Consider the following 56,969-nt stretch of genomic DNA (forward strand, 5'->3'; position numbering starts at 1 on the left):
TTTGGGCCTGCGCATGATCGAATGGAACATCAAATCGACCACCCGCGCACAGCAGGGCCTGTACGAGTATGACGCCGTGAACCGTCTGCGCGACAGCCAGTTGGGTGATGAGCGCGTGCATGACGTCAAGAACTACATCCGCAAGGGCAAGCTCTGGCAGGCTTTCGAAGCGGATGAGAAGGTCGTGCTTTTGATTGACGAGATCGACAAGGCCGACATCGAGTTCCCCAACGACCTGTTGCAGGAACTCGATAAGATGGAATTCTTCGTCTATGAGACGGGCGAGACGATCCGCGCGCGTCAGCGCCCCATTGTCATCATCACCTCGAACAATGAAAAGGAACTGCCCGACGCCTTCCTGCGTCGCTGCTTCTTTCATTACATCCAATTCCCCGACATGGAGACACTGAAACAGATCGTCGAAGTGCACCATCCGGGCATCAAACAGCAGCTGCTGACCACCGCGCTAACGCAATTCTACGAGATCCGCGAGCAGCAGGGGCTGAAGAAGAAGCCCTCAACCTCCGAAGTGCTGGACTGGCTGAAACTGCTGCTGGCCGAGGATATGGACGCCGAAGATCTGACCAAGGACGGCCCCAACGCTTTGCCCAAACTGCATGGCGCGCTGCTGAAGAACGAGCAGGACGTGCATCTGTTCGAGCGGTTGGCCTTCATGGCGCGTCGCCAGCGGTAGAGCGGCAACACAAATGCGACTTTACGTCAAAAGCGGGTATTTTCCTCGCTTTTGATTTTTCCCCTGCCTAGGCTGAGGTCAATCACGGGCGCAAAGACCCGGGTTGAAACGACCGATGGGGCAGGCAGATGCAAGGACAATCAGCAACCGCGCCACGCGCATATTGGGATAGACCAGCCCACGCAGGGAAGCAGAGAGGCCCCCACGCATGAGGCCCCGGCGCATGAGGCGCAGCGTGAAGGCGCGGCTGATCCTGCCGCTGATGCTGCTGCTGAACGCCTGCGTGCCCGCCTCGCATTCCGAGGTGGCAACCCGCGCGGTCATCGCCGACAGCACCCTGCCCCCGATGAAGCAGTTCACCCAAGCCCGCCCCGCTCAGCCGCATGTGTCGAATGCCGCGCTGGCGGAGGATTTCCTCGACCTGTCCTTCCGGATGGAAAGTGGCCGCGCCCTGCCCGTTCTGACCCGTTTCGAGGGGCCGATCACCCTGCGCGTGCTGGGCCAGCCGCCCGCCACGTTGGGGCCGGACCTTGCGCGTCTGCTGGCCCGTCTGCGCCGCGAGGCCGGGATCGAACTGCGTGAGGTCACGGGCGGAGAGGCCGGCATCACCATTCAAGCGGTGAACCGCAGCCAAATCCGCCGGCTCTTGCCGCAGGCGGCCTGTTTCGTGGTGCCAAACGTCAGCACGCTTGAGGAATACCGCCGCGCGCGCCGCTCGCCCGCCACCGATTGGACCCGCCTGACCGAGCGGCGCAAGCTAGCGATCTTCCTGCCCAATGATGTGAGCCCGCAAGAAAGCCGCGACTGTCTGCATGAGGAACTGGCCCAAGCGCTTGGGCCGCTGAACGATCTCTACCGCCTGCCGGATTCGGTCTTTAACGACGACAATGTGCATACGGTACTGACCGGTTTCGACATGCTGGTGCTGCGCATCTACTATGACCCCGCGCTGCGCTCGGGCATGAGCCGCGAAGAGGTCGCCGCCCGTCTGCCGGGCATTCTGGCCCGGGTGAACCCCGCAGGCGGCACCGTCGCCCCCCGCCCCGCCCGCGCCACGCCGCAGGTCTGGAGCCGCGCGATCCAGACCGCCCTCGGCCGCGACGTGAGCCGCAATGCCCGGCTGAACGCCGCCCGCGATGCGCTGCGCATCGCCGAGACGCAGGGCTGGCAGGACAACCGCCACGCCTTTTCGCATTACGCCATGGGCCGGGTCATCCAGATGTCCGAACCCGCCGCCGCACAGGCGCATTACCAAACCGCCAACGCCCTCTATGCCCGCACCCCCGGCACCACGCTGCACCGCGCCTATGTCGCCACCCAGCGGGCAGGCTATGCGGTGACCATCGGCGACGGCGCAGGCGCGCTGGCCCTGATCGCGCCGCATCTGCCCGTGGCCGAAGCCAGCGAAAACGCCGCCCTTCTGGCCACGCTCATGCTGCTCAAAGCCGAAGCGCTAGAGATCGAAGGCCGCGGCATTGAGGCGCGCCGCGTCAGGCTGGACAGCATCGGCTGGGCGCGATACGGCTTTGGCCCTGACTGGGCCGTGCGGGCCAAGCTGCGCGAGATCGCAAGCCTCAACCCGCGCAATGGATAGGCCCGCGAAACAAACGGGCAATAGGTTATGATAGCACTCGGATTGGCATTGATCGGCGCGATTATCGGCGGGCTGACCGCGCGCAAACGCGGCGGCAACCGCAAGGACATCGCGCAATATGCCGCGGGCTATGGCATGGCCTTTCTCATCGTCGGCATGATCGCCACGGTTCTGCTGGACCGCGCATTGAGCGTCTGATGTTTCTGCCCTTCTTCGATCAGCTGCGCCGCCACAATGTCCCGGTCTCCCTGCGGGAGTTTCTGGCCTTTCTCGAAGGCATGAAAGCGGGGCTTGCGACCTATGACGTGGAGGCGTTTTACTACCTCGCCCGCGTGTCGATGGTCAAAGATGAGCGCAACATCGACAAGTTCGACCGCGCTTTCGCCGCCGCTTTTAAAGGGTTGGAGAAGATCAGCCTCGACGATGTGCTCGATGCCGTGGACCTGCCCGAAGACTGGCTGCGCAAGATGGCCGAAAAGCACCTCACGCCTGAGGAAAAGGCCGAGATCGAAGCCATGGGCGGTTTCGACAAGCTGATGGAGACGCTGAAAAAGCGGCTGGAAGAGCAGAAGGGCCGGCATCAGGGTGGCTCCAAATGGGTCGGCACGGCGGGCACCTCGCCCTTCGGTGCCTATGGCTACAACCCCGAGGGCGTGCGGATCGGTCAGAAGGAAAGCCGCCACCAACGCGCGGTCAAAGTCTGGGACAAACGCGAGTTTCGCAACCTCGACGACAATGTCGAGATCGGCACACGCAACATCAAACTGGCGCTGAAACGCCTGCGCCGTTGGGCGCGCGATGGCGCGGCAGAGGAGTTTGACCTCAACGGTACGATCCGCGCCACGGCGGAACATGGCTATCTCGACGTCAAGACCCGCCCCGAGCGGCGCAATGCGGTGAAAGTGCTGCTGTTTCTCGACATCGGCGGTTCGATGGATCCGCATGTGAAAGTGGTCGAAGAACTCTTCAGCGCCGCAAAGGGCGAGTTTAAACATCTCGAACATTTCTACTTCCACAACTGCCTCTACGAAGGCGTGTGGCGCGACAACCGCCGCCGCTGGGACGCGCAGATCCCCACCCATGAGGTGCTGCGCAGCTATGGCTCTGACTACAAATGCATTTTCGTGGGCGACGCCAGCATGTCACCCTATGAGATCGCCTATCTGGGCGGCGCGAATGAACATTGGAACGCCGAGGCCGGGGCGACTTGGCTGGCACGCGCACGCGACCAATGGCCGAACCACCTGTGGATCAACCCCGTCCCCGAACGCCAGTGGGGCTACACCCAATCCATCGCCATGATCCAAGAGATTTTCGGCGCTGAGGCCATGGTGCCCATGACGCTCGAAGGGTTGAGCCGTGGGATCAAGACCATGACGCGCTAACCCCCTTCCTTGACAGCCTGCCGCGCCGCGCCACTTCAGGGGGCGAAGGCAAGCAATGTGGAAGGAAATAGAATGTCCCCGATCATCAAATCCGGCAGCGCGAAATGGGAAGGCTCGCTCAAAGAGGGCAATGGCCATGTCTCGACCGAAAGCGGCGTGCTGTCCGACCAGCCCTATGGTTTCAACACCCGTTTCGAGGGCAAGCAAGGCACCAACCCCGAAGAGCTGATCGGTGCGGCCCATGCCTCCTGCTTTTCGATGGCCCTGTCGATGATCCTTGGCCAAAGCGACCTGACGCCTGACAGCATCGAGACCAAGGCCGAGGTGCATCTCGAAGAGAAAGACGGCGGCTTTCATGTGCCGAAAGTGCATCTGACGGTCGAGGCCAGCATCCCCGGCGCGTCGCAGGAAGACTTCGATGAGGCGGCCAAAACCGCCAAGGAGAACTGCCCGATCTCCAAACTGCTGACGGCTGAGATCACGATGGACGCGAAACTCGTCTGATCGCCAAGAATACGACCGGGGCGCAGGCCATGGCCGCTTGCCCCCGGTCCCCCCGCTCCCCATATTGGGCGCATGATCCGCGTTATCCCCATCCTCCTCGCCATCCTCTATGCGCTGGCGATGTACCGTTTCTCGGCTTGGCGCACGGCGCGGGAGTTGGATGCGAAATCGACGCCGCTGGTTGATCCGAAGTTGAACGAGATCAGCAACCGCATGGCCCGCGCGCTCGACCTGCCGCGCATCAAGGTGCATCTTTATGAGATCGAACCCGTAAACGGGCTGGCGGCCCCCGATGGACGGATTTTCATCACCCGCGGCTTCTATAACAAGTTCCGCCAAGGTGCTGTAACGGCTGAAGAATTGGCAAGCGTTATCGCCCATGAATTGGGCCATGTCGCCCTTGGCCATTCGCGCCGCCGGATGATTGATTTCTCGGGTCAGAACGCCCTGCGCACGGCCCTTGCGATGGTGCTGGGGCGGCTCATTCCCGGCATCGGCGTCTGGATCGCCAGCGGGCTGACCAGCCTGCTGGCCGCGCGGCTGTCGCGTAACGATGAATATGAGGCCGACGCCTATGCCGCCGCCCTGCTCACCAAGGCCGGGATCGGCATTGGCCCGCAAATCTCCTTGTTTGAAAAGCTCGACGCGCTCAGCCAATCTGGCGGCAACCGTCCGCCTGCGTGGTTGCTGAGCCACCCCAAGACGGAAGAGCGGATCGACAAACTGCGCCAGATGCAGGTGCGGTGGGACGGTTGACCTAGCCCAAAGCCTTTGCCAACCTCGGCAACCGCGCCTTTTTCAGCAGGGCACGCATTTCCCATGGCTCACCGGAAAGCCGCCGCGCCTCTTGCAAGACGGCCTCTGCCACGGGGGCGACCATCTCAGGCGTCGCCTGCCAGATGCCATGCAGATAGCTGTCAGGATCGGCGCGGCTCAGCCCCTCTTCGGCGAGGATTTGACGGGGAAAGTCCTTGGCATTCAGCGTCAGGATCATATCGGCGCTGTTGGCCACGGCAACGGCCAACACATGGATGTCATTCTCATCCGGCAGCCAAAGCCGCGCTTGCAGACCGGGGGAAGCCTCGCGCTCGGCCTCCGGCCATTTGCCGCGCAACAGCGCAATCTCGGCCCGTGCCTGCGCTTCGCCCGCGGGGCCAAGCTTGACCGCCGCGCGGGCCCATTCCTCCAAGATACGCGCCGACCAGATCGGCTCGAACGCGCCCCGCGCCGCCACGCCGAGCACCATCTCGCGCATCACCGTGGGGTAAAGCACGCAGGTGTCGATCAGCACGCGGGGGCGCGTTTCCATCACAGGCGGAAGAACAGCGATTTGAGGTAGCCGCTTTCCGCAAGCTGCGGCAGTTGCGGGTGGTCCGCCCCGGCGAAACCGGTGTGCAGTAGCATGGCGCGGCGTCCGGCCCGACCGATGCCGCGCACCGAAGCCGTGCGGAACTGGTTCAGGTCAGCGGCATGAGAGCAGGAGCAAAGCCCCAGAATGCCGTTCTCCGCCACCAGTTGCGCCGAGAGCCGCGCGACGCGTTCATAGGCACGAAGCCCTGCGTCGACCGCTTGGCGCGAGGGGGCAAAGGCGGGCGGGTCGCAGATCACCACGTCGAAAGTCTCGCCCTCGTCCCGCAGGGCGGTGAGCACCTCGAAAGCATCCCCTTGGCGGGTGGCGAAACGGTCCTGCATGCCCATCGCCGTCGCCCCGGCCTCGGCCAGTTCCAGCGCGGGGGCGGAGCCGTCCACCGCCAGCGCCGAGGATGCGCCGCCCGCAAGTGCTGCGAGGGAGAAGCCGCCAACGTGGGAGAAGACATCGAGCACCCGCCCGCCATTCCGCGCGAGATTGGCGGCAAAGGCGTGGTTCGGGCGTTGGTCATAGAACAGGCCGGTTTTCTGCCCGCCGGTGAGGTCGGCCATATAGGTCGCGCCATTCATCGGCACCGGCAGCGGCCCCTCGGGCGTTTCGCCTGCCAACGTGGCCGAGGCATCGTCGAGCCCTTCGAGCTTGCGGGTCCGGCCTGAGGCGTTTTTCAGCACGTTGTGCACGCCCGTCACCGATTGCAGCGCGGCGACGAGCGGCTCAATCAGCGCGTCTGCCCAAGCGGCATTGGGTTGGATCACGCAGGTATCGCCGAAACGGTCGATGATGACACCCGGCAGGCCATCGGCCTCGGCATGGATCAGGCGGTAGTAGGGCTGATCGTAAAGCTGCCTGCGCAGTTGAAGGGCGCGACTGAGGCGCGCTTCGAACCAGGCCTGATCGATCTGCGCCTCGGCGTCTTGGTCGATCATCCGGGCGATGATCTTGGAATTCGGATTGACCGCGACCAGCCCCATGGGCTTGCGCTCGGCATCCTCCAGCAGCGCCAGCGTGCCGGGGGCGAGCCCGCGCGTGCGGCGGTCGGTGACCAATTCATTGGCGTAGACCCAAGGAAAGCCGTGGCGGATGGCGCGGGCGTTGGCCTTGGGCAATAGGCGCACCACGGGACGTGTGGCAGGCTGCGGGGCGGAGGGGGTTTGGGGCGTTGTCATAGCGCCCCTCGTACTGCGTTCGCGCGGCTGGGGAAAGAGGTTTCGCAAGCCCCCATTGGCAGTCAGTTGCGCGCCCTGCCCCGCCAGCCGCCCCGACGGCGCGGGGTGGTCAGCGTCGTCTTCCCCTCGCGCAGCACTTGGGTCATCGGGTGATCGGCGGCGGCGCGGTGCCGTTCCAGCAATCGGGTGATGGCGGCGGCGCTGTCGTGTCCGTCCGGCAAGCTCAGGGCCCAATCAAGGAAGATGCTGCGGCATTCGGCGGGGCCGATCCCCTCCATCCGGTAGGATTCGCGGATCAGGCCCTTTGGGTCATCGGGATCGCTCATGCGCCCTCCCGCCCCGGCATTGGCAGCGCTGCGTTGATGATCTGCGCGGCGCTGTTGTAGTCGGTCTGCATCTTGCGTTCCAAGGCAGAGAGGTCGTCACATTCCAGCACCCGGCAGAGGAAGCTCGCCCCCGCCTGCCCCATCGCCCCTGCCTCGATCGGATTGGCCGAGAGCAGCCGCGCGGCGCAGTTCAGGGTCCAAGCGTCGGTATAGGCGGCGGAGAGGGTCGCCTCCCCTTCGGTGTCGATCACCCCTTCGTCGCGCGCGGCGGCAAGGCCCGCGTCGATCTCACGCGCGCCAGTGCCGCCGATGAGCGCCCCCGCCTGCGCGAAGAGTTCGATATCCTGCAGCCGGCCCGCGCCGGTCTTGGCGTCGAGCGCGCCTGCGGGGCTGCGGGCGGCGGCGATGCGGCGGCGCATATCGGCCACCTCTCCCAGCACCTTGTCACGCGGGGCGGCACGGCTGAGGATGTCTTTGCACAGCGCGTCAACATCGCGGCCCAGATCCTCTGCCCCCGCGATCACCCGGGCGCGGGTGAGGGCCAGATGCTCCCACACCCATGCTTGTTCTTTCTGATAGCTCTCGAAACTGGCAAGGCTGGTCGCCACCGGCCCCTGATTGCCCGAAGGGCGCAGGCGCATGTCGATGTCGTAAAGTTTGCCTTGGGCCATCGGCGCGGTCATCGCGGTAATCATCGCTTGGGTCAGCCGCGCATAATAGCTGCGTGTGGCGAGGGGTTTGGGGCCATCGGAACTCTCCACCCCATCGGCGTCATAGATCACCAGCATATCGAGGTCCGAAGTCGGCGTGAGCCGCCCGGCCCCGAGCGAGCCCATGCCAAGGATCACCGCCCCGCGCCCCGGCGGCGGGCCATGGCGGGTGGCGAATTGATCGACGACCACGGGCCAAAGCGCCTGCAAGACGGCTTGGGCAAGCTCGGCATATTGGCGCCCGGCGGTGGCCGCGTCGATCAGCCCGCGCAGCAGATGCACGCCGATCCGAAAATGCCATTCGCGTGCCCAACGGCGGGTGCCGTCAAGGCGCAATTCATAATCCGCCTCCCCCGCAAGGTGCTGCTCCAGCATCTCGGTCAGCTTGGTCTGCCCCGGCCAGTCCGAGAAGAAATCGCCGCCGATCACCGCATCGAAAACGCCGGAGTTGCGCGACAGATGCGTGGCAAGCGCGGGCGATGTGGCGACGATATCCACCAAGAGATCGCCCAGTTGCGGATTGGCCCGCAAAAGGGAGAACAGCTGCACCCCGGCGGGCAGCCCCGCGAGAAAACCGTCAAAGGCCAAAAGCCCCTCATCCGGTTTCGCCGATTGCGCCAGACGGTCCAGCAGAAGCGGTTTGAGCCGCCCGAAGATATCCGCCCCCCGCTCCGAGCGCAGCGCGGGATAGCTGGGCCAGCGGTCTAGCACCGAAGTGTCGAATTGATGCGCCGGGCGCGCGGCTTCGGGCTCTTCCCTTGTGGCTGCGAAAAAGCTCTCGATCAGGTCGTGCACGGCTTGAAGTCGCTCATGAAGATCGGACTGTAAGTCTTTGACATCCATATCCATCATGGCGGCCAGCCGGTCGAAATCGGCATCGTTTCGGGGCAGCGTGTGGGTCTGGGCGTCTTGCACCATCTGCAATCGGTGCTCGACCGTGCGATGCGCGCGGTAGTGATCACCAAGCGTCTCGGCCACCTCCTCGGGCACCCAGCCCTTTTCGGCCAGCACGCGCAATCCCGCCAGCGTGCCACGGGGCCGCAGGTCCGCATCGCGGCCCCCGGCGATGAGCTGCCGGGTCTGGGTGAAGAACTCGATCTCACGGATGCCGCCCCGGCCCAGTTTCATGTCATGGTCCGGCAGGGTGATTGGGCCGCCCAAGCCCTTGTGCTCACGGATCGCCAGCCGCATGTCATGGGCGTCTTGGATGGCAGCGAAATCCAAGTGGCGACGCCAGACGAAAGGGCGCAAAGATTGCAAAAACGCCTCGCCTGCCGCGATGTCGCCCACTGCGGGACGGGCCTTGATATAGGCCGCGCGCTCCCATGTGCGGCCAAGGCTTTCGTAATAGCGCTCCGCCGCCTCCATCGCGATGCAGACGGGGGTGACCGCCGGGTCGGGGCGCAGGCGCAGATCCGTGCGGAAGACATAGCCTTGGGCCGTATTCTCGCTCAGCGTGGCAGACATGGCGCGCGTGGCTTTGACGAAGGCGCTGCGGGCGGCGTGGAAATCATCGGGCGCGAAACGGCTTTCGTCGAAAAGGCAGATCAGGTCGATGTCGGAGGAATAGTTCAACTCCCCCGCGCCCATCTTGCCCATGGCAAAGACGACCATGCCCGCGCAATCGGAAAGATCGTCCATCGTCATCCCCGGCAGCTTGCCGCGTTTGATCTGTGCCGCCAGCCCCGCCCGCAGGGCCGCGCCGCAGGCGGCATCGGCGTATTCGGTCAGCGCACCTGTCACCTCCTCCAGCGACCATGCCCCGCCCAGATCGGCCAGCGCGGTCAGCAACGCCATACGCCGCTTGCCCTGCCGCAGCCCATCGGCAAGCCGGTCGGGGGCCAGTTCCGCCGCTGCCGCGCAATTATCGGCCAGAGCGGCTTCGGGATTGGCCACCGCCGCGCTCAGCCAACCCGCCTCTTTCTCCAAAAGCGCCATCAGATAGGGCGCGGTCGAGGCCGCAGCCGAGATCATTTCGCGCAACTCCGGCGCGAGATCGGGCAGCAGCGCCGCCGCATCCTGCGCACGTTCGCAGTGGTAGACGCGGGGGGAACGGGTGATCCGGGCGGCGAGAGATGGGTCTGTCATGGGGCCAGCTTTGCGGGCTGATCCAAGCGGCGTCAATGGGGGTTGCGACAGGGCACGGGCTTGCTACGACTTTGGCGCGCGCCCCAAGGGGGCACGATGCGACAAGGGGCAGAGAATGAGCAAGAGTTTGAAACGCGTGCGTGCCACGCTGGAGGCCGCGGGGGTGACGCCGGAAATCCGCGAGACGGCTTTGGCGCGGACGGCGGTGGATGCGGCCACGGCGCTTGATTGCGCGGTCGACCAGATCGCGAAATCAATCGTTCTGCGCGGCGAAGACAGCGCGGCGGCGCTGCTGTTCATCACCGCGGGCGCGCAGCAGGTCGATCTGGAACAGGCCGCGGCGCTGGCCGGGGAGCCTTTGGGCAAAGCCGATGCCGCGCTGATCCGGGCACAGACCGGCTTTGCCATCGGCGGCGTCGCGCCTTTGGGGCATATCACGCCGCCGCGCGCTTGGTTTGACCGCAATCTGCTGCAATTCCCGCTGGTCTGGGCCGCTGCGGGCACGCCGCATCACGTTTTCTGCCTTGAACCCCAGAAGATGGCGCAGCTTTCGGGCGCGCAAGTCGCTGATTTCACTGTCGCTTCCCAAATAATGTAAAAAACATTCACATAGCCCCTTGCGAAACGGGTTCGTCATTCCGATCTATTCAATGTGAAAGACATTCACATTATCCGAAACGCCCGGGCCGGCGACAGGCCCGTCACGACCGAAAGGCTCAACAATGACGACAGTGACCACCGACCCGACCTATTCCCCCCGCCCCAGTTGGCTGGCCCGGACGGAAGCCTGGATGGACGCACGCGGCAAAGGCGCATGGATCGCCGCCATGGTGCTCGGCTTCATCTTCTTCTGGCCCCTCGGCCTCGCCCTTCTTGCCTATATGACTTGGAGCAAACGCATGTTCTCTTCGAAATCCTGCAGCCGCAAATCCAGCCGCGCGATGATGTCGCGCAGCACCGGCAACCGCGCCTTTGACGCCTATAAGGCCGACACGCTGCGCCGTTTGGAGGAAGAGCAGCACAACTTCGAAGCCTTCCTTGAGCGTCTGCGCGAGGCCAAGGACAAGGCCGAGTTCGACCAGTTCATGGACGAGCGTGCCAAGCGGGACGAAACGGCCACAAACGCCTGATCGCACCCTGACCCCCACCCCCCGGCCCGCGCGCCGGGGGGCCATTCGCAGGACAAGACATGACCCAGACCCCCGACCCCGATCTGCACCCGCAATTCTATGACGGCATCGCTGGCAAGCGGCTGCTGGCTTGGGTCATCGATGTGACCCTTGTCCTGCTCTTTTGCGTGCTGATCCTGCCCTTCACGGCCTTTACGGGGCTGTTCTTTTTCCCCTTTCTGACGCTGGTGGTGGGCTTTGCCTACCGGGTGGCCACGCTGACCGGCGGCTCGGCCACATGGGGGATGCGCCTGATGGCGATGGAGCTGCGCGACCACCGCGACCGACCCTTCGATTTCATGACCGCGCTTTTGCATACCATCGGCTATTCGCTGTCGATGACGGTCACGGTCATTCAGGTCGTCTCGGCCGTTCTCATCTGCACCACGGCCCGCCGTCAAAGCCTTACGGACATGGCGCTTGGCACCGTGCCGGTGAACCGGCGGCTCAGCCGCTAGGGGCGGACGCAAATTTGCCCTTGGCGGCGCGGGGGGTGGTTGATAGCATCCCCCGATAAATGCTGGAAGCCCATGCGACATACACTGCCTTTGACACCACAATTCTATGTCACAGCGCCGCAACCCTGCCCCTATCTGGAGGGCCGGATGGAGCGCAAGCTGTTCACCGCCCTTCAGGGCGATAATGCCGCTCGCCTGAATGACAGCCTGTCGAGCCAAGGCTTCCGCCGCTCGCAAAATGTTCTGTACCGCCCCTCCTGCGCCGATTGCGCCGCTTGTCTTTCCGCGCGGATCGACGTGGCGGCCTTTCGCCCCAGCAAAAGCCAGCGCCGCATCCTGAAGCGCAACGCGGGGCTGGAACGCCGCGCGACATCGCCTTGGGCCACGGAAGAGCAATATGACCTTTTCCGCAGCTACCTCGACAGCCGCCATGCGGATGGGGGCATGGCGGATATGGACGTGTTCGAATTCGCTGCCATGATCGAGGAAACGCCGATCCGCAGCCGGGTGATTGAGTATACCGACCCTGAGGCCGACAATGCCCTCGTTGGCGTCTGCCTGACCGATGTGCTGGGCGACGGGGTGAGCATGGTCTATTCCTTCTACACCCCCGACCGGCCCCGCAACGGGCTGGGCAATTACATTATCCTCGACCATATCGAAATCGCCCGCGCGGCGGGGCTGCCTTATGTCTATCTTGGCTATTGGGTGCCCGGCAGCCAGAAGATGGGATATAAGGCCAAATTCTCGGGGCTTGAGGTCTATATGGGGGGCCAGTGGCAAAAGATGCGCGATCCTGAGGGTTTCGTGCCCGACCAGCATCCGCTCAGCAACGATCCCATCGCCGAACAGGTGGCCAATATCACCCTGCCGGATGTGACCCCACGCTGAGGAAACCAATTGATTTTGGCACTATTACCGGGCGGCCCCTTGGGCTGCCCGTTTTGTTTTGTGTGATACCGCGCCGGAAATGCAGGAAAGTACGCTATGCCGATCAAATCTTTCCGAAAATAACGCAGATGGTACGCGTTGCGAAATAAACCTACAAACAATCCCGCCCGACGCACAAGTTTTTCGCCATTTCGCTGTTGACGCCCCTCTTTCCCCCTCCTAATCTCACGCCACGCTTAGAGGACCCTTAAGATGACCGACCTAGTCATTATTGTAAGACACACGCGCATGGGCCGGTAACGGTAGACCATAATCCTTCCCATGCGCCCCCGTCAGACCGGGGGTTTTTTTATGCCAATCGCAATAACCTGCCTTACGGAGCACCCAAGATGAAACGCCAGATGACCGGAGCGAAAATGATCGTCCAAGCCCTGATTGACCAGGGTGTGGACACCGTCTTTGGATATCCCGGTGGCGCGGTGCTACCGATCTATGACGAGGTCTTTCAGCAGAATTCGATCAAACACGTTCTGGTGCGCCATGAGCAAGGGGCGGTGCACGCCGCCGAAGGCTATGCCCGTTCCACTGGCAAACCGGGCGTGGTGCTGGTGACCTCCGGCCCCGGTGCCACGAATGCGGTCACGGGCCTTACGGATGCGCTGCTCGACTCGATTCCGCTGGTGGTGCTGACCGGTCAGGTGCCGACCTTCATGATCGGCTCCGACGCCTTTCAAGAGGCCGACACCGTGGGCATCACCCGCCCCTGCACCAAGCACAATTGGCTGGTGAAAGAGACCGATACCCTTGGCGCCACTCTGCACGAGGCCTTCCATGTCGCCACCCATGGCCGCCCCGGCCCGGTGCTGATCGACATCCCCAAGGACGTGCAATTCGCCACCGGCCACTACGAGTCCCCCAAACCCTCGACCTCGCGCTATCAGCCTCAGGTTAAGGGCGACATGGCCGAGATCACCGAACTGGTCGCGGCGATGGAGACGGCGAAGCGTCCGATTTTCTACACCGGCGGCGGGGTCATCAACTCCGGCCCGGCGGCGAGCCAGTTGCTGCGCGAATTGGTTGATGCCACTGGCTTTCCCATCACCTCCACCCTGATGGGCCTCGGCGCCTACCCGGCGTCGGGTGACAAATGGCTTGGGATGCTCGGGATGCACGGGCTTTACGAGGCCAATATGGCGATGCATGATTGTGATCTGATGATCAACATTGGCGCGCGGTTCGACGACCGGATCACCGGTGTTATTGACAGTTTCAGCCCAAAATCCACCAAGGCGCATATCGACATCGACCCCTCGTCGATCAACAAGGTGATCCGCATCGACATTCCGATCGTCGGTGATGTGGCCCATGTGCTCGAAGACCTGCTGAAGGTCTGGAAATCGCGCGGCCGCAAGACCAATAGCGAGGCGGTGGCGAAATGGTGGCAGCAGATCGAAGAATGGCGCAGCATCGATTGCCTCAAGTTCAACCAATCCGGCAAGGTGATCAAACCCCAGCACGCGCTGGCGCGGCTCGAAGCGCTGACCAAGGATCACGACCGCTATATCACCACCGAAGTAGGCCAACACCAGATGTGGGCCGCGCAATACCTCGGCTTTGAGGAGCCGAACCGCTGGATGACCTCGGGCGGCCTTGGCACCATGGGCTATGGTTTCCCCGCCTCCATCGGCGTGCAGATGGCGCATCCGGAGGCGCTGGTGATCAACGTGGCGGGCGAAGCCTCGTGGCTGATGAACATGCAAGAGATGGGCACGGCGATGCAATTCGGCCTGCCGGTGAAACAGTTCATCCTCAACAACGAGCGGCTCGGCATGGTGCGCCAGTGGCAGGAACTGCTGCACGGTGAGCGCTATTCGCAAAGCTGGTCCGAAGCCCTGCCCGATTTCGTCAAACTGGCCGAAGCCTTTGGCGCCAAGGGGATTATCTGCTCGGACCCCGATGACCTTGATGATGCGATCATGGAGATGATCAACCACGACGGGCCAGTGATCTTTGACTGTCTGGTCGAGAAGCATGAGAACTGCTTCCCCATGATCCCAAGCGGCAAGGCGCATAACGAGATGCTGTTGCCCGGCGATCATGAGACCCAGGGCGTGATCGACGCAAAAGGCTCGGTGTTGGTGTAACCCGTTTTCTTTAAAAGAAAACGTCCCGGAAATTTTTCGAATTTCCGGCGAAGATGAAGAAGGACGAAGACATGGCTGCCCTAAAAATCAAAAAAGGTGCGACCTCGCATTCCGCCTATAACCTACGGCCCAACTTCTCGGATGTGGTTGAAAAACACACGCTGGCCGTGCTGGTCGAGAACGAGCCCGGCGCGCTGGCGCGGGTGATCGGCCTGTTCTCGGGCCGGGGGTATAACATCGACAGTCTGACCGTGGCCGAGGTGGACCATACCGGGCATCTGTCGCGTATCACCATCGTCACCAGCGGCACCCCGCAGGTGATCGAGCAGATCAAGGCGCAGGTCGGTCGCATCGTGCCGGTGCATGAGGTGCATGACCTCACCGTCGAAGGGCCGAGCGTGGAACGGGAACTGGCGATTTTCAAAGTCGTCGGCAAGGGCGAGCAACGGGTCGAAGCGCTGCGGCTGGCAGATATCTTCCGCGCCAATGTGGTCGACAGCACGCTCGAAAGCTTTGTTTTCGAGATCACCGGCGCGCCCGACAAGATCGACGCTTTCGCCGAGTTGATGCGCCCGCTGGGGCTGGCCGATGTCGCCCGCACCGGCGTGGCCGCCCTCGCCCGTGGTGTCTGACACGCGGGGCGTTTAGGCTTTCAGCTGGGCCGCGCGGAATTGGCGCGGTCCGGGCTTGGCGGTAAAGGGTATGATCTGGGCGCCATGCTGGCGCTTTCCCTCTGCCTCCGGCTCTGCCGCTAAGGGGCTATCGTGACGCAGCGCCTCGGGCAGATGCGAAGCCGCTTTCTCCTGAACCAGCCGGGGGTTGTCCGCGATACGCAGCTTGCGATGCACTGAGACGTCGAACTGCACCATATCGCCCGTGTCAAACCCCGCCCCCTGCCCGACACGGATCGCCGGCTCTTCGTAATAGGCAAGATCGCCTTGATCTTCGCACCAGAAAACCGCTTTTCCGGCGCTATTATCGCTCCACAGAACTACACCAATCATAGTACACCCCGCTTTCGATGTTTGTTCTCCATTCTGCGACAATCGAAAGAGGTGAAACATAGGTTAAAATGCAACGTGCGCTTGCATTTTGTGTCGGTTCCAGTAGGGTCAGCTACAATTCGGCGTCAGCTTTGACGCGCCTTCGCGTCAGTCTGTTAACCATCTGGCCATAGCGGCTTTTATTCCAAGGTCGCGACCCATTCAGAACGAGGCTGCATGTCCGCTCCCAACCGCTCTCCCTCTGAACTTCGTAGCATGTTCGGCGCCAATCTGCGCCAGTTGGCAGCGGATTACCCCTCGATCTCTGACCTTGCCCGGCAGCTTGGCATCAATCGCACGCAATTCAACCGCTACCTTTCGGGCGAAAGCTTCCCCCGGCCCGATGTGCTGGCGCGGATCTGCCGCTTTTTCGAGATCGACGCGCGGGTGCTGCTGGAGCCGGTGACCGAGATTTCCCTGAACCAAGATCCGATCAACAACAGCTTCCTGCGCGACTTCCTGGGCACCGGAATTCAAAATGTGCCCGAGGCGGATTTCCCAAGCGGTTTTTACCGTTTCGCGCGGCGGTCTTTTCTGGATCAGGACAGGTTCGTGACCGGCGTGGTTTTTATCACGCGCCATGGCAGCAGCACCTTCCTGCGCGGCTATGAGAGCGCGCCATCGTTGCGCGCGCAAGAGCTGCCGACCAACCCGATGGCGCGGGAATATCGCGGCATCGTCTCACGGCAGGAGAATGGGGTTTCCATCGTCGTCTCGCGGCGTCGTACGCTGACCGGGTCGTTCAACTACCTCAACCGCGTCGCCTCTTTCGAAAATAACTTTTGGGTTGGCTACGTCACCCGCACCGCCCCCGAAAGCGCCGCGGGCACGCGGGTGACCCGGCTGACCTATGAGTATATCGGCAGAGACCCCAAAACCGTTCTGCCCGCCGCGCGGCAGGCGGGGTTCACCGACATCGACGCGCTGATGCCCTACCACCGCCGCCTGCTTCAGCCTGACGCGCCTTTTAACTAAGCCCCGTTAAAGCTGGGGCGGCTGCGCCTTCGGATAGCCCGTCGCCTCATGCCAACCTTGGGCCAGTTGGAGCAGACGCGCGTCGCTGCCGCGTCTGCCGATCAGTTGCAGCCCCAAGGGCAGACCGCGCGCGTCGAAACCTGCGGGGATGTTGACCACCGGCAGGCCGATCAGGCTGGCCGGGACCACCACCTGCATCCAACGGTGATAGGTATCCAACGGCTGACCGTCGATCTCGGTCGGGTGCACCTGTTCGACCGCAAAGGGCCAGACCTGCGCCGAGGGCGCCGTCATTGCCCGAAGGCACCGTGCCCCAGCTGGGCCGCATGCCGTAGACGTTGTTCCACCCCACCGGATTGCGCAGGGAGCCCATCATATCGGACCCATCGGCCACGGCCACCATCCGCGCCGCCAGCGCCGCCGCCGCCCCGCCAGAGGAGCCGCCAGCCGAGCGGTCAAGGTCATAGGGGTTGCAGGTCGCCCCATGCACCGGGTTGAAGGTATGGCTGCCGAGGCCAAATTCCGGGGTGTTGGTCTTGCCGATCACAATCGCACCGGCGGCGCGAAGCCGCGCGACCGCCGGGTGATCCCGCGTGGCCGGGGCTGCCCCAAAGAGCGGCGAGCCCTGCGAGGTGGGCAGCCCCTCTGCATCCGCCAAATCCTTGATCGCCATGGGAATGCCGTGCAGCCAGCCCTTGCGCGGGCCCGCGTCGGCGGCCTCAGCCTCGGCCAGCAAAGCGTCGCGATTACGGAGGGAGACGACGGCATTCACCTTGCCGTTCACTGCCACGATCCGGTCCAATGTCGCCTGCATCAACTCGACCGCGGATATCTTTCGCGCGGCCAGCGCCTCAGACAGTTCTGAGGCGTCCCAATTTAGCAATTCCATCATGTCCCCCTATTGGTCACTGTCATTCCATGAAGGGGACGTCATGGGCTCAGTCGCCCTGCGCCTCGGCCCGGCTTTTGCCCGAGACTGCCAACGCCAACGTCGCCCCCATCAGCCCGTCGAGATCGCCGTCGAGCACGCCTTTGGTGTCCGAGGTCTCGTAATTGGTGCGCAGGTCTTTGACCATCTGATAGGGCTGCAGAACGTAGGAGCGGATCTGGTTGCCCCAGCCCGCGTCACCTGCGTTCTCATGCGCCTCGTTCACCAGTGCCGAGCGCTTGTCCAACTCCATCTGATAGAGCCGCGATTTCAGCGCTTTCATAGCGATGTCGCGGTTCTGGTGCTGCGACTTCTCCGAAGAGGTCACGACGATGCCCGTGGGGTGGTGGGTGATCCGCACCGCCGAGTCGGTGGTGTTGACGTGCTGACCGCCCGCGCCGGAGGACCGGTAGGTATCGATGCGGATATCGGAGGGGTTCACCTCGATCTCGATATTGTCGTCGACCACCGGGTAAACCTTCACGGAGGTGAAAGAGGTGTGCCGCTTGGCTGCCGAGTCGAAGGGCGAAATGCGCACCAGACGGTGCACACCGCTTTCGGATTTCAGCCAGCCATAGGCGTTGTGGCCTTCAATCTTATAGGTCGCGGATTTGATGCCCGCCTCGTCGCCGGGGCTTTCGGCCTGAAGATCGACCTTATAGCCCTTCTTCTCGGCCCAGCGGACATACATCCGCGCCAGCATGCTGGCCCAGTCACAGCTTTCCGTGCCGCCCGCGCCTGCGTTGATCTCAAGGAAGGTGTCGTTGCTGTCGGCCTCACCGTTTAGCAGCGCTTCGAGTTCTTTCTGCGCGGCCTTTTCTGCCAGCGCCTTCAGCGCCGCCTCGGCGTCAGAGATGACCTCTTCGTCCTCTTCCATCTCGCCCAATTCGATCAGTTCGAGATTGTCGGCCAACTCCTGTTTGATGCCCTCATAGGTGTCGATGGCATCGACCAACGACTGACGCTCGCGCATCAGCTTTTGCGCCGCATCGGGGTTGTCCCAAAGGTTCGGGTCTTCGACGCGGGCGTTGAATTCTTCCAGCCGGTAGGGCGCGGTCTCCACATCCAGTCGCTGGGCCAGCAATTCCAGCGATTTGCTGATCTGGTCCGCGGTATTCTGTGCCTCTGCGCGCATGTGTGCCTGCCTTTGATAAGTAATGCGGCCCCGAAAACCGGAGCCGCACGAGAGATAGACCAGCCCGCCAGCGGCGGCAAGTGGGGGGCGGCAAAGCGCAACTTTGCCCCGCCCCCTTTGGCCTGATTAGTAAAGACCGCCGGAGCTGAGTGTGCCAAAGCTAGCCTTGGGGCCGACGGTGGCTTTCTTGCCGGTCGACGTGGTGACCTGACGCGAGGAAGACCCGCCAAGTTCCTCGACCAGTGGCAGGTCCGCCCCCATGGCAAAGCCGCCGTCGAAAGAAATGCCGAAAAGCGGCTCTTCGCCATCGCGGAAACATTCCGACACGACATTGGCGCCGGTGGCGCTGTCGCTCAAACGGGCACCGGTGAAACGGTCGATCTTGATAAAGCGGCACTGGTCGGGGACCGCGAAGTCACCGCCGCCATACTTCTTGATCGCCTCGGACATGAAGCGCTGGAAGACAGGCGCGCAGAGCCGCCCGCCGCCCGCGCCCCGGCCCATCGGGCGCGGGGTATCAAAACCGATGTAGCAGCCCGCCACCACGTTGGAGGAGAAACCCACGAACCACGCGTCTTTCTCATCGTTGGTGGTGCCTGTCTTGCCCGCGATCGGCACCGGCAGGTTCACCGCATTGCGCGCCGTGCCACGCTCGACCACGCCCCGCATCATGGAGGTCAACTGATAGGCGGTCACCGGGTCCATCACCCGCTCGCGGTTGGAAATGATCCGCGGCGCTTCACCGGGGGCGAGGTTGATCTGCTCACAATCGTAGCATTTGCGTTCATCATGTTTGTAGACGGTGCGGCCATAGCGGTCTTGCACCCGGTCGACCAAAGTGGGCTGCACCCGCTCACCGCCATTGGCGAACATCGCATAGGCCGAAACCATTTGATACAGCGTGGTTTCCTGACTGCCGAGCGCGTTCGACAGCAAGGGCGCGAGGTCGTCGTAAACGCCGAAACGCTCCGCATAGCTGCCGACCACATCCATCCCGACCTCTTGCGCCAGACGGATGGTCATCAGGTTGCGCGACTGTTCGATGCCCGTACGCAGGGGCGTCGGCCCATAGAATTTATGCGAGGCGTTCTGCGGCCGCCAAACGCCCTGCGGCGTGTTGATCTCAATCGGGGCGTCGACCACGATGGTCGCGGGGCTATAGCCACTGTCGAGCGCGGAGGCATAGACGAAGGGCTTAAAGCTCGACCCCGGCTGGCGCTTGGCCTGTGTGGCCCGGTTGAACACGCTCGCCTGATAGGAAAAGCCGCCCTGCATCGCGATCACGCGGCCCGTGTGCACGTCCATCGCGACGAAACCGCCCTGCACCTCTGGCACCTGCCGCAAAGTCCAGCGGATGAAAGATCCGTCGCTGTCCGAGGTCATGCGCCGGACCAAGACGACCTCACCCACCTCAAGCAGGTCGCCCGCCACCTGAGCCTTGCGCCCCAGAGAGCCGTCATCTAGCCGTTTGCGCGCCCATTGCACGTCTTTGGCCGGGATCCAGTGGCCGTCTTCGTCATCCTCGACGCCTTCGATGCCGATGCGGGCGTCATTGCTGCCGACCTCAAGCACCACCGCCGGATACCACTGGTTCTCCAGATCGATGTCGCGCGGCACCCGCAGGTCCGCCAGCGCAGCGCGCCATTCCTCTTCGCTGTCCAATTGATCGGCGGGGATCTCAAAACGCGTCCCGCGCCAGATGCCCCGCCCGCGGTCATATTGCTCCAGCTGACGGCGCAGAGCGTTGGCCGCGATGGGCTGCATCTCGTTGTCGATGGTCGCGCGCACGGTCAAACCGCCGGTAAAGAACTCCCCCTCGCCGAAATCTTCGCTCAACTGGCGACGGATTTCGTCGGTGAAGTAATCCCGCGGCGGCAGTTCGGCCTTGAAGCTCTCGAAATCACCGTTCTGGACCGAGCGCAGCGGCTGCGCCACTTCGGTTTCATAGACCGCTTCCGAGATATAGCCATTCTCTTTCATCTCGCGCAGCACGAAGTTCCGCCGCGCCAGCAGCCGGTCCTTGCGACGCACCGGGTGGTAATCCGACGGCGCCTTGGGCAGCGAGGCGAGGAAGGCCGCCTCATGCGGGGCCAACTCACTCAGCGTCTTGTTGAAATACGTCTGGCTTGCCGCCGCCACGCCATAGGAGTTCTGGCCGAGGAAAATCTCGTTCAGATAGAGCTCAAGAATTTTCTCTTTGCTCAAGGTCTCTTCAAGGCGCGAAGCAAGGATGATCTCCTTGATTTTACGCTCGGCCCGGCGGTCGCCCGACAAAAGGAAGTTCTTCATCACCTGCTGGGTGATCGTCGAGGCCCCGCGCACGTCGCGCCCGCGCGATTTAACCGCATCCACCGCCGCCGCACCGATGCCGCGCAGGTCATAGCCCTCATGGGTGTAGAAGTTCTTGTCCTCTGCCGAGATGAAGGCCTGTTTCACCAGATCCGGAATGGTATTGGCCGGGGCGAAAAGACGGCGTTCCTTGGCAAATTCGTCAATCAAACGGCCTTGGCCCGAGTAAATTCGGCTGATCGTCGGCGGCGTGTATTGCGCCAGCGACTCATGGCTGGGCAAATCACGGCCATACATCCAGAACACCGCCCCGATGGTCAAAGCCACCATGCCGACGCTCAGGGTCAGGGTGGTAAAGATCCCCCCGAAAAAGGACAGAACAAATCGAAACACGCGCGCGGACCACCATTGGCTAGGGACAGTTCCGAGCCTATACAGGATGCACCGGCTCGGGTCAAAACACATGGCCGCCAGCGGGGGCGAATCTTCGCCCATCGCGAAAGCGGTCAGATCTTTTTATTTTACTTTCTGATCAATGGTTTGAGCGCCGCATCCTGATCACGCCACGTCACGATCGCATCCGCCATCGCGCTCACCATTGACGCGCGCCACACCGGATCGCGCAGATTGGTCAGATCGCGCTTGGAACTCAGGAACCCCACTTCGACCAAAACCGAAGGAATATCGGCGGACTTCAAGACCGAGAAACCCGCCCGCCGCAGGGGTCGGCTGTTCAACGGCCCGCCCGCCGCGCCCATGCCATCGACCAAAATCTCGGCCAGCGCATCTGAGCGCGGCTCGGTCTCTTGCCGGGCAAGATCCAGCAGGATGCCCGCCACCTGATCATCTGAGCCGGTCAAATCCGCCCCCGCGATGATGTCCGACCGGTCATGTCGCGCCGCGAGATGTTCGGTCGCCACATCGCTGGCATCATCGGAAAGGGTATAGACCGTCGCCCCGCTCGCCCCGCCCTGCGACAGGCTGTCGGCATGGAGCGAAATGAAAAGGTCCGCTTCGGCCTGATGGGCGATGGCGACCCGGTGCTCTAAGGCGACGAAAATATCCTCATCCCGGGTCAGCAAGACATCCACCCCCTTGCGCCGCAGCGCATCGCGCAGGTCGCGGGCGAAGTTGAGCATCAGGTCTTTCTCGTCCAATCCCTCGCGCTGCGCACCGGGGTCGATGCCGCCGTGGCCGGGGTCCAGAACGACGGTGAAACTGTACTTGTCTGCCACCGCAGGTTTCGGCGGCGCGGTGAGCGCGGTGGTCCAATCAGGGTCCACCGGCGCGCCCGCGGCCTCGGCAAAAACCTCCGCCTCGACCCTCTCCAAGGTAATCTCAAGCCGCGCCTTGCCGCTGCTTGTGTCCACCGGCATGCCAATCTCAGCGGGAACCATCGGCTCGGCCAAATCGGCCACCAGACGCGACCAACCGGGCTGAAACGCACCAAACCGCAGTGCCGAGATACGGCCCGGCTTCTCCAACAGATCCCCCCGGGCGACATTCGACCAATCCGCCTCGCGGAAATCGACGATCAGTCGGGCGGGATCATCCAGCAGAAAAACCCGGAAAGGCACGCCCTGGCTCAGCGCCACGGTCAAATCGGTCTTGCCGAACCAGCGATCACTCACCGCGCTCTCAACCGGATCGACCCGCGCCAGCGCCGTCAACTCCTGCGCCGCGACGGTGACCGGCCCCGCGCAGGCCAACATGACTGCCAGTCCCCTAAAGATTGCCCGCATGATCGATCACCCTGCCCGTTTTCGCCCTTCTATCACCTGCCGCGCGGCCAAACCAGCGTTCAGCGCGCCGCCATGAAGGCTTTGAGCCGGGCGATGCCCTCCTCCATATCCGCCGTGCTGCGCGCATAGGAAAAGCGCAGCGTCTTATGCCCCCGCGCCGGGTCAAAATCGAGCCCCGGGGTCACGGCGACGCCAGCCTTCTCCAGAATTTCCGCCGCAAAGGCGCGGCTGTCATCGGTAAAGCGCGAAACATCAGCATAGACGTAAAACGCCCCATCGGGCGGCGCGATGTCGGTAAACCCCGCCTCTTGCAAACCGGTGATCATCAGGTCGCGGTTGCGCCGGTAAACCGCCAAATTGGCCTGCAATTCGTCGTCGCAATCCATCGCCGCCAGCGCCGCGATCTGGCTAGCATGGGGTGCGCAGATAAACATGTTCTGCGCGATCCGCTCGACCACGCGCACCTGATCCTCGGGCACCACCATCCAGCCCACGCGCCAGCCGGTCATCGAGAAATACTTCGAGAAGGAGTTGATCACATAGCAGTCATCGGTGACCTCCAGCGCGGTCACGGCCTTCTTGTCATATTCGATGCCATGGTAAATCTCGTCCGAGATGAAGGACATGTCATTGGCCGCACAGGCCTCCGTCAGCGCCGTCAAGGCGGGTCGGTCGAGCATCGTGCCCGAAGGATTGGCCGGGGAGGCCACGAGCAAACCGCGCAGGTCTTCCCCCGCGAAATCCGCCGCGACCGGCTGATATCTGTTCTCCGGCGCGGCGGGCAGATCGACGGGCTGCATCCCCAAGGCGCGCAGGATCTGACGGTAGCTGGGATAGCCCGGCGCCCCGATGCCCACCCGATCCCCTGAATCGAAGAGCGCGGTAAAGGCCAGCAAAAACCCGCCCGAGGACCCGGGGGTGATCACCACCCGAGCCGGATCGAGATCGACGTTATACCATTCGCCATACATCTGCGCGATCCGCGCCCGCAAAGCAGGCAGGCCAAGCGCCACGGTATAGCCCAAGGCCCCCTCACCCATCGCCTTGGCCAGCGCGGCCGCCGCCCCTTTCGGCGCGCCCGTGCCGGGCTGGCCAACCTCCATATGAATGATGTGACGGCCCGCCTCTTCGGCGGCGCTGGCGGCCTGCATCACGTCCATCACGATAAAGGGATCAACGGCGGACCTGGTTGAATTGCGCATGGGCTTGCTCCTACTGTCGGCATGTGCTTTCACCGCGCCTGATGCCGGGCGTCAACCCTTGGCCCCTATTTCGCAGCTTTACCGAAAGGACCGCCCATGTTCGTCCGCCTCCTCGCCCCTGCCCTTGCCGGTGCAGTCACCCTTGCCGCCCCCGCCGGGGCCATGGACCTGACCGAGCTTACAGACGCCGAACGCGCGCAGTTCCGGGCCGAGGTCCGCGCCTATCTAATGGAAAACCCCGAAGTGATCCTACAAGCGGTAGAGCAGATGCAAAACCGTCAGGCCCAAGCGCAGATGCAGGCAGATTTCGATCTGGTCTCCGCCAATGCCGATGAGATTTTCGACGATGGCTACTCTTGGGTCGGCGGCAACCCGGAGGGGGACATCACGCTGGTTGAATTCCTCGACTACCGCTGCGGCTACTGCAAACGCGCCCATGGCGAAGTGGCCAAACTTCTGGAAACCGACGGTAACATCAAACTGATCGTCAAAGAGTTCCCGATCCTTGGAGAGCAATCGCTGCTGGCGTCGCGCTTTGCCGTGGCGACCAAACAGGTCGCGGGCGATGACGCTTACAAACAACTGAACGATGCGCTTATGGCCTTCAACGGAGCGGTCACCCTCCCCGCCCTCCGCCGCTTGGGCGAAAGCTTCGATCTGGATGTCGCAGCAATCGAAGCCGAGATGGACAGCGACGCGGTCACGCAAGAGATCGCCCAAACCCGCGCGCTGGCCCAAAAGCTGCAGATCACCGGCACGCCCACCTTCGTCATGCAAGACGAAATGCTGCGCGGCTACCTGCCCTATGATCAAATGATGGCGCTGGTAGAAGAAAAACGCGGCTAAAGATGCGCGCCCCGGCATTTCTGGCCGCGCTCGTGCTGGCCCTGCCCGCCGGGGCCGATGAACCGTCCGCGCGAGATGCGTTTGAAACCGAACTCCGCGCCGCGGTCCTTGCCAATGGCGATGTCATCGCCAAAGCGCTGGCCGGCCCGACGCAAATGCAACGGCATATTCAAAACGACCTGTTGCTGCTCGACCGCTTGGCCCCCGACCTTCTGGCGGGCCACCCCATCGCGCTTTTCACCGCAGAAGACTGCGAGACCTGCGCCACCGCCGCCCACGAATTGACCGCAATTACAAAGCGTTACGGCATCACCTTCATACAACACGATCTCAGCCACCCCCAGCCCGCCCGCTGGGCTACCGCCCTAGGGCTCACCGACGCCCCCTTCTATGTGCTGCCCGAAATGATCCTCAACGGCCACATGCCCCCCATCGTCCTAGAAAAACACCTCACCCCAAACAAGGTGAAGACGCCCCCACAACCCACTGATTAATAACCCATTCCAACAACAGACAAAGCGCGCCAACCTCCCGGCTCACGCGCTCCCCCTCATCTTCATCCTTTTAAAAATACCTCTGCGCAGCCCCTCAACCAACACAGCGCCAGCGGCCCAGCCCCCAACCTACTCAGCCGCCTTCACCGCCTCAGCCTCAATCTGCGCCGCGCGTTCCTCGACCTGCTCGACGATATGATCAATCATACCTTCATTGCCGAGCTTATGGCTCTGTTTGCCCGCCAGATAGACCATGCCAGACCCGGCCCCGCCGCCGGTAAAGCCCACGTCGGTCATCAGCGCCTCACCGGGGCCGTTCACCACGCAGCCGATGATCGACAGGCTCATCGGCGTCTTGATATGCTCCAGACGTTTCTCCAAGGTCTCGACGGTTTTGATCACATCGAACCCCTGCCGCGCGCAAGAGGGGCAAGAAATGATGTTCACCCCACGGTGCCGCAACCCGAGGGATTTGAGAATCTCATAGCCAACCTTCACCTCTTCCACCGGATCGGCGGAGAGGGAGACGCGGATGGTATCGCCGATGCCACTCCACAAAAGGTTGCCCAGACCAATGGCCGATTTGATCGTGCCCGACATAAGCCCGCCCGCCTCGGTGATGCCGAGGTGGATGGGCGCGTCGGTGGCATCGGCAAGCTGTTGGTAGGCCGCCGCGGCCATGAAGACGTCCGAGGCCTTGCAGGAAATCTTGAACTCGTGGAAATCGTTGTCTTGCAGGATCTTGATGTGATCCAGCCCGCTTTCGGCCATCGCATCGGGGCATGGCTCGCCGTATTTCTCCAGCAGATGCCGCTCCAGCGAGCCTGCGTTCACGCCGATGCGGATTGAGCAATTGTGGTCCCGCGCGGCTTTGATGACCTCGCGCACGCGCTTTTCATCGCCGATGTTGCCCGGGTTGATGCGCAGACAGGCGGCACCGGCCTCTGCGGCTTCGATCCCGCGTTTGTAGTGAAAGTGGATGTCCGCAACGATGGGCACCGACACTTCGGGAACGATCTCACGCAAGGCTTTGGACGAGTCCTCATCCGGGACCGAGACGCGCACGATATCGGCGCCTGCGTCAGCGGCGGCTTGGACCTGTGCGATGGTAGCAGCGACATCGGTGGTCAGCGTGTTGGTCATGGTCTGCACGGTGATCGGCGCGTCACCGCCCACCGGCACATTGCCCACCATGATCTGCCGGGACTTGCGACGCGGAATATCGCGCCAAGGGCGAATGGAATGAAGCGACATGAAGACACCTTTCGCGGGATCAGGGGCTATGGCCCCCTACCTATTCAGCCGAAGCATCATGTGCAATGGGAAGCGGCAGCCCGCGCGTTTAGCTGCCCTGACAGGGCATCGCCGCCAGAGCGGAGGGGTCGAGCGAGCCTTCGAGGTCGGCAAACATTCGGCTGAGCGATTGCTCCGCCGTCGGATCGACCGGCTCATAAAGCTCAGCCAGCGCCTGCGCGTGGAGCGGCACGTTTGAGGTCACTGCCCCGCGCGGCCCAACGGGGCCGAAACAGCCATCTGCCATGGCGAAATATAGCGCACCCGATTCGCCCGTCCGAAGGGAGGGCGGCTCTTCGGTGACGGGGACATCCCATGTGTCGCCCTTGTTCATCACGCCTTCGAAAATCACCGTGCCGTCAGCCGCGCGCACTCGGACCCAAGAGGGGTAAGCGGCGACCATGCGCACTTTCTCGCCCAAAGGCTCAACAACCTGCGGTTTGGGCAGGTCGGTATCGGCATTGGCGAGCATCACAGCCTCGTCGATGGCGCTGGTGATGCTGTCATCTGACAGGCTGTCATCACCCTCCGATGCCTCGGCCACCACGGTGCCTTGCGCGGCGGTATCGGGGCGGTCCGGCGTCGGGAAATTGCTGACAGAGCGCGGATCAATAGAAGCAATCGGCGCGTCACGCGCCACCAGCACCGGCACGTCAAGCGCTTGCGGGCGATAAAGCCGGTCCAGCGCCTCGGCCCGAGGGCTTTCCACGCTTTGCGGCGCGGCGGAATCGTCTTCCGCGTCAGGCGCGCTGGCCAGCGCCCCATCCAGCGGGTCGAGATCGGAAAGCACGATCGGGGTCTGATCCACCGGGGCCACCTGCACGCGCTGCACCTCTTTCAGCACGGTCCAACCGCCAAAACCAATGGCCGAAATCAGCGCGATCAGCACCAGCGAGGAGCCGACCGCCCCCGGCTCAATCCGGCTGAGCAACCCGTCGCCCGTGGGCACGAAGGGCGTGTTGGGCCGGGCGAAAAGATCGTCTTCTTTCGGGGACTTGCGGCGTTCCTCGAAGCTCGGCTTTTTGACGACGGAGGCTTCGGCGGACATGCCATGGGCCACGGCGAAACCGGATTCCTTGCAGAAGGCGGCAAAGGCCTGATCTGGGTCCATATTGAGGTAGCGCGCGTAGGAGCGCACATAGCCCGCGATGAAGCCGGGCGTGTCAAATGCGCCGGGATCACAGTTTTCGATTGCGGCGATATAGGAGGCTTTGATGCGCAATTCGCGCTGCACGTCGAGCAGGGATTTACCAAGCGTGGCCCGTTCGCCGCGCATGACATCCCCCAACCGCAATTCGAATGCATCGAACCCTTTGGGTTCGACTGTTTCGTCCTCAGCGGTTCTGGAGGCCCATCGCCCGATCATCAATATGCCCTGTCCCTGTTAGCCTGTAGCTTTGATCCAAACACGCCCCAACGATTCGGATGTAGCCTTTTCTTGACAAAAGGCTACCACAAGACAACGCAAAACACGAATAGCGCTGCGTTAGCCCGCAGCTTCGGCACGATTCAGCGCACAATGCGACCAGAGCACGTCCATCCCCCGGACAAGTGCATCCATCTCTTTAGGCCCATGTACCGGTGAGGGCGTGAAGCGCAACCGCTCCGTGCCGCGCGGGACGGTGGGGAAGTTGATGGGCTGAACATAGATCCCGTGATCTTCGAGCAGCATGTCCGACAGAAGCTTGGTGTGCACCGGGTTGCCCACCATAACGGGCACGATGTGACTGCCATGGTCGATGATCGGCAAGCCCAGCCCCTTCAGCCGCAATTTCAACGCCTTGGCCTGCTGCTGGTGTTTCTCTCGCAGCTCGGGCGCGCGTTTGAGATAGGCGACCGAAGCGGCGGCCCCCGCAGCGACGGCAGGCGGCAGCGAGGTGGTAAAGATGAACCCCGGTGCATAGGAACGGATCGCGTCGCACATCTTGGCAGAGGCGGCGATATAGCCGCCCATCACGCCGTAGGCTTTGGCCAGCGTGCCGTTGATGATGTCGAGCCGGTGCATCAGCCGGTCGCGTTCCGCCACCCCTGCCCCGCGCGGGCCATACATGCCAACCGCGTGCACCTCGTCGATATAGGTCAGCGCGCCGAATTCATCCGCGAGATCGCAGATTTCTTCGATGGGCCCGAAATCGCCGTCCATCGAATAGATCGATTCAAAAGCGATCAGCTTGGGCGCGGCAGGGTCATCCGCCTCCATCAACTCGCGCAGATGGGCGACATCATTGTGGCGGAAGATACGCTTGGCTCCGCCATTGCGGCGCACGCCTTCGATCATGGAGGCATGGTTCAGCGCGTCGGAATAGATGATCAGCCCGGGAAAGAGCTTGGGCAGGGTCGAGAGCGTGGCGTCATTGGCGATATAGGCCGAGGTGAACAGCAGCGCCGCTTCCTTGCCATGCAGATCGGCCAGTTCGGCCTCGAGCTGCTTGTGATAGACCGTCGTGCCCGAGATGTTGCGCGTCCCGCCAGAGCCTGCGCCGGTGGCGCGCAGCGCTTCTTCCATGGCTTCGATCACCACGGGGTTCTGCCCCATGCCCAAATAGTCGTTGCCGCACCAAACGGTGATATCCTGCTGCGACCCGTCGGGTTTGGTCCAGACGGCATGGGGGAACTGACCATTGCGACGCTCGATGTCGATGAAGGTCCGGTAGCGTCCTTCGTCATGCAGGCGCGCAATCGCCGCGTCGAGCTTCTCGTTATAGTCCATGCGCGTCTCCATCTTTTGGCGCGAACAGGAGGAGGCCCCTCCATATTCAGCTTTTAGAATGATTACAGATCCAAAGCCGAAGCTTCAATCTCTTATCCCGGCCCCTTTGCGGGGCGAACTGTCGCAGGCGCTGCGCGTTCTACGCTCGATTTAAGATTGTTCGCTTGTATTGCCAGCCGCTTTCATGCTTCCAAAGGACCAATCCAGAAAGGGCAGTTTGTTTTGCGCGCCACTCCACATCCCCAGCAGGACCAGCGCCTGCGGACGCTTTATAATTACGAGATTCTCGACACCCCGCGCGAGGAGGAGTTCGACGAGATCGTCGAACTGGCGGCTGAGATCTGTGACGCGCCGATTTCAGTGATCAACCTGATCGACAAGGACAGACAGTGGTTCAAGGCCGAAGTGGGTCTGGGTGCGCGCGAGACGCCGCTCGAAACCTCGCTCTGCTCTCACGCGATTCTGGAAGAGCGCTTCGTTGAGATTCCCGACACGCTGAAAGACCCGCGCATGGCCGACAACCCGCTGTGCACCGCAGGCGACGGGCTGCGGTTTTATGCAGGTGCGCTGCTGATTGCGTCCAACGGGCTGCCGCTTGGCACGCTGTGCATCCTCGACACCAAACCCCGCAGGCTGACCGCGCTGCAACGCAAGGCGATCTCTGTCTTGTCGCGTCAGGTAATGAAGCAACTCGACCTGCGCCTTTCCCTGCGCAGCCAAGCCGTGCTGATGAGCGAGGCCGACCACCGTGTCAAAAACTCGCTCCAGACACTGTCGGCCATGGTTCGGCTCCACACCCGGCAATTGGATGACACGACCACGATCAATGTGCTGAACGGCATTCAGCGCCGGGTCAACGCCATGGCAACGCTACATGGTGAGCTGCAAACCGGACAGGGGCGCGATGAGGTCGATGTGGGCAAATACCTCGACAGGGTCTTGGAGCTTTTGCAGGAAACCGCACCGGGGCATGTCAAAATCAGCTACCGGTCGGACCCTGTGACCCTACGATCCAGCGCGGCTTCATCCTTGGGGCTGATCATTAGCGAGTTTGCCGCCAATTCGATCAAACACGCCTTCCCGGATGGCGCGCCCGGCCATATCGAAATCGACCTCAGCCTGCGGGACGGGCATTTCCACCTTGAATGCAAAGACGATGGCATCGGGGCCGCGAACGAGGGCAAAGGGCGGGCCGACAGCATTGGGCAGACCTTGATGGCGGCGGCGGCGTCGCAGTTGAATGCGCAGGTCGACAGCCAGCTTACCTCCGAGGGCAGCCGCCTCTCGCTCACCTTCTGAACGCGGGCCCTGCGGCCACTGGACACGCCCTGCCCGCCTGATACCTTCGCGCCAAATTCACAAGCGCAAGGAATTATGCCCATGTCCCTCGACGATGTTCTCGCCCGGATCGACAACGATCTGCACGCCGCCACCGACCGCCTGTTGGACCTGCTGCGCATCCCGTCAATCTCGACCGATCCGGCCTATAAGGCCGATTGCGACCGCGCCGCCGATTGGCTGGCGGCCGATCTTACATCCATGGGCGTGGAAGCCGAAAAACGCGCCACGCCGGGGCATCCGATGGTCGTGGGCCATGTGGGCGAAGGTAAGCCGCATCTGCTGTTCTATGGCCACTATGACGTGCAGCCGGTCGACCCGCTGAACCTTTGGGACCGCGATCCCTTCGATCCGGCGGTTGAGGAGACGGAGAAGGGCCTCGTGATCCGGGGCCGCGGAGCCGCCGATGACAAGGGCCAGTTGATGACCATCATTGAAGCCCTACGCGCGTGGAAAGAGGTGAAAGGCGATTGGCCCTGCCGCATCACCTTCTTCCTCGAAGGCGAAGAGGAATCCGGCTCCCCCTCCCTCGTCCCATTTATGGAGGAGAACGCGGAAGAGTTGAAAGCCGATGTGGCGATGATCTGCGACACCGGGTTGTTCGAAAGCAAGACCCCTGCCATCGTCACCATGCTGCGCGGGCTTTTGGGCGAAGAGCTGACCGTCACCGCCCCGTCGAAAGACCTGCATTCGGGCATGTATGGCGGTATTTCGATGAACCCGATCCGCGCGCTGAGCAAGGTGATCGCCGCGCTGCATGACGACGAAGGCCGCATCACCATCCCCGGCTTCTATGACGGCGTGCCGGACCTGCCCGAGGATTTGGAAGCGCAGTGGCAGGGCCTTGCCTTTGACCATAGCGCCTTCCTCGGCGACGTGGGGCTCAGCAAACCGGCGGGTGAGCAGGACCGCACCCCGCTTGAGATGATCTGGTCGCGCCCGACTTGCGAGGTCAACGGCATCTGGGGCGGCTATACTGGGGATGGCTTTAAAACGGTGCTGCCCTCCGAGGCGCATGCCAAGATCAGCTTCCGCCTCGTCGGCACGCAAGACCCGCTCGCCATCCGTGAGAACTTCCGCAAGATGGTGGCTGAGATGCTGCCCGAAGACTGCACGGTAGAGTTCTCAGGCCATGGCGCCAGCCAAGCCTCGGGGGTGGACATTGGCCATGCGATGTTCGAACCCGCCCGCCAAGCGCTCAGCGACGAATGGCAGGTGCCTGCGGCCTATATCGGCTGTGGTGGCTCGATTCCGATTGCCGGGCATTTTCAAAAGATTCTCGGGACCGAGCCGATGCTGATCGGTTTCGGCAAGGATGACGATCAAATCCACTCCCCGAACGAGAAATACGACATGGAAAGTTTCCACAAAGGCATCCGCTCCTGGGCGCGCATCATTGATGCGCTGACCTAAGCAGCTTGGCGATCGGGCCTGCCCGGTCGCCATATATTCCACTGTCAGGGCCTCAAAAGGCAACGCTGAATAAGCCTGCGTGAACGAGGGCTTAGCGCCTGCACGTTACGAAATAGAGGGGGAAAGTGGCGCGGTTGACGGGGCTCGAACCCGCGACCCCCGGCGTGACAGGCCGGTACTCTAACCAACTGAGCTACAACCGCGCGATGTGGGCGGAATAGGCCACGGGGCGCGGGGCGTCAAGCGCATTCGCGCGAGAAAATGCGCTTTCTCAAAAGAAGTTTTTGCGTGGCATTTTAAGGGGATTTGAAACGAAAAAAGGGACCTCAGAGAGGTCCCCTTTTCAGGCAGCGGTGGCGCGGTTGACGGGGCTCGAACCCGCGACCCCCGGCGTGACAGGCCGGTACTCTAACCAACTGAGCTACAACCGCCCGCTGCACTCTCCAGGTCGCCCCGGAGCGTTTGGGTGTTCTATGGTGAGGGCGCTCCGCCGTCAAGCGCGGTTTGCGCGAAAATGTGAAATTTTCGTAAGTTGTTTTTGGGGCGTTTGATGGGCCGGGTTTGAGGCCGAAAATCGGGTGGTTTTTCCGGAGGGATCGGGCCGCTTTTACTTGACTGCCCCATGGTCGGGGCTGACGAAGGCTATGGCTTGGAATACTGCTATGCTGCGGAGGCATTGAGCTGCTGGCCCAACATCAATCGCTGAACGAGAGGGAAATGCTGCGTCGTGAGAGGCTCGAACTCCCGACCCAGACTGACCGCGCAGCGGGCGGGCGTCGGTCGGGCTCACCACTGGGGCAGCCGGTTGATCCAAATAAATAGGTTGGAGGGATGGTGGGTCGTGAGAGGCTCGAACTCCCGACATCTTCGGTGTAAACGAAGCGCTCTACCAACTGAGCTAACGACCCGACTTGGACCTGATAGCCCAAGGTGGGGGCGGGCTTCAAGCCTATAATGTCAGCCTTTCTTGCTGACCGTTCTCAAGACGGAAAACCACCCCCTGCCCGCCTTGCATCTCCCGCAGCGCGGCAGGCGTGCGGCCCAGTAAAATAAGGCGCAACATGCGCGATGTGATGCCGTGGGTGACCAGCACATGGGGGCCGGACAGGCTGTTCAGAAAGCGTAGGCAGCGCTTGTGAAGTGCCGCGAATCCCTCCCCCTCGGGGGCGTGTTCATAAAGATCGTAGGAATCACGCGCGGCGGGGGTTTGGCGCAGCAGCGTATCGCGCGACATTCCGGCCCAAGCGCCGATGCCGATCTCCCCCAAACGGGGATCAGGCGCAGCCTCCAGCCCCGTCCCCGCCAGCGCGATTTCGGCTGTGACCACCGCCCGCCCCTGCGGGCTGCTGAGCGCCGAAAATCCCGCCAGATCGCAGTGCTTCAGAATCGCGTTCTGCGCTGCGGCCTGTTCGCGCCCCCGCTCGGTCAGCGGGGAATCGAAATGCCCTTGGAGCCGATTGGCGAGGTTCCACTCCGTCTCCCCATGGCGCAGGATATAGAGCGTCGGGTAACGGCTCATGCGGGGGCTTCCAAGATGCGCTCGGTCCCGTTCTCCAGCAGATAGACGCAGCCCTGTCGATTGCTGAGTCGACCGGCCTCTGCCGGATCGACGCCGCATACCTCTGCGCGAAGCACCTGCCCCCAGAGCCCGTGGGCGACCAGCACCGTCGGCGCGGTCAAACTGTCGAGCACCGCCCGAATCCGCCCGCGAAAGGCCGCCAGCCCCTCCCCGCCCGGCGCGGCGGCGTAGATCTCCAAGGGGGCCGGGTCGCGGGCAGCGAGGTCGGGGTGTGCGGCGAATATCTCGTCCCGGGTTGCCCCCTGCCAATCGCCTGCGTGTATCTCCATCAATCGCGCATCCGTCTGGAAAGCGGCCCCATTCAACGCAATCCGCGCCGTCTGCTGCGCGCGGCCAAGCGGAGAGACGAGGATATCCGGCTTTTGCGCAAGGATCGCTGGCATGATCTGTGCCTGCCGCTCAGCCTCGGCGATGCCCTGATCGGTCAATGGTGAATCGAGATGCCCTTGCAAACGAAACGCGCGATTCCACTCGGTCTGCCCGTGGCGCAGGAACCAGATTTTGGGATGTGCCGACATGCTCTCTCCGCCCGTTGTGCCCGTGGTATGGGCCGATGGGGATAAGGATCACTCCGACGCAGAGAAGGCAAGCTATGGGACATGGGCACAGGCTCGGAGCGGCAAGCTAATCCAACGCGAACTAGGGGGAAAATGGTGGGTGATAAGAGATTTGAACTCCCCACTTTGCGCTACCCCCCTTTCCTTAGGGCTTTTCGCCAGAATCATCCCCAAAACAACCATTTACTGCTACTCTTTTTAGCCACATCTGCTACTCTTTTTGCTACTCCTAGCCGAAAAGAGGCCCCCAGTGAACACGAAGATTAAGTACTTGGTCCAGACCAAAGATGGCCTCTATCGCTACAAGCGCAAGGTACCCCTCGCCCTGCGCGAGCTACTGCGCCGCGAACAATGGAACTACTCGCTGGGCCGCGACCTCGAACCCGCGCATGAAAAGTGGTTCAAGCACAAGAAGCGCCACGACACCCTGATTGAGCGCCTTAAATCAGGCGACCCAGTCGAACGGGCACAGGCGACCGCTGACGCAGTCACGATCCGCGCCGCTGACCACTTCGCGGCCATGGAACGGCTACAGAAAGACGGCCCCCGCCCCGGCTTACCCCCTGCCGCGATCACACCAGAGAAACAGGAGCGAGAAGAAGAGGAAGACGCGGCAGCAATAGTAGGCGTCCAGAACCTTTGGTCACAGACCACAGAGGTGATGGAACACGCGGAAGGCACCCCAAACGAATATCTCCGCCTTGCAACCCATCTGTTCATGGCCTTCGGCGATGCGACATACCTTGAAGGCAACCCGGTGGCCCCAGAAGAGCTACGACCCGCGCCTCCGTCAGGGGGCCAGCGGCGGCTTTGGGACATGCTACACGCCGCCCTCCTCTCTCGCCTCGAAGAGATCGCCCCCGGCGTCATCGGTGACGATGAACACCGCCTGACATCCCTGCGCGAACGATACTTCAAGCTGCACAATTTGTCCGCCGCCACACAGCGCAGCTACAGCACCAAGATCGACCGCATGACTGCCTTTATGGGTGACCTGACCTTACAGCAGATCACCCCCGACCGCCTGCGAATGTACCGCGACTACCTGATGGACGAAGGGCTGAAACCGGACTCGGTCGCGCAATACTTCTCGCCGGTTGCTGCAATCATGCGCTGGGCCATAAGCGAGGAACTAGTGCCGGACTTCGACGCCCTACCTACTGCCAAAGTCAAGATGCCCCGCGCCGGAACCCACATTGAAGACGCGCGCTGGCAACGGTTCGATGACGAAGAGATAAAGACGGTTTGGAACATCGCACAGAAGGCATGGGGACCGAAATCCCGGTACAGCCCCGACCGTCAAGAGGCCTTCAAGTGGGCGTTCCGCGTCGCGCTCTACACCGCCGCTCGCCCGGTCGAAATCTTCCGCATGAAGCCCGAAAACGTGACCCCGGACTCGATCTTCATAACCGAAACCAAGACCGGGATCAGCCGCACCCTGCCCCTGAGCAAGCACCTCGCCGGATTTCACCAGTTCATGCAAGACGGCGGCTGGAAGCTGGGCAAGACCAAGCCTGAGTCCGCTGCCGGGACCATGTCAGACTCGTTCACAAAGGCGATCAGGAAAGCCGGCTTCACCAATGACCGCCACGTTCTTTACAGCACCAAGGACACACTTGTGGACCGTCTACAGCGCGCCGGTCACTCCGATGACACCATTCGCGGGATCACCGGGCACGTTTCCGGACAGGGGCAGCTACGGAACTACAAGACGCGGCTGAATGACTCACCCGAAGGATTACAAATGCTTCGCAAGACATTGGATCGAATAGAATACTGGTGAATAGATGCATTGGTGAAGGCCCGCGTTAGCGGGCCTTTTTTGCCTGCCAACCAGCGCACCGGCGAAACCGAATCGCCACATGGACTCGACTCGCTGCAATATTTATGGTATAGATGCAAGCACAAAGTCGCACCGCGACAAAATTTTCCGACAAACGAGGAATGAGCAGTTTGTACACCACAATTGAGTCCTATGCTGCCGCGACCAGCACGTCCAAAGCGACCGCCTCCCGCCGCCTCAAGGGCGTCGCCTACCGAATCCCGTCCCGCGAACGTGGGCGGCGCTATTACCACCTCGCCGCAGCCATCCAGACCTTGAAGGGCAAGGAAGTGGACGAAGGGGTTGTAAAGGCGCTGACCGTGTCCGCTCGCGACCTCTTCGGCCATGACCTGTACGTAGAGCCTGAGGCCCTGCCGCTGGCGCGCGCGTTCGCGGAATGGCTTCCGTCTGAGGCTATGCGCGACCGCCTGCGCGCCGCACAGAATGCCTTCGTGATGGGCGTGGGCGACAGCCGCATGTGCGCGCCCACCATCGTACGCAATCTCCCCCCACTGCGCGAGCTGTTCGCCCTCTACCCGACCGTTCTCGCATGGGTCCTGACCGGTGGCGCATCGCCCGATGCGCATGGCCTCGCCGCCGCTTTCGCCGTCTCCAACAACTGCGCGGCGCTCGACAATCAAATTACTATTCAGGAGGCCGCATAATGAGCGACCATTCATCCTTCACCGACATTGTACAGGCGTCCAAGACGTTGGCCGCGCGGTGGTCCGAACTGGCGCGGAAGGCTATCACCGACGCGCGGGCGCAGGGCGTCATCCTTGAGCCTGAGGACGTCCTGAACCTTCGCGAGGTTCGCAATGCGACGCTGGGGGCGGAGCTGGACGAAGAGGCCTACCAGCGCGAGCTGCTGGCCCTTCCGGCTCTGTCCGATGTGGCGCGCAAGAAGGCTATCGCCGCTGGCGACGAAGACGCCCGCGCCGCAACTGTGGCGGAGTTGAACAAGATCACCGCCGATGCCCCGGCGGGACGCCACACCGATGCCTCCGCGCGCAAGATGAGCCGCGCGCGCGACATGGGCGTCGCATCGGTCCCGGTTACCGCAGAAGATCGCGACGAAAAGTTGCGGATGCTGCAGGACGTCGACGACCACCAGACCCGGCTGTGGCTGGCTCGAAAGTGGGAGCTGCTGTGATGGTCACCCTCGCTGAAATTGAAACCGCCGTACGCGCCCAGCGGGGGAGCTGGCACACGCTGTTCCGCCGCGAAGGTGAGCGGACTTGGCAGTGCATCCTTTTTCCGCGCCACCGTCTCACGGAACAGGACTATCAGACGCTGGCGCAACGGTTGAGCGCGCCGGAGCTGACCCCTGGCGAAATCCGGCGCAACCGCCTGCGCGGCCTTACCGAAGACGCCGATGAGGGAGGCCGACGCTATGGTCGATAGCGTCCGGGTGCTGGGCGCGCCTGACCCCGGCGTGACGGCGGAGCCGAACTGGGGCAATGCGAACCACCATTCGCTTCCGCCTGCGGAGCGCCGGAAGCGCGCGGCTCGCAAGAACGAACGCGCTCGCCGCTGAGCGCAGGCTGAGGCCGTCCGGGCCACGTGGACGCCGGAAGACTTCGCCGAAGAGAAAGCCCAGATCGCCGCCCAGATCGCGGAGTGGGAGGCGCAGCGCGATGCAGCGTGACATGTTCAACCGCCCCGCTTTCACCAAGGCACAAGCCCGCGCAGCTCGACGACAGGCGCTCTGGCAATCGGCCCGGATGGCGTGTCCCGACTATCAGTGCTTCCAGGCCAGTGCGGGCGAAATCGAACGCGCAGTTTCGCGCCTTCTCGTAGAAGAATTCGGGGACCAGATCACCTAGCCGGTGGGTTGCCGTGGAAAGCTCCACCGGTCCCCGTGGCGGAAGTATCCGCCACCCCCCGGCGCAGGACATTCTTTGCCTGCGCCGGTGTTCCTAGCCCTCCTATGCAGACAAGGAAACGACGATGGCAAAGTTTGCCCTCATGAACACGCCCGGCACGCTCGCTGGGGAAGCGGAGCGGATGCTGCACGCCACCATGTGGTGCCACGACCGCCACGGCTGCGGACTCGGCGGTTACTATATCACCAAGAGCGACATGGACCGCCTTCGGCGCATCCTTGGCCCTGATACCGAACCTGCGCTGAGCGGTGCCGGGTTTGAACCTGACCCCCGCCCGCGTCACGCTGGCTGGTGGACCGGTAGCCGGTCCCCGGCGGGGGACGAATCTGTGCTGCGGATGCGGCTTCAGTGGGGGCTGTTCCGAGCGCTGGCGGCGGTGCACGGCGAGACGCACGCTGCCTGAGCCGCAATGTTGACGCTACGTCATCTTGGGCCGCTGAAATGTGCTATTTCCCATTTGTCACTGAAAGTGACATCCGCCCTGAGTGAGAAACCTCAATGCCCGCCTGAGCTTGCCGGGGGAGTCGGTTTCTAGGATGTGCGGATTCCCATGATGTGTCATTTTCGGTGACACTGATCGTCACTGAAAATCACACAACTTCAATGCGTTATGCTTGATTTTGCTCGGCGAGGCCACGATGTTTCACGGCATCAACAGCAAGACGGAGGCACAACATGTTGAACTCAATCGACGCGACTAACACCATCCGCGAGGCCCGCGAAGGGCACCTGATCGAACTGACCACCAAGACGGCGGAGGTGGCCTTGCAGCCGCTCGACCATGGCACCACGGACGCGCTGCGCGACCTCGCACGCGAAATTCTGAACGTGACGGAAAAGCCGATTCCGGGGGGGGGGGGGGCGTAATGGGTAGTCGAAACCCCAAGCGCGTACAGGCGCGCCCAGCAGAGATCGAAGCGGCCATTGCTGAAGGTGATATGCCCCTCGCGGCAAGTCTGTTTGACGCAGGCCCGTGGTGGCGGAGAGCCATCATCCCCCATTTGTCGCAGGGCGCGGCAGAGTGAGTGCAGGTCCTTTACCGAACAGTTGAAGCAAAGCGCAATTTGCTCTTCGAAATTGCTGGTGACACGGCGACCCATGCTCTTCTCTCATATCCGGATGAGGCAGAAAAGGCCCAGGAAGATAACCTTAGGGGCGCGGGCGAGGCTGCTGCATCGGAAGCGGCGTTCATAGCTTTACACAGCGGCTGGAATGAAGACGCAGCATGGGGCGTTGCCGAGCGCGCAGCAAAAACTGCTGTGCGCGAATACCGCGCCACGCTGTGAACTGGCCGAATTGGTAAGGGCCCCGCCAAGGGCCTGACAATACCCAAAGACGCTCTGGAAGGGCGCGCCAAGAGCGAGGAAAACGCACGTTGCCCCTATGGGGCGGCGGCAGACCAGAAAAGAACCGACATGACCACAACCTGACTAACCAAAGGAGAAATAGAGCATGGCAAGAAGCAGCACTGGAGCCGAAGAAATGAACCCGTTTGAAATGGCGGGATTGAAAATGACCGCTGAAGAACTGGAAGAATCTGCCAAGCGGCAGCATAGTTGTGAAGAGGATACCCCGGAGCGTGAAGAGCCGCCGCTTTGGTTGTATAACCACACCAGCGATGGAAATGTAATCCGCTTTTCCCGCCCGATGATGGATCGCTTCGGCGATGCAATGGTGATCGGTGACTTGACCACCCCGGAATGCGCCGCGCTGCTGAATACGCCCGTTGTCGTGGGCACGACCGCCACCGCGCCGCGTACGTTTGGGAGCAATTGGGAGCGCCACGAACAGACGTGGGCGGAGACCATTACCACCTTCCTTTCGCAGCATCCCGAACAGGATCTGAAAGGCGGCAACGCGCTATTTTTTGCAGAGAGCCAGCGGGCGCACAAGCGACGGAATGGCGTGGACTTTTGCTACAAGCTGGAAAAGAAGATTCTGAGTATCCGCGCCGTCTCAGTCGATATTGACGGGGGGTGCACGGTCGAACAGGTTATCTCGCGCCTGCGGGAACTGGGCCTGTTCGCGGTGGTCTACACGACCCATTCCCACACCACCAAGGGCGGACCCGGAAGTGACCGGTTCCGCATTATCATTCTGTTGGCTAAGCCGTTCGAGCTGGGCAATCGCGATGATGATCCGAACGCGTGGGAAAAGCGCTTGGGCGAATGGAAGAGCCGGTACTTCGGGTTTCTCGAAATGCTCATTCCCGAGGGCGGCGAGATTGATTCACGGGGGGCGCTTCCTTCGCAGATGATGCACGCCCCGGCACGCCCCGAGGGCGCAGCATTCAAGCACTACATTCTGGCAGGCCGTGGGTTGATGCTGGATGACATGCCGGTTGGTGATGCCGCCAAGTATACCCGCCGCGCGCCGTCAGGCGATAAGGGCGGCATTGGAGGTGTACAGGGCGAACCTGCATTCCTGTCCGATGGGTTCGACCTTCTGGCGTGGGCCAGCGATCATGGCGAGTATTTCGACCTTCCCGCCTTTCTGGAAATGATCGGCTGGGACGTGCGCGGTCATGCTGGACGCGGCGTCGATATTCTCTGCTCGAATGCAGGCGATCATACCTCTGGCGAGGATATGGCATGGGCGGCTGCTGGGGACGGTGCAGATGAAACGGCGATTATCTACTGTCACCACGACCATTGCTCAGGCCTCTATACCTGCGATTTCTTGCGCCTAATCGAAGAACAGACCGACATGCCGCATGGCGAGTCGTTCTCTGCCCTCTTGTGCGACCTGATGTTCTACCCGTCAGAAGTGGACGGCGAGGCGGTGACGGTAGACCGCGCGGACTACGTGGACGAAGAAATCAGGATTGATTGGCTCAAGACCCCAGCCGCTGTGCACCGCGCTTTCAAGGCCCTGCCTGCTAACGCAGGCGCTGACCACCTCGCCGCGATCTATGCCGGTATTTGCAAGGCTGGTGAAGGCGGCAAGGCCGTCGCCATGTGGAGCGAGTTGGCTGAGGCGCATCTTGACGCCAACGGGCGGAAGCGCGTGGAGCGCCGGGGGCGCGAGATGCTGGACGCAGAGAAGGCCGCATACGCGGCGGACAAGGCGGCGGAGCGCCACACGGCTTATGCAAATGCTCTGGAAGGCGAGCCGGACAATGTCAGTCTCGACCCCGCCGAGCCGCTGGGGGGTGACATGGAAACGGCGTTGGCTACCCTTGGTCATCGTTACGCGCCCTGTGATCTGGGCGGGCATTTCCGCATCGTTCGCAAGCCGGACCTGAACGCCTTTAATTCCGAGTTCGATTCCACTATCGCGGTCTACCGTAAGGATGACTTTCTTCACCTGCATCTTGATCGGCAGATCATGGAAGGCGACAAGTTGGTTAACCCGGCGCAGACCTACCTTGAAACCGCCAAGCGCAAGAGCGGGCTTGTATTTGCCCCGCCTCCCACGGTGCCGGGTATGAATGATTTTAACATGTATCAGGGCCGGAAGCTCAAGGGCGTTCCGGGCGAGTACGGCGATAAGCGCGACTTCCCCGTGCTGCATGATTTTCTGTTGCGTATCGTGTGTGACGGCAGCGAGGAAAAGCTGGCGTGGCTGTTGCTCTGGATGGCCCACCTTGTCCAGCGCCCCGGAGAGAAGCCGGGGACGGGAATCATTGGCATCGGTAAGGGCGGGATCGGCAAGGGGCGCTTTGGGGCGCTGCTTTCTAAGCTTGCCGCACCGCATTTCAAGCAGCTTGAAAATGAGAAACATGTCCTTGGCCAGTTCGCGGGAGAACACCTGAGCAAGTGCGTGTTGGTGGTGGTGAATGAAGCTGTCTTCGGCGCGAACCCGAAGGTTTCCAGCACGCTGAAGGCACTTATGGACTCAGCCTCAATTCAGGTCGAGGTAAAGGGTTTTAGTCTTGTGACTGTTCCGTCCTTTACGCGCTTCTATTTCGACTCGAATGAGGCGGTGCCGGTCCTGATCGAAATGAACGGCTCGGAGCGGCGATATTTTGTGTTGCGGTTCGATCCTGCCGAGAAGGATGAGACTGCGTTTTTCAACACGCTGACCAGCGCGATTGAGGGCGAGGAAATGGCCATGCTGCTGGCCTATCTGGAACGGTACGACCCGGCGTCAGCCGGGTTCACTTGGGCAGACGTCCGCACCGCGCCCGAGACGCCCGAGCGTCGGGTCATGGGGTACAATTCAATGCGGCCTGCAATGCGCCGCGTCTTGACCGTATTGCGGGAGCGCGAAGCGACCTTGCGCGTTGCCGGTTACGACGAAACCTTCACCGCTGGAAAGGATGGTTTGCGCGTCCCGGTGGCAGCGTTCCGGGCCTACGTTGAGGGGGCGGGGAACAAGCACAATGCCGAGGACTCGGACGTAGTAGCGATGATTAAGCGGCTGTTCGGTGTGGAAATCGCAGAAAAGCGCGGGCGGTGCGGTGAGCATGGGGATATGCGGTTTTGGCTCTTCCCGCCTGAGGTGCTGGGCGAGAACGTGGACAAGGCATTGCTTGGGACCGAATGAGCGTCCCAGCGTCAGCCGGAGCTTTGAACCGCAGCCTCCATGCGCCTTCAAACCCTTGGAGACGTTTTAAACCCTTGGAGACGTTTTTCTCAACTATACTTAGCTCAAATGCTTCTGCCTCCAAACCTCCAAAGAATGTACCCGCTCCTGGAAATCCGGCGGGGACACACACACCCTCATATCCTTGGTGTGTGTCCCCTTCCAATTATTTTTAATTAGATTCTCTTGGAGGTTTGGAGCCAGTGCCGTTTGGCCCTTTATTTTTATGGTCGAAACCGCCTCCAAGGCCTTGGAGGTTACCTGGGGGTTCGGAGGTTGGCACAGCTACGCAGGCGTTTTAGTGCCAATGCAGATTGCCAACCGAACGCTGTATGTGTTTCAAACAAGCCAAGACAATTTTGGCGTCACCTCGACCAAAACCGACTGCAGCTATCTCTTCTGCAAGGTTCCCGTTTTCAAACTTTTCATACAGGCGCTTCATGGGCCAATGGTCCCATCCCATACGACCAGCGACGGGTGCCCAAAAGTGTCCCCTTCCGCCCTCTTCGCGAAGCATTTCCTCTAGGTTGTCCAGAGCGTAGTGGTCAAGAGTAGCGACTGCAGGTAGAAGCTCGCTCAGTAGATAGGTTTGGCTGAGAGCACGCTTGGCCCCTAGGAACGCCTTTGAATGCTGTTCAAAATAGGCACAAAGATGATCCGCCAAAGGGGCGCGGCGACGTTCAAATTCGGGCAGATGCCGCCAAGTGCTTTGCTCGCTCCCTTTCCAAGTCAGTGGCATCATGTTCTGTAGGATTGTTGCTTCCGGGTTGTGTTCATCCCAAATGCTCGCATTGAGTAATTCACGAAACTCTTTCCACCGACCCGAGTCGATGAGTGCCAATGCCATGGCCTGATACGCCAGAACTGCCGCGTACCCGCGAATGTTCAGATACACCACGGTTCCGCCGGTCTGAGGTTGAGAGACTTCCCATAAAGTCTTGATCGCTTCTGTAGCGTACTTGAGAAAGTTCGCATTCCCCCATACACCGGTTAGCCCGCAAATCTTCACTAGCCCTTCCGAAATACTTTCATAGGCGTTGACGCGCCTGTTAAACTCATCCTCAGACCACGGCTTTCCCGGCGCCATTTCGTCGCTCTCAAGCACTTCGATAATCTTCGAGACCTCACCATTTAGCAGGTCTGAAAACTGAATTCGGTATTCTGGCTTTGCCAAATATCGCTTCGCCCGGCTCACAAGCATATCAATCCCAACGGGATTCCGTCGCCTGCTTTGCTCCAGTGTCCGTACTCGCTCGCTCAGATCGACGAAAAACGAGTCCGCGTCCGCAATGGGGACTGTGATCCCGCCGCGCAGGTCTGATATCTCCTTGGCTTTGCCCTTCAAGTCACCGCGTGACGCCCAGAAAAGCGGGTAGCGCCGATTGGGCGCGCGCGTAACGGCGCTGCGCAATGCATGATCCCACTCGCCGGACCAACCGCAGATAATAAGACCGTACTCGTCAAAAATACGGTCTAGAAGACCGTTGAACTCTTCCGGGTACCCGTCAAGCTCTTCATCCGTATTCAGGATTCGCGTGTCCTTGTAGTCGCCGTGGACCTTGAAAACATAGCAGGCGGAATGGGCAAGAGGCTCCGCTCCCTTCAAGGTATCGACAGACGACACAACCGTTGGTTCAACACCCTCTTCACGAAGGGCGTTCTCGATTAGACGGTCAAAGTTGGTGGTCGCAATAACCCGCACATGGCCACTCCGCACCATACGCGCCACAGCCTTATGCGCATCTGTGGGCAGCTTTCGGCCCTCTTCGCGGTCTTCGTCGTCTGGTTCAATGTAGCTGTGCAGTATTGCCCTGCGTTCCGCCTGCGTGGTGGCAAGTTTAGCAAGAAGGTCCGAATAGTCAGGATCTTTGCCCTCTTTCTCGATATACCACTTGGCCCAATCCGCTTGCTCTTCTGCGCCTTCGGCCTCAGCAACCCGGCGGACAAGATCAAGCGTAATTTCCCAGCCGGTTGGTATCTCCGCAGCTCTGGAAATGCCCGAGCCTAGCATAAGGGCGAACACCCCTTTGTTTTCGTGTATTGAGAACGCGGCTTGCGTAATTGGATCACCGAACCCGACCATGAAAAACCCTCAATTCAAATTTTCATCTTTAGACGCTAACCTAAATGTCATATCGCCCGGCTTCTAAGGTGTCCACGACACAGCGATTACCCGCACTAGGCCCAACCCCCTGTCCAGCCGCCTTCGAGGCGTCGCATGTGAACATGCTCCGATGTGGCACATTGCTTACTGGTGCATAAATATCATATTCCAATCCGCTGCAAAACGCGCCCCTTCAACCTAAGCAATTGAAAGGACTCGCAAATCATGCTGACACATGCCATATAAAAAGCACAACGAACGATGACGTTTTTTATGGAGGCCTGCATGACCAAGAAGTATGTGATTTATCGCCGAGTCTCGACCGCCGCACAGGGTGAATCCGGGCTGGGACTTGAAGCTCAGGACCGCGATATCGCCCTCTTCTTGAATAACTATTCGGACGTTCCCTTTGAGGTACTGAGCATCTTCACAGACGTTCTGAGCGGCGCAAACGCGCACCGTCCGGAACTACAGAAGGCCATTGAGCAGGCGAAGAAAGAGGGTGCAGAATTGCTTGTCAGCAAGCTTGACCGCCTGTCCAGAAAGGTCAGCTTCATTGCGGCTCTTATGGACGATAAAGCCTTGAAAATAAGGGTTGCGAGCATGCCTAACGCTGACGCGTTCCAGCTCCATATCTATGCTGCGCTGGCGGAGCAAGAGCGCAACTTTATCAGCCTTCGCACCAAGCAAGCACTCGCCGCAGCCAAGGCCCGTGGTGTCATACTTGGAGGTCTTCGCGACAAGACAATGAAGCGAAATAGGGCAGTGCAAGAAGCCGCAGACGCGGCTGCTGACCGTGTCGCCTCAATCATTCTTCCAATGCGTGAATCCGGTTCGTCTTACCAGAAGATCGCAGACGCATTGAACACCGCGAAGGTGCCGACTCCGAGGGGCAAGAAATGGGCTGCAATGAGCGTCAAGAACGCCGCTGACAGGCTGACCAGCCGCGCCGCCTGACCAAGATGGTTCGGGGCCGCGCCAGCGGGCCTCAGAAGGGCTAAAAGGGGCTAATACCGGTGGAATCGGCATAACATGACGTAAGGTAAGGAGTAAGTTAATGGAGTTGTGCGGCGCGCGCTAGAGCACCCATTAAAGGTCTTTACAATAAAAGCTTTATGGGACCCGTCCATGGGGTATACACCCACCCCAAGAGCGGGCGCAGTAGCCGCCAGAACCTATGCAACTTAATTAACGGAAAAAGTTGCAGACTCCGCCTGATGAGGCCTGCAAGTTGCATCCGTGCAAAAAGCGAGAAACCTTTTCGACTGCGCGAGACTCTAACCGGGGGCCCCGCAGCCAAATACGCCCCCCGCTTGAAGCTCGTAAACTGGCGCTCAGAAAATCTTCGCCGAAACTGAGAATAGCGCGGCATGGGGTGTAATCCGTTCCGGCCCCTGTTTTTGCTGCACGGCTCAACCTCAGGCTAAATTTGGTATCTCTAGAGCAGTCAGTGATAACGCGACTTTCCCCCATTTGTCCGTGTATCCCGCTCCACGAGGTCCATTAACGGTTCCTGCAACAAGCATCCTTACCTTGTCCTTCTTTCTGAATCGAAATGCACGTGTGAGACCGCAGCTAGGCAGAATGAAGTAGAAGCCAAACTGATGCGAGAGTATTTCCACCAAGCTTCATATAGGTTGAGTCAACTTTTGCGGTCGAGAAGTTTGCGTCATCGGGCATAGGCATTCATTTGTTGGCATCAGGTCCCGCCAGCTATACAACTTCGAGTATAGCATCAAGGGACTGTGGATTTGCCTACAACAAGCACGAAAGAAAGCGTATCAGTCAGCTTTCACTATTTTGAAAAAGGCGTTCGTCAGGAAGACGGACAGTTTGAAGCGTCGAAATTCTTGAAGCAGGAATTTGACGATCTTACAGCGAAGATTGAAGCACAACCGGAACCTGATCTTAATGATCCTCACGATTTTGACAGCGTGAAGTTCGGTAAGATCGTACCGTTCCTAAAATTGGAAAAGGTTGATGACCGAACTTTCTTTGGCCAATTTCGCTCTGCATATTGGGGACACTCATTTGAAAACACTGAAAAGGGGAAAATTGCTGCGGAGACTCTCAATTTACGGAATTTTTGCTTTCTGCTATACTACTCAGAGAGCGGTCGTATCTACCTTGGCTGCCAGTATTTAGGGAACTACGGAGACTACACCTCACTTAGCCGATCACTATTGAAGATGTTGGGATTGGGGCCCAACGCTAGGGCCTGCTCGTACTTTTCAGAGGCAGAGGACTATATGAACACGATTCCTCAGGAAGTCAGGGTCACTTTATCGAGCAGCAATGAGGCTTTGGCAGCAGGAAATGTATTCAGCAGCGGCAGTATGGTGGCGTTTCGGAAATCGGGCAAGGATGAGGCTTTCGAACTCACTGTGCGGGAAAAGCTACTTTCAATGGTGGGTCAACCTGTCGCTGAGATAAAAAAGCAGGTGGCGGCGATGCTAAGCAAGAACGAGATTTTCTCTGTGGATGACGAGGACATCCGGGACTGTGTTGTTACCGTACGGAAAAAGAAGTCACGCAGCACAAAGACGGTGTATCTATTTGGGCACACGAGTAGGGCAACAAAGTTTCATCTCGACGTTGAGCTCGATGACGATGGCTGGCCACTTCTTGAGAAAGCAAAAGCAAAGATGGTTAAAAAGTTAGCAGACGAGATCATTAACAAGGTGATGGATGACTAATCTTGTCGAGATCGTTCGGCGGAACAACGATACTTTTTACGACAACCGCTCCAATCGAAGGAAAAGTGTCGTCCCAAGAATGCTGTCTTTCTTGGCAGCATCTCTCATCTTCGCTTGGGTGTTAGGAACCCCATCAGATGCAGCGGTCTCTGCAGTGATCACTGTGCAATCCATACTCGTAGGTTTTGGCTTCAGTGTGCTCTTTTTTCTGGTGAGTAGTGAGCGAGAAAAAGAGTTAGAAGCCGATAGTCTGGAAGACGAAGCTAGGCGGAAGCGGCTTAATGTCCTCTCCGACGAGCTATTTTTCAATATTTCTTACTATAACGTTACAACGTTTCTAAGCGTACTGCTTGCACTTCTTTTCGCATTCAACGCTTCGGGGCTCACCACCTTTACAAACAGCGCTTTCAATACTTTTCTTAGCCAAAATAATAGCTTAGAGATCTTTCGCCCGTATCTGGGCTTAGCTCACCGGCTACTAATTTCTGTTTTCTTTTTTGTTCTTATCGAAAGCGTGTTCACCTTTTATAGGATCGTAATCCGGGTGAATTTTTTCTTCGATCAAAAGAGGAAAGTGAACGCTCAGAAGGGATCCACTGCATAATGCTAGCAAATACGCAGATTCGAACAAAAATTGCGGGGACTTAAAAAGCGCTCCGGGAAACATCCTTACTACGGCCAAGACCAGTTTATCCTACAAGGCTGAGAAGGCCGAGAAACCAAGCCGCGCAAGTTGTTTGTGGCCGGCATAATTGAAATGAGATTTGTCGGACTACCCGCACCCGGTTTATATTCATTACTTATACGATGAAATTCTATTTGGATTAGAACTTTGGCGATTAAATTTATTCCATATGAAGTTTACCACGAGATGCTCCTGCTACGTCACGAGTGGGCAATGGGCTACCACCTAGTCGCCCAAAAAAACACAGAGACTGTTTCACTAGTGATAGGCGGAACGATACTTGTCGATATGGACGAAGACTTACCGCAGATTGCCACATGGCTTGCAAAGGCAGGATGGCTCGGTGCACAATATGATATCTTGAGCGCAGCTACGGCTCCATTTGACTACCACATCCACGCATTCGACAAATGGTGCGAGTCTCTTGACTCGGCGGACTACGAGGACCTTCTGCCTGTCGATGCGAATATACATTTCAGATTTCTGCTTGACCCGTTTGACCCAGCCACCACCCCAAGAGGGCCAAAGCCTTCAATGTCTAGTAGTGGAAGACCGTTAGTTCATGGGCATCTACCTTTCACCGGACATACAACTCAAGGGACAGTTTTTTTCCGGGCAGAGCCGTTCCCCCGTAGTCGAGCTATAGACCCTAAGGGAGGGCGAGTATCTGCTGGCCAAGGATTGTATGGCTTCCCTCCTTCAGAATGTCCGTTTATCCCTACTGGATTCGCCGCTGTCGGTCGGTACGCACTCCCAAATGTCGCACCTTCTATTTTCCGTTGGGAACTAAGACCTCCTGCCAATATTCTTTATAGCGCCGGCGCTTCTGTTCCTCTCTTTGGACAAGCGGGGGGAGGCGTGGAGATCTGCATCGAGGCCGATTTTGATAACGTGGGTCACATAGCCAACCCAGTGGTACTTCCGAGTATGTAAGATCTACCTGTCAACCGGAACTCAATCCGCAACTGACCATCCGGCAGTAAATTCTATGTACTACCCAGAAAGCCCTCACTCGGGCTACGCCTCTGTATCCGCCATTGGCGGACCAGCGTTGGGACTAACAGGATAGAAAAACTTATGGAGTCTTATAGCTTGTTCGTGGTTCGCCGTCAGAGGCATACGGTCTAGGCGGTCGGCTGGAACTCCACCCTCCAAGGTCAAACTGAAACAAACCTAGCTGGGGTTCGCTGATCGACACTTCAGTCCCAAGCTTCCTTAATCCGCTAGCCAAGACGATCAGGGAGGCGACCACGAAGAGGTTTTTAGCAGACCCGAATCGAACGCAAGTGGCCCTGCCCCGCTACTCCGCCTGCTACCCTTTTACGCCCCTCCTGCTACTCTTCTCAGAACGGTGCTCGTTTTTTCTGTTTTATTTTCAGAGACTAAGGGGAGGGAGGAAATGGTGGGTGATAAGAGATTTGAACTCCTGACATCTTCGATGTGAACGAAGCGCTCTACCACTGAGCTAATCACCCTTGCGGGGCGAAGTAGCCAATTGCGGCGCGGCTTGCAAGAGGGTTTGGCGCAAAAACTGTCGCGAGATGCGGCACGGCCTGCCCCATTGTGAATACGAAAAACGCGCGCCCCGAAAGGCGCGCGTTCATGACATTCTGACAGGCCGCTCCGCCTTAATGCGTGGTCGTGGCATCCACGCCTGCGGCACGGGCCTTCATCGCCGCGGCCTCGGCGGCCTCTTGGGCGGCTTCGTCCCAATCGATCGCTATCGGCTTGCTCACCAGCGCATGCTCCAGAACTTCCGAAACATGGCCCACCGGGATGATGGTCAGCCCCTCTTTGACGTTGTCGGGGATGTCCGGCAGGTCTTTCTCGTTCTCCTTGGGGATCAGCACCGTGGTGATGCCGCCGCGCAGGGCCGCGAGAAGTTTCTCCTTCAATCCGCCGATCGGCATGGCGTTGCCGCGCAAGCTGACCTCGCCGGTCATGGCGATGTCGCGCCGCACCGGGATCTGCGTCAGCACCGAGACAATCGAGGTGACCATCGCCAGACCGGCCGAGGGACCGTCCTTGGGGGTGGCGCCGTCAGGCACGTGCACGTGGATGTCCAGCGTGTCGAACTTCGGCGGCTTGACCCCGATCTGCGGAGAGATCGATCGGACATAGGAGCTGGCCGCGTCGATACTTTCCTTCATCACGTCGCCGAGCTTGCCTGTGGTCTTCATCCGGCCCTTGCCCGGCAGGCGCAGCGCCTCGATGCTCAGAAGCTCGCCGCCCACGGAGGTATAGGCCAGCCCGGTCACAACGCCGATCTGGTCCTTCTCCTCGGCCAAGCCGAAGCGGTGCTTGCGCACGCCGAGGTAGTCTTCGAGGTTGTCGCCGGTGACGGTGACGCTCTCAGCCTCCTTCTTGACGATCTTGGTCAGCGACTTGCGCGCCACCTTGGCGATCTCGCGCTCAAGATTCCGCACGCCAGCCTCGCGGGTATAGTAGCGGATCATGCCGGTCAGGGCGGAGTCCTCAATCTTGAACTCCTTCTCCTTCAGGCCGTGGTTCTTGACCTGCTTGGCCACCAGATGCTGCTTGGCGATCTCGCGTTTTTCGTCCTCGGTGTAGCCCGACAGCGGAATGATCTCCATCCGGTCCAAGAGCGGCCCGGGCATGTTGTAGCTGTTCGAGGTGGTCAGGAACATCACGTTCGACAGGTCGTATTCCACTTCGAGATAGTGGTCCACGAAGGTGCCGTTCTGCTCCGGGTCGAGCACTTCGAGCATGGCCGAGGCCGGGTCGCCACGGAAGTCCTGCCCCATCTTGTCGATTTCATCGAGTAGGATAAGCGGGTTCGTGGTCTTGGCCTTCTTCAGCGCCTGGATGATCTTGCCGGGCATGGAGCCGATGTAGGTCCGACGGTGGCCGCGGATCTCGGATTCGTCGCGCACGCCGCCCAGCGAGATGCGAATGAACTCGCGCCCCGTGGCCTTGGCGACCGATTTGCCCAAGGAGGTCTTGCCGACGCCCGGAGGGCCGACGAGGCACATGATCGGGCCTTTCATCTTGGTCGAGCGCTGTTGCACGGCCAGATACTCGACAATGCGCTCCTTGACCTTCTCAAGGCCATAGTGATCGTCATCGAGAACCTTTTGCGCGCGGCCCAAGTCCTTCTTCACGCGGGATTTCACACCCCACGGGATGGACAGCATCCAGTCGAGGTAGTTGCGCACCACGGTGGCCTCGGCCGACATGGGCGACATGTTCTTGAGCTTCTTCAGCTCGGCCTCGGCCTTCTCGCGGGCTTCCTTGCTCAGCTTGGTCTCGGCGATCTTGGCTTCGAGTTCGGCAACTTCGTTCTTGCCGTCCTCGCCGTCGCCCAGCTCCTGCTGGATCGCCTTCATCTGTTCGTTCAGATAGTATTCGCGCTGCGTCCGCTCCATCTGGGACTTCACGCGGGTCTTGATCTTCTTCTCGACCTGCAGCACGGACATCTCGCCCTGCATCAGGCCGTAAACCTTCTCAAGCCGCTCGGAGATGCTGAGCGTCTCCAGCAAGTCCTGCTTCTGCTCGACCTCGATGCCGAGGTGACCGGCCACGAGATCGGCCAGACGTGCAGGCTCGGCGCTTTCGCCAACGGCTGCGAGCGCTTCCTCGGGGACGTTCTTCTTGACCTTGGCGTAGCGCTCGAACTCATCAGCCACGGTGCGCAAAAGCGCTTGCGTGGTGGCCGCGTCACCCGGCATCTCGGTCAGATACTCGGCGCGGGCTTCGAAGAAATTGTCGTTCTCAAGGTATTCGGTGATGCGCACCCGCGCCTGCCCTTCGACCAGCACTTTCACGGTGCCATCGGGCAGTTTCAGCAGTTGCAGCACATTGGCCAGCACACCGGCCTTGTAGATGCCGGATGTGTCGGGATCATCCTCGGCGGGGTCGATCTGGCTCGACAGCAGGATTTGTTTATCGTCCGCCATCACCTCTTCAAGGGCGCGGACAGATTTTTCGCGGCCAACGAAAAGCGGCACGATCATGTGGGGAAACACGACGATGTCGCGCAGCGGAAGCACCGGGTAGGATGCGTTCAGTGGCTCTAACATGCTCAATTCCTTATCTTAGCAAGACATCCGGGCCCCTGTTATAGGCGGCCTCTGACATCCCCTTTTCTGGACAGGACATGTGTGCATCCCATCCGCCTGTTTCAATCCCTTGCGGGCTATTCGGCCGCCATCATCGCGCTTCGGCGGGGTGGAGGCAAGCGCGCGATGGGGTGAATTCGCCCCAATTGCACGCGTCGTAAGACAGGGGCGCCGCGCGGGCGCCCCTGATCGGTCAGGCTTCAGCCTGTTCCAGCGTCGGATAATCGGTAAAGCCTTCACGCCCACCGCCGTAGTAGGTATCGGTATCGCCCTCGTTCAGCGGCCCGTTCATCTGCCAGCGGCGCGGCAGATCGGGGTTGGCGATGAAGGGGCGGCCCACGGCGATCAGATCGGCCTTATCCTCGGCCACGGCCTTGATCGCCATCTCGCGGTCATAGCCGTTGTTGGCCATGTAAGGCCCGTCAAAGAGCGCCCGCAGCGCGGCGATGCTTTCGCCTTCGTCCAACTCGCGCGAGCCGCCTGTCGCGCCTTCGACAAGGTGCAGATAGGACAGGTTGTAGCGGTTGAGCCCCTTCACGACATATTCAAAGGTCTCTTGCGGATTGGCGTCTTCGATCCCGTTGGCGGGCGAAAAGGGCGAGAGGCGCAGCCCCACATGTTCGCCGCCCCAGACTTCCGTCACCGCATCCAGCACCTCGAACAGCAGCCGCGCGCGGTTTTCCACGCTGCCGCCATAGGCGTCCTCGCGTTTGTTGCTGCCGGTTTTCAGGAATTGATCCAGCAGATAGCCATTGGCCCCGTGAACCTCGACCCCGTCGAAGCCAGCTTTCTTGGCCATCTCGGCGGCATGGGCATAGTCGGCGACCAGACGCGGCATCTCATCCAATTCAAGCGCGCGTGGCTCGGAGGTATCCTCGAACCCATTGGCGGTGAAGGTTTTTACGCCAGCGCCGATAGCAGAAGGCGCGACAGGCTTGCCGCCATCGGGCTGTAGAGAGGTGTGGCTGATCCGGCCCACATGCCAAAGCTGGATGACGATCCGCCCACCTTCGGCATGGACCGCGTCGGTCACCTTGCGCCACGCGGCGACCTGACCCTTACTATGAATGCCGGGGGTCTGGAAATAGCCCTTGCCCTCGGGGCTGATCTGGGTGGCTTCGGTGATGATGATGCCCGCGCCGGCCCGCTGGCGATAATAGTCGACATGCATGTCCGAGACTTCGCCGGTCTCATTATCCGCGCGGTTGCGCGTTAGGGGGGCCATTACCAAACGGTTCTCGGCCGCGATCTCACCGGCGGTGAAAGGGGTAAAAAGCTTCTCGGTCATATTCGGGCCTTTCCTTGCAATAGAATGTGCAAGGCACCTAAGACCCCGCCACCTTGCAGCAAGGATCATCCGCACAAATTCCCGTGAGGCCGAAGCGCCCACCCCTCAGAGCGGGTCGATGTCACCTTGTTCGCGGCCTGCGTGGAAATCGGCCTGCCATTGGGTGAACCGCCCCGCCGCGATGGCCTCGCGCATGCCGGCCATGATGTCTTGGTAGTATTGCAGGTTGTGCCATGTCAGCAGCATGGACGAGATGATCTCTTGGCTGCGGAAGACGTGATGCAGATAGGCGCGCGAATAGTTGCGGCAGGCCGAGCAGCTGCAATTCTCATCCAACGGGCGCGGATCATCCTGATGCCGCGCGTTCTTGATGTTGAGCACGCCCCTCCGGGTAAAGACCTGCCCCGTACGGCCAGAGCGTGAGGGCAGCACACAGTCCATCATGTCGATGCCCCGCGCCACGGCACCGACGATATCGTCGGGCTTGCCCACGCCCATCAGGTAGCGCGGCTTGTCCTCGGGCAGCATGTCGGTCGAGAAATCCAAGGTAGAGAACATCGCCTGCTGCCCCTCCCCCACGGCCAGACCGCCGACGGCATAGCCGTCAAAGCCGATCTCGCGCAGCGCCTCGGCGCTTTCTTGGCGGAAGTCTTCTTCCAACCCGCCTTGCTGGATGCCGAACAGCATGTGACCGGGGCGGTCGCCAAAGGCCTCCCGGCTGCGCTTGGCCCAGCGCATCGACAGACGCATGCTTTCGGCGATGCGGTCCCGGTCGGCGGGCAGCGCCGGGCATTCATCGAAACACATGACAATGTCGGAACCCAGAAGCTCCTGAATCTCCATCGAGCGTTCCGGCGTGATCTCATGCTTGGAGCCGTCGATGTGGCTTTTGAAAGTCACGCCGCGTTCAGTCAGCTTGCGCAGGCCAGCAAGGCTCATCACCTGGAAACCGCCACTGTCGGTCAGGATCGGCTTGTCCCAATTCATGAACTTATGCAGCCCGCCCAAGGCGGCCACACGCTCTGCCGTGGGGCGCAGCATGAGGTGGTAGGTATTACCCAGCAGAATGTCCGCGCCGGTGGAGGCCACGCTTTCGGGCATCATCGCCTTGACCGTCGCCGCTGTGCCCACCGGCATGAAGGCAGGCGTGCGGATCTCGCCGCGCGGGGTTTGGATCACGCCGCTGCGTGCCTTGCCGTCCTGCGCGTGTTTGGTGAATCCGGTGCTGGTCATACGCTGCCCTCTCTGCCTGCGACTGGCGCGATAAACCAGTGGCGGGAAACATGCAATAAAGCCGAAATAGCCCAGATTGCACGAGAATGGTATCGTTCAAAGGATAACGGGCTTGGTGCTTGGCCGGGCTGGATCGCCGCCGCTTGATCACCCCCAACGCATTCCTGCGCACGCTTTGAAGCCAGCAATCCAACTATGCGCGGCTCGCTACGCGCAACCTCAACGCAGCCCAAAGCGCGCAAATAGCGTTTCAAAGCGCCGCGTAGCCTTGAATTGCCCGAACCCCCGCTACATTGCGCTATCCATGCAGCGGCTTGCCTTACTCCCACGCGCTTTCGCGACTGTGTTTCCTCGTTTTCTGGGGGCCTTCGTGCTGGCGATTGCGCTGCTGACGGGGGCCGCCACCGGGCAGGCGCAGGAGAAATGGTTTCAAACGACCGAGCTGAACCCCGGCCTGCCGCCCCCGCCTGAGACGCTGGACCGCGGTACGCCAATGGCGGCGTTGGAAAGTTTCATCTACCTCACCGACAATGGGCACTATTCGGACGCGGCCCATATCCTTGACCTGTCGGACCTGCCCCAAGGGGATCAGGCGATTATTGGGGCCGAGCGCGCTTTTCAACTTTCCGTTCTGATGGAGCGCAAGGTCGTCGTGCCATGGCGCAGGCTGGCGGACCGGCCCGACGGCTGGCTCTCAGGCTCGGCCGAGGACAATGACACCGGGCGCGTGCGCCGCTCGCTCTTGATCGACCGGTTGGAACTGGGCGGCCATGACGTGCCGCTGCGGCTCAACCGGATCAAACCCGGTGAGGATGCCGAGCCGGTCTGGGTCTTCTCGCGCCAGAGCATCGACAACATTCCGCATCTGCACGCGCAGTATGGCCCGACAGACCTTGAGACGATGCTGCCCGACTGGCTGCGCATCCGCGCCTTTTGGGGCATGTACCTGTGGGAGGTGCTGTTCCTGCCTTTGCTGGTCGTCGTCGCCCTGACAGCCGGTTGGTTCGCCTTTAGCATCATGCGCCGCCTCGGACAGGCCGCCAAACGCCGCTGGATGCGCTTTGTGCTGCGCTCCTTCCGCTGGCCCGCCGCCATCGTGCTTTGCGCGGCAATCATCGGCACGGCCACCAGCCGGGTCTTGGTTGTCTCGGGCTTTATTGACGCGGTGCTGAGCCCGATTTTGCTGATCGCCTATGTTACCGCCGCCGCCCTCGCCATTGTCTTTACCTTTGACGAGATCTTTGACCGGATCAGCCCCAACAACGCCTATGAGCTTGCCGATCCGATGAATGCCCATATGCGCTCCATCGCCACGACAATCGCGGCGGCGCGCAAAGGGGTGATCGTGATCGCCGTGCTGGTGGCCTCGGGGGTGATCCTCGTTTCCAGCAACGCGGACAACACCATTGGCCTGTCGCTGCTGGCCTCTGCCGGTGCGGTGACCATCGTCTTGGGTTTCGCCGCGCGTGAGGTTCTGGGCAATATCCTCGCCTCTATCCAGATTGCGCTGAACCGCTCTGCACGGATCGGGGACCAACTGATCTTCGAAGGGCATTTCTGCACGGTCGAGCAAATTCACTTTACTTACGTGCAACTGCTCAACTGGAACGGCACCCGGCTGATCGTGCCGGTCAGCTATTTCGTCTCCGACGCTTTTGAAAACTGGTCGATCGAGGATCACGCCATGGTGCGCCCCATCATTCTGACCCTGTCGCAAAACGCCGATGTGGCAGCCCTGCGCCGCGTGTTCTTTGACCTCTTGGCCCGCGAAGACCCTGATGATGTCAAACCGATGGACAAGGCCAAGGTGCATGTGCTCGACCAAGATGCCTTTGGCATCAAGGTGCGCTTCGAGTTGCCCACCGACAATGCCGCGACCTTTTGGGATATCGAATGCCGCGTGCGTGAGGAACTTCTTGCCGCCGCCGCACGGATGGAGAAAGAAGACGACGTCCGCATGTTGCCCCCCGCCCCTGCGGATATGGGCACCCCCTGACATCGCGCCGCTTGATGCAGCCCCTGCCGCAGGTTAGGCAGGCAGACCAATGACCCAAGGAGCAGGCAATGGAAAAACTCACATTCGGTTGGGAAGAATGGGTTGCCCTGCCCGATCTTGGCCTGCCCGCGATCAAAGCCAAAGTCGACACCGGCGCGCGCACCTCGGCGCTGCATGCCCATGACATCGAAGTTTTCGGCCCCGCCTCCAAACCCAAGGTGCGGTTCAACGTGCATCCCATCGCCGGGCGCGAAGATATCTCGATCACCTGTTCCGCCCCGATCATCGACCGGCGCGAGGTGACCTCTTCCAACGGCGAGTCAGAGCAACGTTTCGTCATCGCCACCACGCTTGAGGTCGGCGGCCAAAGCTGGCCCATCGACGTGACCCTGACCAACCGGGGCACCATGACCAGCCGCATGTTGCTTGGCCGTCAGGCGCTGACCGAACATATCAACATCTCGGCCACCGAACGGCGTTTGCAGCCTGACCTGAATTACGACGTCTACCATACCGCCAGCCTGCGCCACAAAGCGCCGCAGCGGGCGCTGCGCATCGCTGTGCTGAGCCGGGAAGACAACTATTCCACCCGCCGGCTGGTCGAGGTGGGC

General features: G+C 60.9%; 49 protein-coding genes, 5 tRNA genes and 1 pseudogene (2 of these 55 running past the window's edge). 31 read left to right on the top strand and 24 right to left on the bottom strand.

The features are described 5' to 3' along the window. From ACGYK2_RS04580 to ACGYK2_RS04605, 6 genes are all read left to right on the top strand, one after another. Window positions 1–694, top strand: the 3' portion of a protein-coding gene (locus ACGYK2_RS04580) for a MoxR family ATPase (protein ID WP_271687557.1). The gene continues 146 nt to the left of window position 1, outside the view; the window shows 694 of its 840 coding nt (coding positions 147–840); the start codon falls outside the window, past its left edge; its stop codon occupies window positions 692–694. 223 nt (window positions 695–917) lie between these two features. Continuing rightward, entirely contained in the window at window positions 918–2,288 is a 1,371-nt protein-coding gene (locus ACGYK2_RS04585; protein WP_271687558.1) for a DUF2927 domain-containing protein, read from the top strand. Between the two features lie 27 nt (window positions 2,289–2,315). Beyond that, a complete protein-coding gene (locus ACGYK2_RS04590) occupies window positions 2,316–2,486 on the top strand; it encodes an apolipoprotein acyltransferase (RefSeq protein ID WP_067262001.1) in 171 nt (56 codons plus the stop codon). After that, entirely contained in the window at window positions 2,486–3,673 is a 1,188-nt protein-coding gene (locus tag ACGYK2_RS04595; RefSeq protein ID WP_394374241.1) for a VWA domain-containing protein, read from the top strand. The genes ACGYK2_RS04590 and ACGYK2_RS04595 overlap by 1 nt, the downstream gene beginning before the upstream one ends. A gap of 72 nt (window positions 3,674–3,745) precedes the next feature. Then, window positions 3,746–4,177: an OsmC family protein gene (locus tag ACGYK2_RS04600; RefSeq protein WP_271687561.1), complete on the top strand. Its 432-nt coding sequence runs from the start codon at window positions 3,746–3,748 to the stop codon at window positions 4,175–4,177. 72 nt (window positions 4,178–4,249) lie between these two features. Continuing rightward, the gene (locus ACGYK2_RS04605) at window positions 4,250–4,933 is read left to right on the top strand and encodes a M48 family metalloprotease (RefSeq protein WP_271687562.1); all 684 of its coding nucleotides are present in this window, start codon (window positions 4,250–4,252) and stop codon (window positions 4,931–4,933) included. 1 nt (window position 4,934) lies between these two features. On the opposite strand, the gene ACGYK2_RS04610 is transcribed toward ACGYK2_RS04605, so the two are convergent. From ACGYK2_RS04610 to ACGYK2_RS04625, 4 genes are all read right to left on the bottom strand, one after another. Beyond that, window positions 4,935–5,486, bottom strand: a complete 552-nt coding sequence (locus tag ACGYK2_RS04610) for an RSP_2648 family PIN domain-containing protein (protein WP_271687564.1) — start codon at window positions 5,484–5,486, stop codon at window positions 4,935–4,937. Further along, entirely contained in the window at window positions 5,486–6,712 is a 1,227-nt protein-coding gene (locus ACGYK2_RS04615; RefSeq protein ID WP_271687565.1) for an RSP_2647 family RNA methyltransferase, read from the bottom strand. The genes ACGYK2_RS04610 and ACGYK2_RS04615 overlap by 1 nt, the downstream gene beginning before the upstream one ends. Before the next feature lie 62 nt (window positions 6,713–6,774). Then, window positions 6,775–7,038 (bottom strand): hypothetical protein, encoded by a 264-nt coding sequence (locus tag ACGYK2_RS04620; RefSeq protein ID WP_271687567.1) that lies wholly within the window; start codon window positions 7,036–7,038, stop codon window positions 6,775–6,777. Then, complete coding sequence (locus ACGYK2_RS04625; RefSeq protein ID WP_271687569.1) at window positions 7,035–9,836, bottom strand: glutamine-synthetase adenylyltransferase; 2,802 nt, start codon at window positions 9,834–9,836, stop codon at window positions 7,035–7,037. Before ACGYK2_RS04625 ends, ACGYK2_RS04620 begins: the two co-directional genes overlap by 4 nt. A 115-nt stretch (window positions 9,837–9,951) precedes the next feature. Here ACGYK2_RS04625 and ACGYK2_RS04630 point away from each other — a divergent pair, with 115 nt between their 5' ends. From ACGYK2_RS04630 to ilvN, 6 genes are all read left to right on the top strand, one after another. Beyond that, window positions 9,952–10,434: a YbaK/EbsC family protein gene (locus tag ACGYK2_RS04630; protein ID WP_271687570.1), complete on the top strand. Its 483-nt coding sequence runs from the start codon at window positions 9,952–9,954 to the stop codon at window positions 10,432–10,434. A 124-nt stretch (window positions 10,435–10,558) separates the two neighbouring features. Next, window positions 10,559–10,966 carry a DUF2852 domain-containing protein gene (locus ACGYK2_RS04635; RefSeq protein ID WP_209218085.1) on the top strand — a complete coding sequence of 136 codons (408 nt, stop codon included), beginning with the start codon at window positions 10,559–10,561 and terminating at the stop codon, window positions 10,964–10,966. A 59-nt stretch (window positions 10,967–11,025) separates the two neighbouring features. Further along, window positions 11,026–11,463, top strand: coding sequence for an RDD family protein (locus tag ACGYK2_RS04640; protein WP_271687571.1), 438 nt, complete (start codon window positions 11,026–11,028; stop codon window positions 11,461–11,463). A gap of 72 nt (window positions 11,464–11,535) precedes the next feature. After that, window positions 11,536–12,354: an arginyltransferase gene (locus tag ACGYK2_RS04645; RefSeq protein ID WP_271687573.1), complete on the top strand. Its 819-nt coding sequence runs from the start codon at window positions 11,536–11,538 to the stop codon at window positions 12,352–12,354. Between the two features lie 389 nt (window positions 12,355–12,743). Further along, window positions 12,744–14,498, top strand: coding sequence for an acetolactate synthase 3 large subunit (locus tag ACGYK2_RS04650; RefSeq protein ID WP_067268663.1), 1,755 nt, complete (start codon window positions 12,744–12,746; stop codon window positions 14,496–14,498). Window positions 14,499–14,569: 71 nt separating this feature from the next. Further along, entirely contained in the window at window positions 14,570–15,130 is a 561-nt protein-coding gene (gene ilvN / locus ACGYK2_RS04655; protein WP_271687574.1) for an acetolactate synthase small subunit, read from the top strand. A gap of 12 nt (window positions 15,131–15,142) precedes the next feature. Here ilvN and ACGYK2_RS04660 read toward each other — a convergent pair whose 3' ends face one another. After that, the gene (locus ACGYK2_RS04660) at window positions 15,143–15,502 is read right to left on the bottom strand and encodes a hypothetical protein (protein ID WP_271687575.1); all 360 of its coding nucleotides are present in this window, start codon (window positions 15,500–15,502) and stop codon (window positions 15,143–15,145) included. A 216-nt stretch (window positions 15,503–15,718) separates the two neighbouring features. Between ACGYK2_RS04660 and ACGYK2_RS04665 the strand changes: the two genes are divergently transcribed. Next, window positions 15,719–16,516, top strand: coding sequence for a helix-turn-helix domain-containing protein (locus ACGYK2_RS04665; protein ID WP_271687576.1), 798 nt, complete (start codon window positions 15,719–15,721; stop codon window positions 16,514–16,516). Window positions 16,517–16,522: 6 nt separating this feature from the next. Here ACGYK2_RS04665 and ACGYK2_RS04670 read toward each other — a convergent pair. From ACGYK2_RS04670 to ACGYK2_RS04690, 5 genes and pseudogenes are all read right to left on the bottom strand, one after another. Then, window positions 16,523–17,405 (bottom strand): annotated as a pseudogene (locus ACGYK2_RS04670) (amidase family protein). 49 nt (window positions 17,406–17,454) lie between these two features. Next, complete coding sequence (prfB, locus tag ACGYK2_RS04675; protein WP_067268656.1) at window positions 17,455–18,579, bottom strand: peptide chain release factor 2; 1,125 nt, start codon at window positions 18,577–18,579, stop codon at window positions 17,455–17,457. A gap of 126 nt (window positions 18,580–18,705) precedes the next feature. After that, window positions 18,706–21,261, bottom strand: coding sequence for a penicillin-binding protein 1A (locus tag ACGYK2_RS04680; protein ID WP_271687577.1), 2,556 nt, complete (start codon window positions 21,259–21,261; stop codon window positions 18,706–18,708). Window positions 21,262–21,389: 128 nt separating this feature from the next. Next, window positions 21,390–22,610 (bottom strand): N-acetylmuramoyl-L-alanine amidase, encoded by a 1,221-nt coding sequence (locus ACGYK2_RS04685; protein ID WP_271687578.1) that lies wholly within the window; start codon window positions 22,608–22,610, stop codon window positions 21,390–21,392. Window positions 22,611–22,669: 59 nt separating this feature from the next. Then, window positions 22,670–23,812: a pyridoxal phosphate-dependent aminotransferase gene (locus tag ACGYK2_RS04690; RefSeq protein WP_271687580.1), complete on the bottom strand. Its 1,143-nt coding sequence runs from the start codon at window positions 23,810–23,812 to the stop codon at window positions 22,670–22,672. A 96-nt stretch (window positions 23,813–23,908) separates the two neighbouring features. Between ACGYK2_RS04690 and ACGYK2_RS04695 the strand changes: the two genes are divergently transcribed. Beyond that, window positions 23,909–24,658 carry a DsbA family protein gene (locus tag ACGYK2_RS04695; RefSeq protein WP_271687581.1) on the top strand — a complete coding sequence of 250 codons (750 nt, stop codon included), beginning with the start codon at window positions 23,909–23,911 and terminating at the stop codon, window positions 24,656–24,658. A 32-nt stretch (window positions 24,659–24,690) separates the two neighbouring features. Next, window positions 24,691–25,152: a disulfide bond formation protein DsbA gene (locus tag ACGYK2_RS04700; RefSeq protein ID WP_276155541.1), complete on the top strand. Its 462-nt coding sequence runs from the start codon at window positions 24,691–24,693 to the stop codon at window positions 25,150–25,152. 129 nt (window positions 25,153–25,281) lie between these two features. Here ACGYK2_RS04700 and ispG read toward each other — a convergent pair whose 3' ends face one another. The 3 genes from ispG to hemA form a co-directional block, all read right to left on the bottom strand. Continuing rightward, window positions 25,282–26,406 (bottom strand): flavodoxin-dependent (E)-4-hydroxy-3-methylbut-2-enyl-diphosphate synthase, encoded by a 1,125-nt coding sequence (gene ispG, locus ACGYK2_RS04705; RefSeq protein WP_271687583.1) that lies wholly within the window; start codon window positions 26,404–26,406, stop codon window positions 25,282–25,284. Window positions 26,407–26,494: 88 nt separating this feature from the next. After that, window positions 26,495–27,811: a helix-turn-helix domain-containing protein gene (locus tag ACGYK2_RS04710; protein WP_394374242.1), complete on the bottom strand. Its 1,317-nt coding sequence runs from the start codon at window positions 27,809–27,811 to the stop codon at window positions 26,495–26,497. Between the two features lie 120 nt (window positions 27,812–27,931). Next, the gene (gene hemA / locus ACGYK2_RS04715) at window positions 27,932–29,155 is read right to left on the bottom strand and encodes a 5-aminolevulinate synthase (protein WP_067265045.1); all 1,224 of its coding nucleotides are present in this window, start codon (window positions 29,153–29,155) and stop codon (window positions 27,932–27,934) included. Window positions 29,156–29,377: 222 nt separating this feature from the next. Between hemA and ACGYK2_RS04720 the strand changes: the two genes are divergently transcribed. Together ACGYK2_RS04720 and ACGYK2_RS04725 are read left to right on the top strand one after the other, a co-directional pair. Beyond that, window positions 29,378–30,454, top strand: coding sequence for a sensor histidine kinase (locus tag ACGYK2_RS04720; protein WP_271687586.1), 1,077 nt, complete (start codon window positions 29,378–29,380; stop codon window positions 30,452–30,454). Window positions 30,455–30,535: 81 nt separating this feature from the next. Then, entirely contained in the window at window positions 30,536–31,906 is a 1,371-nt protein-coding gene (locus tag ACGYK2_RS04725; RefSeq protein WP_394374243.1) for a M20/M25/M40 family metallo-hydrolase, read from the top strand. A gap of 126 nt (window positions 31,907–32,032) precedes the next feature. Here the strand turns inward: ACGYK2_RS04725 and ACGYK2_RS04730 are convergent. From ACGYK2_RS04730 to ACGYK2_RS04755, 6 genes are all read right to left on the bottom strand, one after another. Continuing rightward, window positions 32,033–32,109: transfer RNA gene (locus ACGYK2_RS04730), tRNA-Asp, on the bottom strand. A 151-nt stretch (window positions 32,110–32,260) separates the two neighbouring features. Next, a tRNA-Asp gene (locus tag ACGYK2_RS04735) sits at window positions 32,261–32,337 on the bottom strand. Window positions 32,338–32,738: 401 nt separating this feature from the next. Beyond that, a tRNA-Val gene (locus tag ACGYK2_RS04740) sits at window positions 32,739–32,814 on the bottom strand. A 41-nt stretch (window positions 32,815–32,855) separates the two neighbouring features. After that, a complete protein-coding gene (locus ACGYK2_RS04745) occupies window positions 32,856–33,425 on the bottom strand; it encodes a histidine phosphatase family protein (protein ID WP_271687588.1) in 570 nt (189 codons plus the stop codon). Next, window positions 33,422–34,003, bottom strand: a complete 582-nt coding sequence (locus ACGYK2_RS04750; protein WP_271687589.1) for a histidine phosphatase family protein — start codon at window positions 34,001–34,003, stop codon at window positions 33,422–33,424. The genes ACGYK2_RS04745 and ACGYK2_RS04750 overlap by 4 nt, the downstream gene beginning before the upstream one ends. A gap of 133 nt (window positions 34,004–34,136) precedes the next feature. After that, a tRNA-OTHER gene (locus tag ACGYK2_RS04755) sits at window positions 34,137–34,213 on the bottom strand. A 79-nt stretch (window positions 34,214–34,292) separates the two neighbouring features. On the opposite strand from ACGYK2_RS04755, the gene ACGYK2_RS04760 reads away from it, so the two are divergent. From ACGYK2_RS04760 to ACGYK2_RS04800, 9 genes are all read left to right on the top strand, one after another. Further along, window positions 34,293–35,825 (top strand): phage integrase SAM-like domain-containing protein, encoded by a 1,533-nt coding sequence (locus ACGYK2_RS04760; protein WP_394374244.1) that lies wholly within the window; start codon window positions 34,293–34,295, stop codon window positions 35,823–35,825. 170 nt (window positions 35,826–35,995) lie between these two features. Continuing rightward, window positions 35,996–36,529 carry a hypothetical protein gene (locus ACGYK2_RS04765; protein WP_394374245.1) on the top strand — a complete coding sequence of 178 codons (534 nt, stop codon included), beginning with the start codon at window positions 35,996–35,998 and terminating at the stop codon, window positions 36,527–36,529. Then, window positions 36,529–37,017, top strand: coding sequence for a hypothetical protein (locus ACGYK2_RS04770; protein WP_394374246.1), 489 nt, complete (start codon window positions 36,529–36,531; stop codon window positions 37,015–37,017). The genes ACGYK2_RS04765 and ACGYK2_RS04770 overlap by 1 nt, the downstream gene beginning before the upstream one ends. Next, complete coding sequence (locus tag ACGYK2_RS04775; protein WP_394374247.1) at window positions 37,017–37,268, top strand: hypothetical protein; 252 nt, start codon at window positions 37,017–37,019, stop codon at window positions 37,266–37,268. The genes ACGYK2_RS04770 and ACGYK2_RS04775 overlap by 1 nt, the downstream gene beginning before the upstream one ends. Continuing rightward, window positions 37,258–37,401, top strand: coding sequence for a hypothetical protein (locus ACGYK2_RS04780; RefSeq protein ID WP_394374248.1), 144 nt, complete (start codon window positions 37,258–37,260; stop codon window positions 37,399–37,401). The genes ACGYK2_RS04775 and ACGYK2_RS04780 overlap by 11 nt, the downstream gene beginning before the upstream one ends. 413 nt (window positions 37,402–37,814) lie before the next feature. Then, entirely contained in the window at window positions 37,815–38,153 is a 339-nt protein-coding gene (locus ACGYK2_RS04785; protein ID WP_394374249.1) for a hypothetical protein, read from the top strand. Window positions 38,154–38,425: 272 nt separating this feature from the next. Then, complete coding sequence (locus ACGYK2_RS04790; RefSeq protein WP_394374250.1) at window positions 38,426–38,617, top strand: hypothetical protein; 192 nt, start codon at window positions 38,426–38,428, stop codon at window positions 38,615–38,617. A 158-nt stretch (window positions 38,618–38,775) separates the two neighbouring features. Then, window positions 38,776–39,036, top strand: a complete 261-nt coding sequence (locus tag ACGYK2_RS04795; RefSeq protein WP_394374251.1) for a hypothetical protein — start codon at window positions 38,776–38,778, stop codon at window positions 39,034–39,036. 166 nt (window positions 39,037–39,202) lie between these two features. Further along, window positions 39,203–42,238 (top strand): primase-helicase family protein, encoded by a 3,036-nt coding sequence (locus tag ACGYK2_RS04800; protein WP_394374252.1) that lies wholly within the window; start codon window positions 39,203–39,205, stop codon window positions 42,236–42,238. Window positions 42,239–42,575: 337 nt separating this feature from the next. Here ACGYK2_RS04800 and ACGYK2_RS04805 read toward each other — a convergent pair whose 3' ends face one another. Further along, window positions 42,576–44,360, bottom strand: coding sequence for an SIR2 family protein (locus ACGYK2_RS04805; RefSeq protein ID WP_394374253.1), 1,785 nt, complete (start codon window positions 44,358–44,360; stop codon window positions 42,576–42,578). Window positions 44,361–44,666: 306 nt separating this feature from the next. On the opposite strand from ACGYK2_RS04805, the gene ACGYK2_RS04810 reads away from it, so the two are divergent. The 3 genes from ACGYK2_RS04810 to ACGYK2_RS04820 all read left to right on the top strand — a co-directional run bounded on the left by ACGYK2_RS04810 (window position 44,667) and on the right by ACGYK2_RS04820 (window position 47,681). Further along, complete coding sequence (locus tag ACGYK2_RS04810; RefSeq protein WP_394374254.1) at window positions 44,667–45,338, top strand: recombinase family protein; 672 nt, start codon at window positions 44,667–44,669, stop codon at window positions 45,336–45,338. A 788-nt stretch (window positions 45,339–46,126) separates the two neighbouring features. Further along, entirely contained in the window at window positions 46,127–47,077 is a 951-nt protein-coding gene (locus ACGYK2_RS04815) for a hypothetical protein (protein ID WP_394374255.1), read from the top strand. Then, the gene (locus tag ACGYK2_RS04820) at window positions 47,070–47,681 is read left to right on the top strand and encodes a hypothetical protein (protein WP_394374256.1); all 612 of its coding nucleotides are present in this window, start codon (window positions 47,070–47,072) and stop codon (window positions 47,679–47,681) included. The genes ACGYK2_RS04815 and ACGYK2_RS04820 overlap by 8 nt, the downstream gene beginning before the upstream one ends. A gap of 1,481 nt (window positions 47,682–49,162) precedes the next feature. Here ACGYK2_RS04820 and ACGYK2_RS04825 read toward each other — a convergent pair. From ACGYK2_RS04825 to tgt, 4 genes are all read right to left on the bottom strand, one after another. After that, window positions 49,163–49,237: transfer RNA gene (locus ACGYK2_RS04825), tRNA-Val, on the bottom strand. 153 nt (window positions 49,238–49,390) lie between these two features. Continuing rightward, complete coding sequence (gene lon / locus ACGYK2_RS04830) at window positions 49,391–51,802, bottom strand: endopeptidase La (protein WP_271687590.1); 2,412 nt, start codon at window positions 51,800–51,802, stop codon at window positions 49,391–49,393. A gap of 232 nt (window positions 51,803–52,034) precedes the next feature. Continuing rightward, window positions 52,035–53,129 (bottom strand): alkene reductase, encoded by a 1,095-nt coding sequence (locus ACGYK2_RS04835; protein WP_271687591.1) that lies wholly within the window; start codon window positions 53,127–53,129, stop codon window positions 52,035–52,037. A gap of 105 nt (window positions 53,130–53,234) precedes the next feature. Beyond that, a complete protein-coding gene (gene tgt, locus ACGYK2_RS04840) occupies window positions 53,235–54,362 on the bottom strand; it encodes a tRNA guanosine(34) transglycosylase Tgt (RefSeq protein WP_271687592.1) in 1,128 nt (375 codons plus the stop codon). A gap of 370 nt (window positions 54,363–54,732) precedes the next feature. On the opposite strand from tgt, the gene ACGYK2_RS04845 reads away from it, so the two are divergent. Together ACGYK2_RS04845 and rimK are read left to right on the top strand one after the other, a co-directional pair. Further along, window positions 54,733–56,358, top strand: a complete 1,626-nt coding sequence (locus tag ACGYK2_RS04845; protein ID WP_276155984.1) for a mechanosensitive ion channel family protein — start codon at window positions 54,733–54,735, stop codon at window positions 56,356–56,358. Between the two features lie 68 nt (window positions 56,359–56,426). After that, window positions 56,427–56,969, top strand: partial view of a 30S ribosomal protein S6--L-glutamate ligase gene (gene rimK / locus ACGYK2_RS04850; RefSeq protein WP_067265023.1) — the 5' end (the start) only. It continues 840 nt past the right edge of the window; 543 of the gene's 1,383 nt are visible here — the first part of the coding sequence; it begins with the start codon at window positions 56,427–56,429; the stop codon falls past the right edge of the window.

The organism is Sulfitobacter sp. 1A10359 (assembly GCF_043558145.1).
Classification (GTDB): Bacteria; Pseudomonadota; Alphaproteobacteria; order Rhodobacterales; family Rhodobacteraceae; genus Sulfitobacter; species Sulfitobacter faviae.

What these genes read in the sequence shown, in the direction of transcription:
- ACGYK2_RS04585 (WP_271687558.1), top strand. Translation starts at nt 918, where the DNA reads ATGAGGCGCAGCGTGAAGGCGCGGCTGATCCTGCCGCTGATGCTGCTG.
- ACGYK2_RS04590 (WP_067262001.1), top strand. Translation starts at nt 2,316, where the DNA reads ATGATAGCACTCGGATTGGCATTGATCGGCGCGATTATCGGCGGGCTG.
- ACGYK2_RS04595 (WP_394374241.1), top strand. Translation starts at nt 2,486, where the DNA reads ATGTTTCTGCCCTTCTTCGATCAGCTGCGCCGCCACAATGTCCCGGTC.
- ACGYK2_RS04600 (WP_271687561.1), top strand. Translation starts at nt 3,746, where the DNA reads ATGTCCCCGATCATCAAATCCGGCAGCGCGAAATGGGAAGGCTCGCTC.
- ACGYK2_RS04605 (WP_271687562.1), top strand. Translation starts at nt 4,250, where the DNA reads ATGATCCGCGTTATCCCCATCCTCCTCGCCATCCTCTATGCGCTGGCG.
- ACGYK2_RS04610 (WP_271687564.1), bottom strand. Translation starts at nt 5,486, where the DNA reads ATGGAAACGCGCCCCCGCGTGCTGATCGACACCTGCGTGCTTTACCCC.
- ACGYK2_RS04615 (WP_271687565.1), bottom strand. Translation starts at nt 6,712, where the DNA reads ATGACAACGCCCCAAACCCCCTCCGCCCCGCAGCCTGCCACACGTCCC.
- ACGYK2_RS04620 (WP_271687567.1), bottom strand. Translation starts at nt 7,038, where the DNA reads ATGAGCGATCCCGATGACCCAAAGGGCCTGATCCGCGAATCCTACCGG.
- ACGYK2_RS04625 (WP_271687569.1), bottom strand. Translation starts at nt 9,836, where the DNA reads ATGACAGACCCATCTCTCGCCGCCCGGATCACCCGTTCCCCCCGCGTC.
- ACGYK2_RS04630 (WP_271687570.1), top strand. Translation starts at nt 9,952, where the DNA reads ATGAGCAAGAGTTTGAAACGCGTGCGTGCCACGCTGGAGGCCGCGGGG.
- ACGYK2_RS04635 (WP_209218085.1), top strand. Translation starts at nt 10,559, where the DNA reads ATGACGACAGTGACCACCGACCCGACCTATTCCCCCCGCCCCAGTTGG.
- ACGYK2_RS04640 (WP_271687571.1), top strand. Translation starts at nt 11,026, where the DNA reads ATGACCCAGACCCCCGACCCCGATCTGCACCCGCAATTCTATGACGGC.
- ACGYK2_RS04645 (WP_271687573.1), top strand. Translation starts at nt 11,536, where the DNA reads ATGCGACATACACTGCCTTTGACACCACAATTCTATGTCACAGCGCCG.
- ACGYK2_RS04650 (WP_067268663.1), top strand. Translation starts at nt 12,744, where the DNA reads ATGAAACGCCAGATGACCGGAGCGAAAATGATCGTCCAAGCCCTGATT.
- ilvN (WP_271687574.1), top strand. Translation starts at nt 14,570, where the DNA reads ATGGCTGCCCTAAAAATCAAAAAAGGTGCGACCTCGCATTCCGCCTAT.
- ACGYK2_RS04660 (WP_271687575.1), bottom strand. Translation starts at nt 15,502, where the DNA reads ATGATTGGTGTAGTTCTGTGGAGCGATAATAGCGCCGGAAAAGCGGTT.
- ACGYK2_RS04665 (WP_271687576.1), top strand. Translation starts at nt 15,719, where the DNA reads ATGTCCGCTCCCAACCGCTCTCCCTCTGAACTTCGTAGCATGTTCGGC.
- prfB (WP_067268656.1), bottom strand. Translation starts at nt 18,579, where the DNA reads ATGCGCGCAGAGGCACAGAATACCGCGGACCAGATCAGCAAATCGCTG.
- ACGYK2_RS04685 (WP_271687578.1), bottom strand. Translation starts at nt 22,610, where the DNA reads ATGCGGGCAATCTTTAGGGGACTGGCAGTCATGTTGGCCTGCGCGGGG.
- ACGYK2_RS04690 (WP_271687580.1), bottom strand. Translation starts at nt 23,812, where the DNA reads ATGCGCAATTCAACCAGGTCCGCCGTTGATCCCTTTATCGTGATGGAC.
- ACGYK2_RS04695 (WP_271687581.1), top strand. Translation starts at nt 23,909, where the DNA reads ATGTTCGTCCGCCTCCTCGCCCCTGCCCTTGCCGGTGCAGTCACCCTT.
- ispG (WP_271687583.1), bottom strand. Translation starts at nt 26,406, where the DNA reads ATGTCGCTTCATTCCATTCGCCCTTGGCGCGATATTCCGCGTCGCAAG.
- ACGYK2_RS04710 (WP_394374242.1), bottom strand. Translation starts at nt 27,811, where the DNA reads ATGATCGGGCGATGGGCCTCCAGAACCGCTGAGGACGAAACAGTCGAA.
- hemA (WP_067265045.1), bottom strand. Translation starts at nt 29,155, where the DNA reads ATGGACTATAACGAGAAGCTCGACGCGGCGATTGCGCGCCTGCATGAC.
- ACGYK2_RS04725 (WP_394374243.1), top strand. Translation starts at nt 30,536, where the DNA reads ATGTCCCTCGACGATGTTCTCGCCCGGATCGACAACGATCTGCACGCC.
- ACGYK2_RS04745 (WP_271687588.1), bottom strand. Translation starts at nt 33,425, where the DNA reads ATGAGCCGTTACCCGACGCTCTATATCCTGCGCCATGGGGAGACGGAG.
- ACGYK2_RS04750 (WP_271687589.1), bottom strand. Translation starts at nt 34,003, where the DNA reads ATGTCGGCACATCCCAAAATCTGGTTCCTGCGCCACGGGCAGACCGAG.
- ACGYK2_RS04770 (WP_394374246.1), top strand. Translation starts at nt 36,529, where the DNA reads ATGAGCGACCATTCATCCTTCACCGACATTGTACAGGCGTCCAAGACG.
- ACGYK2_RS04775 (WP_394374247.1), top strand. Translation starts at nt 37,017, where the DNA reads ATGGTCACCCTCGCTGAAATTGAAACCGCCGTACGCGCCCAGCGGGGG.
- ACGYK2_RS04780 (WP_394374248.1), top strand. Translation starts at nt 37,258, where the DNA reads ATGGTCGATAGCGTCCGGGTGCTGGGCGCGCCTGACCCCGGCGTGACG.
- ACGYK2_RS04785 (WP_394374249.1), top strand. Translation starts at nt 37,815, where the DNA reads ATGGCAAAGTTTGCCCTCATGAACACGCCCGGCACGCTCGCTGGGGAA.
- ACGYK2_RS04790 (WP_394374250.1), top strand. Translation starts at nt 38,426, where the DNA reads ATGTTGAACTCAATCGACGCGACTAACACCATCCGCGAGGCCCGCGAA.
- ACGYK2_RS04800 (WP_394374252.1), top strand. Translation starts at nt 39,203, where the DNA reads ATGGCAAGAAGCAGCACTGGAGCCGAAGAAATGAACCCGTTTGAAATG.
- ACGYK2_RS04805 (WP_394374253.1), bottom strand. Translation starts at nt 44,360, where the DNA reads ATGGTCGGGTTCGGTGATCCAATTACGCAAGCCGCGTTCTCAATACAC.
- ACGYK2_RS04810 (WP_394374254.1), top strand. Translation starts at nt 44,667, where the DNA reads ATGACCAAGAAGTATGTGATTTATCGCCGAGTCTCGACCGCCGCACAG.
- ACGYK2_RS04820 (WP_394374256.1), top strand. Translation starts at nt 47,070, where the DNA reads ATGACTAATCTTGTCGAGATCGTTCGGCGGAACAACGATACTTTTTAC.
- lon (WP_271687590.1), bottom strand. Translation starts at nt 51,802, where the DNA reads ATGTTAGAGCCACTGAACGCATCCTACCCGGTGCTTCCGCTGCGCGAC.
- ACGYK2_RS04835 (WP_271687591.1), bottom strand. Translation starts at nt 53,129, where the DNA reads ATGACCGAGAAGCTTTTTACCCCTTTCACCGCCGGTGAGATCGCGGCC.
- tgt (WP_271687592.1), bottom strand. Translation starts at nt 54,362, where the DNA reads ATGACCAGCACCGGATTCACCAAACACGCGCAGGACGGCAAGGCACGC.